Origin of the sequence: Membranihabitans maritimus (genome assembly GCF_021729145.1) — a bacterium.
GTDB classification, from domain to species: domain Bacteria; phylum Bacteroidota; class Bacteroidia; order Chitinophagales; family Saprospiraceae; genus Membranihabitans; species Membranihabitans maritimus.
In genome coordinates this window covers 115344-173014 of the sequence record NZ_JAJSLW010000008.1, presented here as the reverse complement: position 1 = coordinate 173014, position 57671 = coordinate 115344, and the positions used below count along the sequence as shown (strand labels likewise).

Below are 57671 nucleotides of genomic sequence, written 5' to 3'. Positions count from 1 at the left end.
CAGGATCGACCTTCACCTTTTTGCGATCGTATGTCATCAAGCCGTTGACTTCCCCTTCCACGTCAGTAGTCTGGGTGTATATAGCTCCGGAAAACCCTGATTTTACCAGATCAATTAATTCATTTCCAAATTTAATATATTCATCTGTTACCTCTTCTGATGACTTATATTGTACATATCCCCAATTTCTCTTTTCAGTATCCCAAAGATGTTCTTTCATCACCAGACCAATTCCTCCATACTCCCCAAGGACATTCGTACGCTGTGCATCGTACAAATACATTTCCGGATTAGGATAATGGTGCAAATCCATTATATCTCCTGTCATTAGAAAATGATTTCCTCCGCTTGCAGAATTGACTAAACGGGACGGATCGTAATTTTTTGTCCATTTTGTAATTTCTTTCGTCTTGAATTGTCCCCATCCTTCGTTAAAAGGGACCCACACAACAATGCTTGGATAATTATAAAAATCGTCCATAATCTCCTTCCATTCACTTCTGTAAATCTTCTCGGAATAAGTACTTCTTATTAATTCTTCACCATCAAAGAATTTCCGCATTTGCCAATTCGGGTATTCATCCCCATTGGGCATGTCCTGCCATACCAGCATTCCCAATTCATCACAATGCTTATACCATCTGGCAGGCTCTACTTTTACATGCTTCCGAATCATATTGAATCCCAATTCCTTGGTCTTTTCAATATCATATCTCAGTGCTTCATCACTAGGTGCCGTATATAGTCCATCGGGCCACCACCCCTGATCCAAGGTGCCAAACTGGAAGTAGTCTTGATTATTGAGTTGCATTCTTATAATTCCCTTTGCATCCCTTTCCATCGATATCTTTCTCATGGCAAAATAACTTTCGATGTAGTCGACTATTTCACCATTACGGAATAATTTTACTTCCGTTTTATATAAAAAAGGCATCTCAGGAGACCATAAACGTGCCTCTGGGACAGGGACATCCAGGAATTCTCCGACTTTTGCCTTTTGACGCGCTACAATAGTCCCTTCCTCATGTACTATAATCTCAAAATAGTCACCATCGTTACCATTCTCTGTAACCACACCATAGTGCAGGCTTCCTTTATCGATATCCGGCGTTTGACGGATATCAGTAATATACGTCGAATTAACTGGTTCCAGCCATACCGTTTGCCAAATTCCAGAAACCGGGGTATACCATATCCCATGCGGTTCATTCACCTGTTTACCACGTGGCTGTGGTCCTTCGTCCGTAGGATCCCATACCTTGACTGTTAACTTTTGACTGCCTGTCTTCAAGTATGGAGTAATAGTAAATGAAAAAGGATCGTACCCACCGCTATGCTCTCCAATCTTGATATCATTTATCCAGACTTCACACTTCCAATCTACTGCTCCGAAGTGTAAAAGGATCTTTTGTCCAGTCCATTCGTCAGGAATATTAAATTCCCTCTCATACCACAAAATCTTATCCTTACCGAGGGACTCCATCACTCCTGAAAGGCTTGATTCGACTGGAAAAGGAACTAATATATCTCCATCAAAATCATCGGGTTGGGGACTTCCTTGCGACTTGATAGCATACTCCCAGAGTCCATTCAGGTTCATCCATTCGGCCCTTGCCATTATCGGTCGAGGGTATTCCTGTAAAACATTATCAGGATCCAGATTTTCTCCCCATCTTGTTTTGATTTTATCGCCGGCAGCTTTCCAGTTTTGGCCTTTTGTCTCACCCAATAAAAATATCAGAATTAGAAAAATGAATAACTGTTGTATTTGCAAAAAACGCATTTATTCTTAATTGGTTTTAAAAAGGAATTTAGTTTTAGAATGATACTTTTCACCTGGGTTCAAAACTACAGATGGGAATTGGGGTTGATTGGGAGAATCAGGGAAATGTTGGGTTTCCAGACACAAACCTGACCTTTTGTTATAAATCATACCCATTTTCCCAGCCAAAGAACCATCCAAAAAATTACCTGAATAAAATTGCACTCCTGGCTCCGTAGTAAACACGCGCATAAGAATCCCGGAATCCGAATCTGACAATTCAGCAGCTAACTCCATCTCGCTCCTATCAGCATGAGCTAATACCCAACAATGATCATATCCGCCACCTAATTCCAATTGACGGTTGTTTTCTTCTATATCTTCACCTACTGCTTTCCAATTTCTAAAATCAAATGGAGTACCACCCACATCTCTCAATTCACCAGTAGGTATTAACGTACTATCCACGGGTAAAAATTCTCCTGCATGTATTTTTAATTTGTGATTGTTTATTGATGGTTCACCGGAAAGATTAAAATAGGTATGATTTGTTAAATTGACAATAGTGGCTTCATCAGTATTTGCCGAGTAATCAATGACCAGCGCATTGTCGTTAGTCAGAAAATAACGCACAGTCACATGAAGTGCACCTGGATAACCTTCCTCGCCTCCCCGACTTGTATAATTCATTTCAAGTCCGGCACTATCTTTCCTCTCAAGCTCAGTAATATCCCAATATACCTTGTCAAACCCTTTAATCCCCCCATGAAGGTGATTTCCCATATTGTTTTGGGCCAGAGTATACGTTTCACCATTCAAATCAAATTTTCCGTTTGCTATGCGATTTCCATATCTCCCAATCAAACAACCAAAATATGGATTATTATCTACATAAGACATTAAATCATCGAAACCCAGAACCACATCTTTCACCTTTCCATTTTTATCAGGAACCTTCAATGTTGTTATAATTCCACCATAATTTATTACATTAACTTCCATTCCATTTGCGTTCGTCAGTGTATATTTCATTACTTCTTTTCCACTCGGAAGCGATCCAAAACTTGATTTCTTTATTTCAACCTGCATACCGGAATTTTCTGAACACGAAATTGTAATTAATACAATAAAAACTTGGATGTATAATAAATGTGCTCTCATGCAATTTTTTAATTATTTTAATTAAATAAAATTGATTTAAAGATTCCGAATATAACATATATAGCAAAATTTGATCTTGTATTTTGGTGTCTAAATTTCAAAACTACCCTACTATTGAACACTTTTTAAAATTTTTCTTCTAAAATCAAGGAAAATCTTTCAACTTTAAAAATCTATTTAACCGCCGATAAATGCTGGAAATCAAATACTTACAACCAAAATCATAATAAACAATTGTTTTAAATGTTAAAAATACACATTATGAACTAATAATAATACGTATTATTGAGTAAATCATAAAAAATTATTTTACCCACTTAAAAAAAGAAAGAATTTTCCTTTCAACTTCTTTCTCCAGTATAGGTGTTTTGGCTATTGAATCAACTTCGACTTTTGGGATTTCGAATATCACCCATTATTTTGTGCTTCTTTTTGTAAAATTGGAATTTACTTTATGCCCCGAAAGAATATCAAAAAAGTCCTTCCCTCACTCTTTATCATAACAATTCTTCTTGTCACCGGTGGCATACTAGAATATCTCGAAAGGCCTGTCTACTGGCCCGGATTCCTGGCCATGATATTCTTTTACGGAGTCATATTTTTTATTGGAACCTATGCAGCGGGAATGAAAACTGAAGAAAGTGAAACCAGTGTCATGCTGGCGGGTAGGTCATTGCCCTTGTTTGTCGCAGTATTTACTATGAGTGCAACCTGGGTCGGCGGTGGTTATATCAACGGTGCTGCAGAATATACAAATTCTTCAGGACTAGTTTGGGTTCAGGCTCCCTGGGGATATGCCATGAGTTTAATCATTGGCGGACTATTTTTCGCCCGGAAAATGAGAAGAATGGGATTTCGGACCATGCTTGACCCCATCCAGCAAAGATATGGCAAGAAAGTTTCCGCACTGTTGACTTTACCCGCCATTTCAGGTGAATTATTTTGGACTTCTGCTATTCTTACAGCATTAGGTACAACTTTCGGTACCGTTCTGGGAATGGATTTCACACCTGCTATTATTATTTCTGCTTGTATTGCTATCGCATACACTGCCTTGGGTGGACTTTGGGCCGTAGCTTTTACCGATGTATTCCAAATGATTCTTCTATTAATTGGATTGGGTTTGGTTATTCCATTTGCACTGGAAAAAGTGGGTGGCTGGGACACAGCATGGAGTCAATTCAAACTCAATCACGGTGAAATGAGTAATTTATTTCCTCCCCTAGACGGTTGGAAAAAGGAAAAGTGGGGGCACACTTATTGGTATTGGTGGGACACGGCATTATTATTAATTTTCGGCGGTATACCTTGGCAAGTATATTTCCAGCGAGTACTCGCTTCAAAAAATGAAAAAGTAGCCATGCAGTTGTCTATAATAGCCGGATTTATTTGTCTTTTGGCGGCAATACCTGCTATGATGATAGGAGTCATCGGCAATGTAGTTACCTGGACAGATTTTGGAGTTAATCCCCCGGAGGAAGCAGCACTTACTCTCCCATATGTAGTTCGATATCTTACGAACCCTGTAGTAGCCACTATTGGTTTGGGAGCGATTGCTGCTGCTGTAATGTCATCTGTAGATTCCTCTATTCTATCAGCTTCATCACTCTTTTCATGGAATTTGTACAGACCATTGCTCAAACCGGATGTAAGCTCAAAAAATTTATCAAAAATCATCAAAAGAGTCATTTGGATCACAGGTATTTCAGCCACACTCATCGCTCTTCAGGTAAAAAGTGTCTACGCACTTTGGACTTTATGTAGCGATTTTGTTTACTCCATTTTATTTTCCCAACTGGTATGTGCTCTATTCGACAAAAAAGCTAATAGATATGGAGCAGTAGCAGGATTGCTAGTATCTGTTGTTCTTCGATTTGGTGGTGGAGATCCCACATTGGGTATTCCGGCCTTTCTCCCTTATCCGATGATGGAAGAGGGTATAAGCATGTTTCCGTTTCGTACCCTGGCGATGATATCCAGTTTGATAACGATAATGATAGTTTCAAGATTGACACAAAAAATATCCCCTCCATTAGCGTTGAAAAAGATGGATAATTAAAAGAAGCTACGAGCCACCAGTTTCGAGCAATGAGATTGAGTATAAAAAAAGGGACTACAAATTTGCTCGGGGCTCAATAGTTGCGAGCTGCATTCTTCATTCGATCAACATCTTCCAACTTCCGTCTTCTGACTTTCAACCTCACTACCCCTTTTCACTCAGAATAAAATCAGCACACCTTTCCCCTACCATCATGCAAGTAATACAAGGATTTACACTTGTAATAGCCGGAAAAACAGAAGCATCTGCAATTCGTAAATTTTTAAATCCATATACTCTCAACTGATCCGTAACCACAGCCCTTTCATCATCCTCAGGCCCCATTTTGCAAGTGCCCGCAGGATGATATACTGTATTATGGGTCTTATAAATATATTCCTTAATTTCTTCATCCGTCTGGACTTCTTTTCCAGGAGATATTTCTCTCTTCACCCAATCTTTAATAGGTGACTTACCGACAATTTCACGAGCTTTTTTTATTCCTTCTATCATCACTTTGATATCATATCCCCCTGGATCAGAAAAATATTTCGGATCAATCAAAGGAGCATCTTCCGGATTGGATGATCGCAGTCTTACTACACCTTCACTTTTTGCTCTCATAACGTTGGGTGTAAGCGAAAACGCATTTTCGGCAGAAGGATAACCAGCAGGGATTGTATGCATATCAAATGCTTCCGTTCCAAAGTGCAACATAATATCGGCGAAATTCAGGGATTCATGGGATCTGCAAAAAACACCAATTTCATACTTTTGGGCCGTCCTTTCAGGAATTTTTCTATTGGCTTCCCATATGACAACACCTTCCGGATGATCAACCAAATGACTTCCCACACCCGGTAAAGATTTAATGACCGGGACTCCAATATCACGTAAATGTTCTTCCGGTCCAATTCCCGATAACATTAGGAGTTGTGGTGTTTGGAAAGCGCCACCGGATAGAATCACTTCTTCATTAGCATAAAAATTTCCTTTACTGGTATTCACACCTTTTACGTGATCTTTACCTTCAATCAAAAGCTTATGGACAAAAGTTTCCGTGAGAACCGTCAGGGTATGCGGAGATTCATTATATGGATGCAAATATGCAACCGAACTGGAATGTCTGATTGATCCCTTTTTATTCAGCGAGAACCATCCCGCACCTTCATTGTACTTCCCCTGATCAAAATGAACGACTTCAATCCCTGATGCTTCGCAAGCTTTCAAAAGGGCCATTCCACATTCATTCCCGGAATCCGAAAGTTCAAGATTAACTTTTTCTAAGACGCGGTCATAATAAGGACGCACTTCACAGGGAGTCCAACCTTTTATACCAGACTGGCTCCAAAGTTCGAAATCATAGTCTGGTGCCTGGAATGCTATGGCTGAATTGTGAGAGCTGCACCCCCCCATAACTTTTGCACGACTATGGCGCATATTACTATTTCCCGTTTTTTGTTCCTCGATAGCAAAGTCATAATCAAGATCCCCTTCCAAAAGTGTAGACCACTGGGCTAACTCCAGAACATCCGTTCTTTTCTCATCCGTGATTCCCGCCTCTATTAAAAGTACTTCCTTATTTGTTTTTTCCGCCAGGCGATAGGCTGTTACTACACCCGATGTTCCCCCACCAACAACTATATAATCGTATGTCTCTTCCTTCATTTTTTTGCTTTTTATTCAAATGGATTTTGCATCTTCTCCATAGCCACATATACCGTTTTCCTCTGGGTATAATGGTCAATTGCAGCCCAGCCATTCTCTCTTCCCAATCCTGAGTTTTTATATCCCCCAAATGGAATTTCAACTGGTGTTATATTATACGTATTGATCCAACATATCCCTGCTTCTAATTTATTAGAAACACGATGCCCCCTCCTCAAATCTCTTGTAAATACGCCCGCCGAAAGTCCATAAGGTGTATTATTTGCCCGTTCAATTACCTCGTCTTCTTCTTCAAATTCCAAAATCGTCATCACCGGTCCGAATATTTCTTCTTTTACAATTTTCAAATCATCTGACTTTCCAACGAAAACCGTTGGCTCCACAAAATATCCATCTTTACAATCCGGGACATGGAATCGTTCGCCGCCTATAATTAATTCAACCTCATTTATTTTGGCCCAATCAATATACCCCATTACCTTTCGAAAATGATCTTCACTAATGAGCGCTCCCACCTGGGTTTTGGGGTCCAAAGGATTACCGATCTTCAGCTTCCGGGTTTCCTCCACCAATTTTTCAATAAATAATTTTTTGACAGACTTATGGACATATACACGGGTCCCATTACTGCAAATTTCTCCCTGGGTATAAAAATTACCCAACATTGCTCCATAAACCGCTTCCTCGATGTCCGCATCATCAAATACTACAATCGGAGATTTACCGCCTAGTTCAAGAGTAATATGCTTAAGAGTATGGGCAGCATTTTTCATTATTGCTTTACCTGTACCTACTTCCCCGGTTAGTGATATCTTGGCAATGTCAGGATGAGCTACCATCATTTTCCCTATTTCCGCATCACCATGGATTACATTGAATACTCCATCAGGCAACCCGGCTTCGCTATAAATTTCCGCCAATTTCACAGCAGATACCGGGGTCATTTCCGAAGGTTTGAATATCATGGAATTACCACATGCCAAGGCAGGAGCTGATTTCCAACACGCTATCTGTAAAGGATAATTCCAGGCACCTATACCTCCGCATACACCCAAAGGTTCCCTACGGATATAGGCAAAATCGCCTCCCAGATCCATATACTCTCCTTCAATACCCGCCGCTATTCCACCAAAATACTCCAGGCAATCTGCACCGGAAACAATATCTACCACCAGAGTTTCAGATATAGGTTTGCCGGTATCCCGCGCTTCCAATTCTGCTAATTCGTCATTATATAATCTCAATAAATCCGCTGTCTTTCTCAAAATTCTTCCGCGCTCCACCGGCATCATTTCCGCCCATTCCTTTTGCCCCTGTCGAGAAGACTCTAAAACTCTTTCAAAATCGGAAGGATCCGCTGTACTGACCGTATGAAATGGGTTCCCATTTGCGGGTTCAAAATTGGTGTACCCCCTTCCATGACCGGAATACAATTTCCCTCCGATATACATTTTTAATGCTTCCATACCGCAAGTATAAAAAAATATGAGGAGTCGTATAAACGTAAGGTGAGATTACTGTTTATTTCCAATTAGAAAAAGAAAGCCAAATAGTGACACAAAAAGGTTAAAAGTATTTGAAACTTAAAATGGTTACACATTAATCTTTGAGTTCAGGACTTGTGGACTGGGATAGTTGAAATGGCATTATTGTAGAGATCTTCTAGGGAAAAGCACAGTTCGTAATCATTCCAATCCAGATTACCATACTTTAATCGAAACTGAGAAAATATTTCCTCGTCAAAGTACTTTTTTATTTCAGGATGTGAAGCCTGCTCTAGAAAACCTTTAAAATCGACTAATGACTTATGTCCATCATTAAACAACAATCTCATGACAAAATCTCCAATATACTTTGCCTCAATGATATGATAACATTCTGAATGATTTTCGAAATTATATTGCTCTATAATCTCCATATTTAAACATTATATCTTCTTAGTAATTCTCTCAAATTCTATGCCCTTGTTATAAATAAAATAATCAACCCATTTGTTTACAATAGAATCCGAATAGTTCATTATAAAGATTTTTAAATTCTTAAGATCCTTTCCTTTTAAGGGCATACTTCCTTTAACATTTGTAATTATTACTTTATGAATTTCCCCATTTTCAATAAGAAATTCGACTTTACTTTCATACTCTCCTTTTCTAGCATGAACATGTATAGGTTCATGTTCTTTCGAATAGAAAAATAATATTATCCCTAAGTACTCATAAATCTTCGGCATAACAATTAGACCTTATACTATAACAATATAGATCGTTGCTTATCAATATGAATGGTTTTAAAAAAGAAATAATTCCCAATCCCACAAAATTCCTGTCAAATACTATTACTCATTTCAAAAACACCCCGAGCAGAGCCTGAAGGTAATTGAGATACCTGCACATTCAGTTCAGGCATTTTCAATCGCAACATTTCTACAAATACCTGATTGGAAATAAAGCCACCTTCTATAATTATTTTACCGGGCATGTTTGTCCCTGAAGCAAGTTTTATAGCTTCAATCTGCAAATCCGTTAACTGATTCATCATTTGGTAATACTCCAGTTCCCACGAATAGGTCTGATGCTCCAATCTATCTTTTACGTTATCAACAGTCGCCACTTCGGCAAGATAATTTAATTTAAACTTTACAGGTGACACAGAAGACATCACCCGAAAAAGTTTAATATCCCATTCCAGTTTCTGCACTTCTTTCCTGGATACTGAATATTTTTGACAAATTTTCTCTTCCAATTCCTCATATTCTTTCCCCAGGAACAAACGAGCTACCCGCACCTGTCCTCCATCAATACGCAATAGGTTCAAGCAATCCCTGGCAAGATCATTCTCAGATAATTGATCATTCGAATAGGGATTGAGACAAATGGACCATGTTCCAGTGGACAATAAAAGGAAAGGTTCACTTTCTGACTTTAAATACGGAATAAGTGAAGCTGATGAGTCATGTAAGCCTCTTCCTACTTTTACTTTATATCCACTGATATCTACCATTTCTTCAGTGTCTGAATGTACTATTGGCGGAAATAGTTCAACAAGTCCTTCCTTATAAACCCAAAGGTGATAATCACCTTTAGTAAAATCCCATAACCCGGTATGACAACCTATACTCGTATATTCTGAAATGGGTTTCCCCGAGAAAATGTAGCTTAAATATTGCGGAAAATGAAGTACATATCTCACCCTTTTAAAAATATCAGGCTTGGCATATTTTAACCAATACAGCTGAAGGCCAGAATTGAGCATTCCCAAATACGGGCTTGATGTTTCGGTACAGAACCTCTGTTGAGGACCATATTTTGAGAAAAACTGGTCTATTATATCGTCGGGATAGGGCTTTAAATAATTATAAAATACAGGAACTCTTTTCCCATCCCCGTCCAAATAAACCAAACTCGCTCCATATCCGGAGAAATTCATCTTTTTTACCCTGTATAAAGAATTACTCAATGCATCAAGAACTTCCTTTTTCACCCATTTCTCAATTCCTGACAAATCATCCGAAGGAAATCCATCATCGTCCTGAATTTCATCAAACCGCGTGGAAGATTTCTCTAAAACCTCGCCTGTAGTTTCATCAAACAAGTAAAATTTTTTATTGGTTTTACCAATATCAACGATCGCAATTACATCAACCTTTTCCATCCTATAAAATCTATTAAAGCCCCGTTGTCAAATTGTTCCTGCCCCGTTCATCAATCAATTGAGACCTGAGTTCATTCTTTTCAAAAAACCGCACCGCATCCAACGGTGCCCCATGCCGTCTTCTATACTCTCTAAGAATCGATCGTACATCGGTCTGAAAGGCGTCATTAATTATCTCGCTAGCCAAAACTGTATCTTCCTTCAGTTGTGCATCATTCAAGGATTTCGAATCAATTATCCTGGATTTGATATAGGAAAGTCCTATAGAATCCAATGATTGTATCAAATCTACAATCGGGTCTTTTATATTGTGACTGGCATCAATCATATAAGCGATTGGAGGATTCCCGCCAACATTGTCATTCATACCCTGAACAATTTCATTAAAAATAAGGAATAATTGATAAGGTTTGATGCTACCTACAGTCAAATCATCGTCTGCGAACTTGCTGTCGTTGAAGTGAAATCCACCCAGTTTACCCGCGGAAATCAGCGTGGAAACAATTTGTTCTATATTGGTATTTGGCAAATGGTGACCTAGATCAACAAGGGTAAAAGCCCTTTCCCCAAGAGAGGATGCTAAATGAAAAGATGTTCCCCAGTCAGGAATTACGGTAGAATAAAAATACGGTTCAAAAGGTTTGTATTCGATGTACAAACTCCAATCTTCGGGCATATGATTATAAATACTTTCAAGAGATTTAAATGTATTATTCAAAGCCCTTCTGAAGTTGGATTGCCCTGGGTGGTTACTGCCATCAGCCAACCAAACGGTCAAAGACTTCGAGCCCAACTCACATCCATAATCAATAACTTTTTTATTGTGATCTATTGCTTGTTGTCGCACGTTGGAATTAACATGGGACAATGATCCCAATTTATAAGATAATTTCTGGCCCTCCTGATCCTGGAAGGTATTGGAATTCATAGCGTCGAACTCCAGGGCGTTTTCCTTTGCCAAAGCAACAATTTCAGTAGGGTTTTCAGGTATATCCCAGGGAATATGTAAGGAAATTTTTCCCGCAGAATGTGTGAGGTGGTGAATCAACCCTACATCTTTTATTTTCTCCTGAAGATTCCCTGGGGTCCCCCCTTGCGCAAACCTCCCAAATCTTGTTCCCCCTGCCCCAAGTGCCCAACTGGGTATAGCTATCTGTAGTTCTTCCATATCCCTAATTATGGATTCGACATCTACACCCCGGGAATTCAATTTACTGGATAAAAATTCAAATTCCATTTGATGATTGGTAATAAGATCCCTGTTAAAATCATCAATTTGATTTTTCTTTACTTCCATTATTGTACCTGATTTTCTAATTCATTTACCCGAAATAGGGTATAAACATTTTACCTTACGAAAGCTTCATTCATTCCACCATCCACATTGATTATATTTCCGGTGCTTTTATCCAATATTGCTACCAGTGTGTAGACTCCATTAGCGATATCTTCAGGACGTATTACTTTATTTAGCAAATTCCTCTTGGCGTAATGTGCAGGTAATTCTTCAACTGAAATTCCATATGCTTTTGCTCTTCCTTCAGCCCATTTGCCTTCCCAGATCTTACTACCGATAATTACACCATCAGGGTTAACCGTATTTACCCGAATATCATCCGGGCCTAATTCTGCCGCTAGTAATCGACTCATATGAATTTGGGCCGCTTTGGCCGTACCGTATCCTACATTATTGGGTCCTGCAACCAACCCGTTTTTGGAAGCAATATTCACTATGTTTCCACCTAATCCTTGCTGCTTCATAATGGATGTTCCGTGTTTAACAAGTAAAAATTGACCTTCTACCATGACACTTTGAAGTAGATCCCAATCTGCTTTGGTGGTTTCAGCCAAAGGTTTGGAAATGGCCAGACCGGCACTGTGGACAACAATATCTACTCCACCAAATTCCAGACTTGCTTTTTTGAAAGCATCTACAATACTTTGTTGGTCAGTCACATCACATTTTGAATATGCCGATACATCCCTGTTATAGGTTTCATGTGTCTCCTGCGCCCGGCTTTCATCTACATCAGTGATAAAAACATTTGCTCCTTCCGCAGATAGCTTATCTGCTATTGCTTTACCAATTCCACCACCTGCACCCGTAATGAAGGCCACTTTGCGGGAAAGTGGTTTTTCAGGCGGCATTCTTTTTAACTTTGCTTCTTCCAATAACCAATATTCAATATCAAATGCTTCTTGTCTGGGCAATGCCGTATACTCTGATATAGCCTCCGACCCACGCATCACATTAATGGCATTGATATAGAATTCACAAGCTACGCGCGCTGTTTGTTTATTCTTTGCAAAAGTAAACATACCCACACCGGGATATAAAATAACTACCGGATTGGGATCCCGCATATCCGGACTATTAGAACGTTTATGATTTTCATAGTATTCAGCATATCCCTTTCTGTATTCTTCAAACTGGGCAGTGAGTTTTTCCTTTAGTTTTTCTTCATCGTCCAATGCATCAGTAGGATCCAATTCCAATACTAAAGGCTGAATTTTAGTCCTCAAAAAATGATCGGGGCAAGAAGTACCCATTGGGGCTAACGTATCCAGGTCATTACTGCCGATAAATTCCAGCACTTTTTCATCATCGGTAAAATGACCAATCATCGGTTTTTCATTGGAACAGAATCCCCTGAGTAATGGCATTAATTTAGCAGCCTTTTCATATCGGGAAGTCTCGTCAAGGGCCGAAATTTTTTCGCCTCCAAATACGACTCCACCGTTTTCTTTGATTTTATCTTCGATATATTCTGAAGCCTGCTCGATTACTTCAAGACTATTGATATAAGAATCATAAGAAGTATCCCCCCAGGTAAATAAACCATGACTTCCCAGCACTAGCCCTCTCAAATCCGGGTTCGCTTTCAAATATTCTTCCATTTTGACGCCGAGATCAAAACCGGGTCTTTGCCAGGGTAACCAGCCAATAGTTCCGCCCCAAATTTCTTTTGTAATTGCTTCCCCGTCTTTTGCCGCAGCTATAGCTATTAATGCGTCCGGGTGTAAATGATCAATATGTTTGAACGGGAGTAATCCGTGCAAGGGGGTATCTATAGAGGGAGCCCTGCTGTCCAAATCATATAAAGTATGGTAAAATAAACCAACCATTTCGTCCTCGAATTCCAGCCCTCGATACACATTTTTCAACTGGTGCAGCTTATTTACATATAGCCCCGCAATTCCGTTTCTTTTCAGTGTTCCAATATCCCCACCTGAACCTTTAATCCACATTACTTCAACGTCTTCTCCCGTCAACGGATCTTTCTCAATAGTTTTGCAACTGGTATTTCCACCGCCATAATTGGTAATCCTCAAGTCCGCACCCAAAATATTGGATCGGTATAAAAACAACTCTACTTCATTTCCTTCCAATGATTTCGCTTTTTGATCATCCCATAGATAATCAACATATTTAAAGGCAGTTTTTGTCTTCATTTTAATATTTTACATGTACAAAAATTCAGAAAATCAAAATAAATCTAACTCACAAATAAGTATTATCTTTCATAGGGTTTCATATCATGCGAATTATTATTTTTCAAAAATAATTAAACATTGACGGTGCAAAAAATATAATTACATGCTGTACTTAATAAAAATAGACAATTATTCTTCTACTCCAAAATATCAACAAATCTTCAATTGTATCACGAAAGGCATCCAGGACGGGAACATCGAATCCGGTGAAAAATTACCTTCTATTCCTGAAATTTGCAGCGCCAATGACATTGCTAAAAAAACCGTAGAAAAAGCCTACAATTTATTGAAGTCAAAAGATATTATTGAAGCTATACAGGGAAAAGGACATTATGTAAAAGCAACGGAACTCAAACAGAGAAAGCGAATATTCCTCCTGTTCAACAAACTAAGCCGACATAAAAAAATTATTTATGACAATTTTGTACAAACATTGGGTGAGGAAGCTGCCGTAGACTTTTATGTCTACCACAATGAATTCTCAATATTTAATGATTTAATAACCCAACCTCACCATAGCTCAGTCTATTCTCACTATGTAATAATTTCCCATTTCATGTCAAGCGCCCACAAAGCAAAAGATATCATAAATCAACTTCCTAAACAAAAACTTTTGATCCTGGACAAACTCGTTCCCGGGATTAGTGGAGACTATGCTGCCGTATACCAGGATTTTGAAAAGAATATTTTTGAATCGTTGAAATCATTACAAAACCGCATTAAAAAGTACAATAAGTTTAATTTGATTTTCCCTTACGACACCTACCAGCCGCGGGATATCATTTGGGGATTTCAAAAATTTTGCATTGAAGCAGACATATCATATCACGTCATAAATGATATTGCCGAAACCCCTATTAAAGAGGGTGAGGCCTATATAAGTCTCATGGAAGAAGACCTTGTAACCCTTATAAAAAAAATTAAGAAAAAAGATTTGGAGACCGGCAGAAATATTGGCGTTATATCATACAATGAAAATCCACTAAAGGAAATTTTACTTGATGGGATTACCGTTATTTCGACAGATTTTGAACAAATGGGAATATCTGCCGCCCAACAAATATTAAATGAAACTAGATTACATATTGAAAACCCATTCAAGGTAATTGTTAGGAATTCATTGTAAATAAGGTTTTTCGATTTATGTTTCACCCCAATAAGAACTGGTCGACAATTGGTATTGCCGATTGGGATCCTATAAAGACCTGGGAAATGTCACTAAAAAAAGGTACCTATTTACAGCAACCGTATAGAAACCATATTAATTAAAAGACTAAAAATGACAATATATATCAGAACATTAATCACTTCCTATTCCCCCAAATACCTTACCTCACCTCCACTTCACGAAAGGAATTGGCAGAGAGTGCAAAAATCCCATATCCATTTTCTACATTAGAATACACCTCTGAAGGTTCTGCAAAAGGATTACCTTCATTGCTTTGATATTGGTCAGAAGACTCATAAAATTTCACATAATTATCAGACAAATGGCTCAATCTGGCAATTATTCTGAATTCACCGTCAGGGTCCCGGCCATCATAACTTCCAAAATAAAACCGAAACCGATACTTCCCATTAGTAGTCAAATCTTCTTCTGAAAAATCAACGGTTGAATACTCGTCAAACAGCTCAAAATCCTCCTCACTATTATTTTCTTCATAAGCATGTAAATAACTAATCGTACCGTCTTCCCGTGTCACCTGACATACCACATCCAGATTATAAAAATCCAATTTCTCATTTACATCTTCCAATTTAATCTCTATGAATCCACCAAAGGATTTTCCACTTTCCGGGCGATCAATTCCGGCATCCACAACTTCAAAATCAGTAAGCAATGGCATTGTATCTCTAGCGACAACAGGTGGCCATTCGGGTGAAGGTCTTCCATCGGGATTATTGAGGAATTGAGCATGTATCGAATAAGCCATTCCCGGCTCCATCTCCCCCTCCACTTTATGAAAAAACTCATCTATGGAATGCCCCGTTCCAGGTTCATATTTGACAAATGGCGTAGGAAGTACTTCCCCTTCCTCTGTGGCTAGTTTCACAACACCTTCAATAAACAATCCTCCCCGATAGATAGGAGGAAAACTATATGACAGGTATATCCTGTTATTATTCCTTGACCTCCGGTTATTAAAATATCTGCGAATAAACAAGGTGTCACGATCATCCGAATTCGATAAAAAACTAAATAAAACCCCTTTGTATTCATGATCTGAAAAATCCAACTCAATCTCCCTGGTAAAAGACCCATCGCACGCTGTAAGAAACCAAATTAAATAAACTAAAGATAGTATTTTCTTCATACGGATAAATTTAAAATGTAAAACCCCAACTTACATATGGAATAACAGGTAAAATCGCCACCTCTTTCAATTTGCCGTCGTAGTCTTGCATTATGAAAAATGGATTTTTTCTAAAATACGTATTATATGCGCCAAAGGTCCAGGTTGATTCGATGCGTTTCTTTTGTTTTGTTTTCTTAAATGAAATGTCGAGCCTGTGATAATCTGACATCCGATAGTTATTTTTCTCACTATACACTGAATAATCATACGGTCCCGGATAAACATTTGCCGGAAAAGAAAAATTCGCATCCGGTATAGAGTATGCATTGCCCGTTCCATAAATCCACGCCCCGGAAAAAGACCATTTTTTGGAAAGCTCATGAGATATTACCAGGCTTAAATCATGCCTCCTATCGTATTTGAAAGGAAATATTTTTCCACGGTTGATCCCTTCAAACTGACGCTTGTTCCACGACAAAGTGTAGGCAACCCAACCGGTAGTTTTCCCAAATTTTTTCTGAAATAAAAACTCCAACCCATACGACCATCCATTGCCCTGCGTAATCTTGTCCTGCCAGTCCGTATCCGCTCCAAGAATAAAACTAACACCCGGTTTATAAGATAATACATTGTTCATTTTTTTGTAATACCCCTCCAGAGAAATTTCATAATCATCCCATAATGTTTTGGCAGTACCTGCGGCTACTTGCCAACTAGCCTGCGGACCTATCCGACCTGTTGCCGGCACCCACAAATCTGTCGGCAGACTCAGGGATTCATTAGTCAATAGATTGACATACTGTGCCATTCGAGCATAGGAACCTTTTAGTGCCCACCCACCTGAAATCAGATACCTCATACCCAAGCGGGGCTGAAGGGAATGATAGAATTCACCGTCAGTAAAGAACTGGGAATAATGGACACCGGCATTCATCTTGAAACGACCAAAGTCCATATCATCCTCTACATAAAAGGCACTTTCCAACGATTGGATCTTGTTCTGCAGATAGTCCCTTTTATCTACTTCATCCTCGAATTTGAGGTCGAAAGTGAGCGCGCCCGGGCTGTATGTATGTTGAGTCCATTGCGTACCAAATTTCAATGAATGGCCTCCTCCCGGCAGGTAGTCCACAGAATACTTCAGTCCCATATCTGTAATTCCCGAATAATACAAGGAGTTGAAATGTTCTTCAAAATCTTCTTCCTCATACGAGTGAAGGACATCATTATTGAGTCTATACCTGGAATACGTCAGCGTGGTGTTGGCAAACATTTTTGAACTCATTCTATGGTTCCAATTCAATGAACCTATATAGTTTCCCCATTTGACCCGGGCATCCGTTGCCTCATTGCTTCCGTCTTCATACCTTTCATTATATTTTACACCATAATGGTCTGCCCCGTAATACCCACTAAACACCAGCCTGTGCCTGTCGTTTAATTCATAATTGGCTTTGGCATTGAGGTCGTGAAAAAAGGCTGTAGGAAGCACTTTCCCCTGATTACCGGATTGTACTGCTTTGGCAATTGGCCTCCCAATGATATCAATATAAGACCTTCTCATTGACACCAGGAATGAGCTTTTCTCGGGTATTATCGGCCCTTCCAGAAGGAGTTTAGAAGAAATTAATCCAATCTGTCCGCTCCCGTGAAATTCATTGAGGTGGCCATCTTTCATATTTACCTCTACCACTGAGGATAAACGACCTCCATACCTGGCCGGGAAACCACCTTTTGTAATGCTCACATTCTTTATAGCATCAGAATTAAACGAACTGAATATTCCGAGGACATGCGTGGGATTATATATAGGAACGCCGTCTACCAGAATGAGATTTTGGTCAATACTGCCACCTCGGACAAAAATTCCGGAAGTCCCTTCCGCCCCACTTTGGACACCCGGCATAAGCTGAAGGGTCTTTAAAACGTCGGTCTCTCCCAGGAAGGCCGGAAGCTTCTTGATTTGTTCAACTGGGATTTCATTCCGGCTCATCTGGCTTTCTTCTTCAATTCGATTGGCTTTCTCTGCTTTGACGACTAGTTCATCCAGTAAAACAGCCCTTGACAAGCGAACATTTATTACCGTATCCGTGCTTGAATTAAATTGGATAGTATCACTTTGAAACCCGACATAACTCACGACAAGATTAATTTCACCAACGGGTAAAGAAATGCTATAAAATCCGTACTCATTTGTTGAACCTCCACTTAGAGAATTAACTTCCAGAATATTCGCACCAATAATTTTTTCTCCCGAACTTATTTCTTCAACATTTCCACTTATAGTAATGTCTTGTGAAAACAGAAAAGAAATATTTATAAAAAGCAAAGCAGTCGTTTCTAACAATCTCATCCAACACCGTCTTTTCGTCTAAAAACGTATGGAAAAACAAAATGTACTCTCAATTAATTATAAAAAACTAAAATTAACAATGGTTTAACATAAGATTATTTGACAAAAACAGATGCTTTTTGACATATATAGTGAATTATTCATTCAATTTTCTGGTCCCGGATCAAAGGGTAATTTCTTGAGGAATAAACGGCGAAGCATCTCCCTCTCCTTTGATAATCTCACGCACGATTGTAGAAGAGATATGAGAATATTGCGGGCGACTAATAAAAAATACGGTTTCCAGGTCATGTCCCACTATGTTATTTAATTGGGAAATGGTTTTTTCATAGTCAAAATCAGCCGCATTTCTCAGTCCTCGAATTAAATACCCTGCATTTATTCTATTGCAATAATGAGCGGTAAGTCCTTCAAAATGATCCACGGTTACTTTTTCCTCGCCTTCAAATACTTTCTTCAACCATTGAACACGTTGATCCAGGGTATACAAGTATTGTTTTTGATTGTTCACACCAATAGCAATGATAATTTTATCAAATAAAGGCAGAGCTCTGGTTACAATATCCTTGTGACCTTTGGTAATCGGATCAAAAGATCCAGGAAAAACAGCTATTTTCATTATTTGGAATTTTATCCTAACAATACTGGTAACATATTATCATAAAGATTTCAAAAATACGGAATTCGAACTCTTCAAATGAGTAAATCGCATATAAAATATGAAAAAACAATACAGATATATTCACATAAAACATTATACATACTTATAATTCCCCGGTACTCAGAATAGAACATATATGCATTTTATAGCACAGGAAATGTCAAAAAATTCTTCTCTTATTATCGGTATTGTGGCTCGATATTTGTTGATTTAGGATGGAAAGGCCAGTCAAACTTTAACCTTTTCATTATTACTTATATTACTCTGGAAAGTACTGACAACTAATTACTCTGTAATACAATGAAACACATATAATAAATTCAATATATATCTTAATGAGTCCCAGGAAAAAAATACATTATTCAACAAGTAAAATTTCTAAACACAACGGTAAAAGTATATATTTGCCTCGTTTTATTAAAAGTTCTTTACAAGGCTTTTGAGTAAAAAAAAGATATATAATTTAGCACTTGATTTTCAAAGGATAAAAGTGCAAATTATGTGTATTAGAATTTTTAGAAACAATTTTGAAGTACAACCACTTCGAACTGTTTCATCAAATTGAAAAAATTAAAAAGAATGAAGTACGATCTTATAGTTTTAGGTAGTGGCCCCGGAGGATATGTAGCAGCTATCAGGGCATCACAGTTGGGTATGAAAGTGGCAGTAGTAGAGCGTGAATCACTCGGTGGAATTTGTTTGAACTGGGGATGTATCCCTACAAAAGCACTATTGAAAAGTGCTCAGGTTTTTAATTATATACAACATGCCGAAGACTACGGAATCGAAATAGATAAAAGTAAGGCCAACTTTGAAAAGATTATAGGCAGAAGCAGAGATGTAGCCAACTCCATGAGTAAGGGTATCAATTTTCTTTTTCGCAAAAACAAAATTGATGTTATTGAAGGACAGGGTATGCTCAAATCAGGGAAAAAAATAGAGGTTGATAAAGACGGTAAAAAAACTGTATTCGAAGCAAAAAATATTATCGTAGCTACGGGTGGTAGAAGTAAGGAGCTTCCTAACCTGTCCATTGACAATAAAAATATAATCGGCTACAGAAAAGCAATGTCCCTTGAAAAATTACCCAAAAGAATGGTCGTCATAGGTGGTGGTGCCATCGGAGTTGAATTCGCCTATTTTTATAAGTCTATGGGAACCGACGTCACAATAGTGGAATTTCTTGAACAAGGCGCTTTACCACGGGAAGATGCGGATATATCTAAAGAGTTAAATAAAATATTCAAGAAATCAGGAATTACCGTTCGTTCCTCGACAAAAGTTAACAGTGTCGAAGAAAAAGGAAAATCCCTTTCTGTAGAAATAGAAGATGTAAAAAAAGGGAAAAAGGAAACTCTTGATTGTGATGTAGTATTGAGTGCAGCCGGAATTGCTCCTAATACAGAAAATATTGGGCTTGAAGAATTAGGGGTAAAAACAGAGAATTCAATGATTGTAGTTGATGATTTTTATCGTACCAATGTCGACGGAATTTTTGCTATTGGTGACGTGATACCCGGACCAGCACTAGCTCATGTAGCTAGCGCTGAAGGTATTATTTGTGTTGAAAAAATGGCAGGAGAATCGCCCAATCCACTTGATTACAACAACATACCGTCTTGTACTTATTGTACACCGGAAGTAGCTTCAGTAGGATATACCGAAACAGCAGCCAAAGAAAAAGGATATGAAATAAAAGTAGGAAAGTTCCCATTTAGTGCTTCCGGAAAAGCAAAAGCGGCCGGAACTCCAGAAGGCTTTGTCAAGGTTATTTTTGATGCAAAATATGGAGAATGGTTAGGTTGTCATATGATTGGGAATAATGTAACAGAAATCATAGCAGAAGCGGTCTCTGCAAGAAAATTAGAGACTACGGGCCATGAAATAATCAAAAGTGTTCACCCACACCCAACTATGAGTGAAGCAGTTATGGAAGCTACAGCTGCTGCATACGATGAAGTTATTCATTTGTAGTTAAAAGAGAAAGATGGGCTTGTAAATTGACCATTATTGATAAAATGTAAAATAATTTTTTTAATTTAGCAAGTGCAATAAGGCAAGAATAAAAGTTTTACCCGATGAATGTTCCAAAAACCTATGTATTATTCTTCTTTGCTTTATTTGTAATTAACACTGGATTTTCTCAAGACCTCAGATCGATTGATGGCTCGGGAAATAATATTCATAATCCGGAATACGGTGCTACGCATCAACCGGTTTTGATCCAGACGAGCCTTCAATATAGTGATGGCATTGATAGTCCGGCTGGTGTTAATAGAGCAAATGCGAGGACCATAAGTAATGAATTGTTTGCATCCGTGAATCCCAAATCCGATGTACACAACCTAAGTAATATGGTATGGGCATTTGGGAAATTTTTAGAGCATGAGATTTCTTACTTTGAAACCACATCAAATGATCCTCTGTATGTAAAAGTTCCCAGGTGCGACCAATTTTTTGACCGTAATTGTTCAGGCGACGGAAATTTGACTGTTCACAGAATTTCGGCTCTTCCGGGTACAGGAGTTGGTACTCAAGTTCCTCGAAATGTCGCTAATCAAAGTACCTCTTGGATTGATGGATCTTCTATTTATGGGACCACATCTGAGGATGCAGCATGGTTGCGAACAAATAACGAAGGAAAATTAAAAACATCTGATGGCAATTTTTTGCCTTTTAATACTTCCAACGGTAAATTGAATGGCATTACAGATTCCAATGCCCCAAAAATGGACCTAAAGGATCCCGCCCGATACAGATATTTTGTAACTGGTGATCCAAGAGCAAATCAAAACCTGGTGTTACTTTCAATTTACACCCTGTTCGTACGCGAGCACAACAGAACCTGTGATGAAATTCTCCTTGAGAATCCAGGTTTGACAGATGAACAAGTCTACCAAAGAGCCCGAAGGAAAGTAGCAGGTATTATCCAGAATATTACTTATAATCACTGGCTCCCTACAATAGGAGTTACACTTGAGCCATACCGTGGATATAATTCAAGTGTTAATCCTAATATTTCAAATGAATTTTGTGCCGCTGGATTTAAAATTTGGAATACGTTGCAGAATGATTATGTTTCACTCCTGGATGATCAATGCAAAAACAGCCGGTTCGGCAATTTGGATTTCAATGACTTGCATTACAATTCCATGTTAATGCTGCAAATTGATCTTGATCCCCTTTTGAAAGGTTTATCCAGTAAGCCACAAATGAACATGGATTATGAAGTAGTTGATGCCATTCGGAATTTTGAGTTTAATTCATCAAATATCAATATAAAAACCGATTGGATAGCCATGGATATTATGCGTGCAAGAGAGCGGGGTTTACCAGACTATAATTCCATGAGAAGTCAACTCGGACTTGCCCCGGTAGAAAGGTTTTCTGAAATCACCAGTAACGAGAGCGTACAACGAAAATTGATAAAATTATATAAAGATGTAAATAATATCGATCCATGGGTTGGACTGATTGCGGAAGATCATTTTCCAAAATCCATGATTGGTGAGACGTTAAACATTCTAATTAGAGACCAATTTAGCAGATTGAGAAATGGGGATCGTTTCTATTTTGAAAATGACCCCGCCTTATCAGAACAAGAAAAATCAGAGATTCGAAATACTACACTTGCGGACATTGTTACCCGGAATACGGATTTATCTTTTATTCAGGACAACATATTTAAAAGTGACCCCAAATGTCTAGAATTAGAAGTTGAAGAGAAACATTTATCCGGAATTGTTTTTCCCAATCCTGTAGTCAATGAAATGGATATTTCAGTATTTTCTCGAATCGAAGGTGCCGCAGAAATGAAAATCATGGACACTTACGGAAAAACGATAGAGACTCAACGGGTCGAATTGGCGCCGGGAAGAAATATCTTACACTGTCGAATCAACAAACAGTTAAGTGCTGGCATGTATTTTATCCGCATACAACAAAATAACAAAACAGGCCTCATTAAATTTATTAAATCGAGTTGATCCAACAAATTTGAAAATCTATAAAAATGACATACTTACCTTAGTGGGATTTATCCTTTTTATTTTAGGGATGATGTCAGTGTTTCTCTCATTGGTAGGTGTACATTTTTCATTTTTAAGATTCCTAGAAAACTGGAGCGGCCTGGCTTCATTTCTATTTAAATTAGGTATGGCTATATTGGGCCTAATTCTGGTATATATAGCTAAGACACGAAGTTTCTAATCTGATAGCAAACGTGACTTACCGAAATAAAATTATTAATTGACACAGTCGGTCTTTTTCACTACCAGGGCTTTTGGATAGCCAGTAAGAAATCAAGAATTATTTGATTTCAAATAACCCAAATTTGAATAATATTTTAAACTTTCAAATGATTTGACCAATTAGGATCCACTGCCGATAGGAATCCTCTGTATACCTGAAAATGGATTCGATTTGATGATCCCATAATTTCCGTGAACAATGGTTTTCCTTGATATTCATTCAGAATTAATGAGTTTAACCTCTCCTAAAATAATAAAATACGCTCCACGGAAGGCTGATTTACCCGATCATACTCACGACAAAAACTCGTCACCTCTTACCGGTCTAAGAATTTCTTATGGATCACTTCTTCAACGGACTTGTTTTTTATCTTACTTTCCAACCAGGAAATAATGTCTAAGTATAGAAAAAAGCGATTTTCTATCGGATCATTTTGTAATTCTTCCAAATCAGACTTCAATTGACGAAAATGATCTTTTACTTCCAACAATTTCATGGTAGGAAGTTTTCTCAAAAATGCAAAAATAAATTTGTGAACCTGCTGAAGCTCTTCCATTTTGCCCAGAAACCGGTAGACGGATTTAACCTGGTATTGAAGTAGTCTTTGATTACCCAATTCATAATGGGCAATTAAATTAAGAATACGGGCATAACTTTGAATATCTACTCTAATGTCAAAAGTCTTTTGATTAATCACTAAATTCAAAAAATCTATTGCCCGGCTAAAATTACCTCCTCCGAAATATAAACAAGCAATTTTGTAATAAAAAACCATCACTCTGTGAAGATCCCAGTTATAGGGATTCTTCTCTACAAGAAATATAAGGTCCGGAAGCCAGTCCCACGACTTTTGAAAGGTTCCTTCCAGTACATGAAGATCAATTTTATGCAAATAATAATACAAATAATACAGACCTTCAATGTTTGCTTTATCTGGCTTTACCTCTACTCGCAGTTCCTCAAGTTTTTGAAAATGATATTGATAACGATTATAGCTATTGAGAAAAAATAAAGCATTGCACAAATTGTGTATAGCCTTCATATAAATAGGCAATTTCACATTCTTCATCAAAGGATACATTTCAAAGGCATCCACAAATTTAAGGCAGTGGCGATAATAGTTTTGAAAATCCTGACTGATATAATAATACCACATGTGCGATTGGTGGTAATAAATTAATTCATAAAAACTGGCAGTAAAAAGATCAATATCAATATTTTCATTCTCGAAAAAAGCCTTTAATTCGTTCTTTTCCCTAACATTCTTGACATATCCATTTTTTAGATACCAATCATATAATTTCAGGGCTTTATTCGATAGAAAATTAATTTTTTCCATCTTTTTAAAATAAAAAACTGATTCTTCTGACAAATTATTTGCCCTTTCACCAACACTTCTTGTAATGTATTGACTTTCTATAAATTTTTCAAACTGCAAAATATCTGCAAGTAAAAAATACTCCTGCAGTTCAATTGCTTTAGCCTTTATTTTTTGCAGCTGATCAAGACTTTGGAAATACAACCCCTTATCATACAAAATTCTGGCAAAATCAAATCCCTCCAGTAAACTAAAATAATCCTTCTTTGAATAAAGATTTCTCAAACAACTCAAGATTTGCTTGTAAAGATTAGCTCTTATATTTGGCAACTGGCTTTTCTTTAACCCAGGTATTTGTTTAAGCATTATTTCATCATCAAACTTCTTGCGTTTGTTAATCTCCATAAATACATTGTAGTAATACGTATTATCTGAAGAAGTAGATCCCCGCTGCACATAAATGCTAAATGCTCTTTTTTCAGCTTTTGACATCGACATTATTAGCTGAAGCAATGCGTCTGATTTGCTACTGGGAGTTGTATTTTTAAATTTCATTAAGTTCTGTAAATCAAATTATTAAGACTCTTTTCTATAACTTATGACCTGTAAGACATTATTTGAATTAATATAAACAAATACAGGCTTATCTTTATTTTAGTAAAAGTAAATTATACAAAAGTAAGAGTTATATGACGAAAATACACATTTTCGATACAACATTACGGGACGGTGAACAAGTCCCAGGATGCAGATTAAACAAGGAACAAAAGCTAATTTTAGCTACCCAGTTAGAAAAGCTTGGAGTAGACGTAATTGAAGCCGGATTTCCTGTTTCATCACCAGGTGATTTTCAATCTGTACGTGAATTAGGGCAAAAAATAAAAAAAAGTACTGTTTGTGGACTTTCCAGAGCAGTTAAAAACGATATAAAAGTTGCTGCAGAAGCACTGGAAGGATGTGCGCGTCCCAGGATTCATACGGGGATAGGTACGTCTGAAAACCATATAAAATACAAATTTAAAAGTACAGAAGAGCAAATTCTTGAAAGGATTAAAGATGCTATATCCTATGCTAAATCATTTGTAGAAGATGTAGAATTTTATGCCGAAGATGCGGGTAGAACGCGAAATGAATTTTTGGCAAGAGCTTGCCAAACTGCGATTGACGCAGGTGCTACTGTCCTTAATATACCGGACACAACAGGGTATTGCCTTCCCTATGAATACGGTGAAAAAATCGCTTTTCTAGCTGCCAATCTAAAGGGTCTGCAAAACGTAATTATTTCTACCCATTGTCACAATGACCTGGGCTTGGCAACAGCCAATAGCATTTACGGAGTAATCAATGGTGCCCGACAAATTGAATGTACAATCAATGGAATTGGAGAAAGAGCCGGAAATACTTCTCTGGAAGAATGTGTAATGACGATTAAGCAACACGATGAATTGGGTTTCTACACAGACATAAATACACCATTATTGCAAGAAACAAGTAATATGGTCTCACGGGAGATGGGAATGATTGTACAGCCTAATAAAGCAATTGTTGGCTCAAATGCTTTTGCCCATTCTTCAGGTATTCACCAGGACGGTGTAATTAAAGAGCGGTCAACGTATGAAATTATTGACCCGGCTGAAGTAGGTGTTGATAAATCTTCAATCGTTTTAACCGCCCGAAGTGGTAGAGCTGCTCTAGCATTTAGATTAAAAGAGTTTGGTTGTGAAGTAACAAAATTAGAGCTGGATGCGCTCTATGAAAGATTTTTACAATTGGCTGATGAGAAAAAAGAAATTCGAGAAGAAGAATTGACTTTTCTTTCTGAAAATAAAGATTCCATTTACGCTGAATATTCAAAATAGTTATGGGAAAAACATTATTTGATAAAATTTGGGATGCACATGTTGTCCACCAGGTAAATGGCGCCCAGGATGTCCTTTATATTGACCGCCATTTTATCCACGAGGTTACAAGCCCTCAGGCATTTTCTGGTTTGAAAACCCGGGGTATTCCACTGTTTAGGAAGGACCAGACTGTAGCTACTGCAGACCATAATGTACCGACAATCAACCAACATTTACCAATTTCGGAACCATTAAGCCGGAAACAGGTAGAAACTTTGTCTGAAAACTGTGAAGATTTTGATGTCAGATTATACGGACTTGGACATCAAAATCAGGGAATAGTGCATGTCATTGGACCTGAGTTGGGTATTACCCAGCCCGGTATGACAATCGTTTGCGGTGATAGCCATACATCTACTCATGGTGCTTTTGGAACTATAGCTTTTGGTATAGGAACTAGCCAGGTTGAGCAAGTTTTTGCAACGCAGACCCTATTAGTAAGTAAACCAAAAAGGATGCGTATAACCGTAAATGGTCAATTACAAAATGGAGTGCTATCCAAGGACATTATTCTATACCTTTTATCCAAACTTTCTGCTGGTGGGGGAACGGGTTATTTTATTGAATACGCCGGAGAAGCCATTCGCAGTCTCAGTATGGAAGCAAGAATGACAATTTGCAATATGAGTATAGAAATGGGGGCACGAGGTGGTCTGATAGCTCCGGACCAGACGACCTTTGATTATATTAAAGGTCGAAAATTTGCGCCTGAAGGTGAAGATTGGAGTCGATCATTGGAATATTGGAAAACACTTAAGAGTGATGAAGATGCGAATTTTGATATCGAATACTCTTTTGAAGCTTCTGATATTGAACCTATGGTAACATATGGTACCAATCCTGGTATGGGGCTTAAAATTACAGAGATTATTCCAGAGAAAATAGATACGGCAAAACCCGAATCATTCGCAAAGTCTCTAAAATATATGGGTTTGAAGCCCGGACAACCGATGAAAGGAATTACTATCCAGAATGTATTCATTGGAAGTTGTACGAATTCAAGAATTGAAGACCTTCGTATTGTTGCCGAATATGTCAAAGGGAAGAAGGTAAATGAATCCGTTAGAGCCATGATTGTACCCGGATCGCAAAGGGTTAGTAAACAGGCAATCGAAGAAGGTTTAAATGTAATCCTTACAGAAGCGGGATTCGAATTCCGGGAGGCAGGATGTTCTGCTTGCCTGGGAATGAATGAGGATAAGATACCTGCAGGAGAATATTGTATTTCGACTTCTAACCGAAATTTTGAAGGACGCCAGGGCCCGGGAGCCAGGACTATTCTTGCAAGCCCGTTAACAGCGGCTGCAGCTGCGATTAGTGGAAAAATTGTTGATGCAAGAGAAAATTAAATTCTTACTATGGAAAAATTAGAAATTTTACAAGATACCGCGGTCCCTATGCCAATGGAAGACATTGATACGGATCAAATTATTCCTGCCCGTTTTTTGAAAGCCATAGACAAAGAAGGCTTTGGAGACAATTTGTTTTACGACTGGAGATATGATAAAGACGATAAACCCAACGCTGATTTTATTTTAAACAGTCCGATCTATTCAGGTTCTATTTTAGTAGCTGGCAAAAACTTTGGATGTGGTTCAAGTCGGGAACACGCTGCCTGGGCTTTATATGGTTATGGATTTCGCGTAGTAATATCAAGCTTTTTTGCCGATATTTTTAAAGGCAATGCTCTCAACAACGGAATCCTGCCCATACAGGTTAGTCCAGAATATCTTGACCAATTATTCAATGCTATAACGTCCGATCCGAATACTAAAATATCCGTCAATTTACCGGAACAATTTGTAAAGATATTACCGGACGGAAACACCCAGCCCTTCGAAATAGATGAATATAAAAAAATGTGCCTTCTCAATGGGTATGACGATATAGATTACCTACTTTCTTTGCAAGATAAGATTGTACAATTTGAGCAAGAAAGGGAATATATCCACAAGCCCCTCTCTTAGGCAAATCTTGTGTTGAAAAGTTAAATTAAAAAGTGTTCCGGACTACATTTCGCAAAACCTTTACTAAAAAAACTACCTCCCGGAATCTATAAATATATAATATGAATAAAAAAATAGCCGTTTTGGCCGGTGACGGAATTGGACCGGAAGTGACGAAAGAAGCACGAAAAGTACTCGATGCCATAGCAAAAAAATACAACCACACATTTGAATATCAGGAAGCGGATGCAGGAGCTATTGCCATTGACCGACACGGAGACCCACTGCCTTCCTCTACCTTAGAAATTTGTAAAAACACAGATGCTGTTCTTTTCGGAGCCATTGGTGACCCCAAATACGATAATGATCCAGAAGCAAAAGTGCGACCAGAACAAGGTTTGCTGAAATTGAGAAAAGAACTCCAACTCTTCGCAAATTTGAGACCGGTTATGGCATTCGATTCTATTCTCGATCTCTCTCCTTTACGAGAAAACAGAATAAAAGGATGTGACTTTATTATCTATCGCGAACTAACAGGAGGAATTTATTTCGGTGAAAAAAAGGAAGACGATGGATCCGGGAAAGCTTCTGATCTCATGTACTATGAGGAAGAAGAAATACAACGGATTGCAAAACTAGCTTTCGAAGCTGCACAAAACCGCAGAAAAAAAATAACTCTTGTAGATAAAGCTAACGTCCTGGCGTCATCCAGGCTATGGAGAAAAGTGGTTCAAAAATTGGCTTCTGATTATCCCGATGTCACATTGGACTTCCTTTTTGTGGACAATGCTGCCATGCAGGTCATTCTCAACCCATCCCAGTTTGATGTAATTCTTACTTCAAATATGTTTGGCGATATAATTTCGGACGAAGCATCTACGATTAGTGGTTCATTAGGGTTGTTACCGAGTGCTTCTATTGGGGTGTCAAGCAGTATGTTTGAACCTATACACGGTTCCTATCCGCAAGCAAAAGGACAAGATATAGCCAATCCTATGGCTGCAATCTTATCCGCGGCTATGATGTTAGAACACTGGAATTTATTTGATGAAGCAAATTCAATTAAAGAGGCAGTCAATACATGTTTGGAAAATAATTACGCAACTGTGGATATCAATCCGGGTTCTGCAAAAAAATGTTCTGAAGTTGGAGATTATATCGTCCATAATATTTTAAAAGATTAACATTTTATTTACTGAAAATACAATACCTTTACTATAAGATTGATAATTGTAGCGATAATGCCGAAATTTGTTTCTGACTTTGCTATATGTGTATCATTCGGTTTTTCGAGTAATTATTTTTTTATATAATATTTTAAAAATGAACATTTTTGTAGCAAAGCTTAATCCAAACACCTCAGATTACGAGTTGGAAGAAGCATTTAGTCAGTTCGGCGGGGTTAAATCCGCAAAAGTAATAATGGACCGTGAAACGGGTAATTCCAAGTGTTTTGGATTCGTCGAAATGTTTGACGATGAAGAAGCTAAAACAGCTATTGAGTCACTTGATGAAAGCGAATTAGATGGAAATACTATCGTGGTTAAAGAAGCTCGTCCAAAAGAAAACCGCGGTGGCGGAGGAAGAGGAGGATTTAACAAGAACCGTAGAGGCGGCGGAGGTCGCGGACAAGGATCAAGAAGATCATATTGATCGCATTGTTAAAGATTATTTTGTCATATAATTAATGATCCATTAAAATCGGGATCAGATATATTAGATGAAGAAAAGACTAAAGCCCTGTCAATTTTGATAGGGCTTTTTATATTTACCAGTATGTATAAACTCGAAAAAAAAACCATTATTCCCGTAAATATTAATGAAGCCTGGAGCTTTTTTTCAGACCCACTAAATCTGGATTTATTGACACCGGACGATATGGGATTTCAAATAATATCAACCGAATTATCCCCTATGTATCCCGGACAGATAATACAATACATTGTACGCCCGTTTTTGAATATTCCCATGAAGTGGACTACTGAAATCACCCAAATCCATGCCCCAGATTTCTTTATTGACAATCAAATCACCGGTCCGTATTCAATATGGCACCACCAACATTTTTTTAAACAAATTGATTCGAACCATACCGAAATTAAAGATTTATTACACTATAAATTACCCTTTGGAATCCTTGGTGAATGGGTTCATTATCTATTTGTAAAAAACCGGGTTCAAGAAATTTTTGAATATAGAGAAAAGAAATTACTGCATCTGTTTTCTTCCTAATGAATAGATTATGAAGATAAGCATTCAGAAAGCCTGCCTTAAAGATGTTTCTACCATTCAAAACATAGCCCTTAAAACGTGGCCCGATACATTTGAAAACATTCTCTCTCACAAGCAAATACAATACATGTTGGAGTGGATGTACAATCCCCCTTCTCTTTCAAAACAAATCGCAGATGAAAATTTTTATTTTTACCTGGCATTTATTGATAAGATTCCCTGTGGATTTATTAGTGCCGAAGTAAATTACAACCACTCTCAAACCACCAAGGTCCATAAATTATATATCTTACCAGCATACCAGGGACAGGGGGTCGGTAAAAAACTCGTCAACAAAATCCTGTCCATAGCTACACAAAATAATAATATTAAACTTACTCTCAACGTCAACAAAAATAATCCTGCTAAATACTTTTACGAAAAAATTGGTTTCATACTGGTTAAAGAAGAATTAATTGATATAGGGAATAATTTTTTTATGAATGATTTCGTGTTTGAAAAGTTGATCAATCGGCAATAACATAAAATATTGTACCCTTTGGAATTTTATTTAGTACGTTCCTGTTGTTTCAGCATCTATGGGGAGAATTGAAGAAATAATAGATAATTGTCAGAAAGAATTATGGTTCACTACTGCCAGATCCGGTGGTAGCGGAGGACAGCACGTCAACAAAGTGGAGACAAAAGTCATCTTACACTGGGATATTTTCCAGTCTAAATACTTAACCGAAAGGGATCGTCATCTTATATTGGAAAAACTTCAAAAATATATTGTCAAAGGAAGCATTATTCAATTACAAAGTCAAAATGAAAGATCTCAGGTCCTTAATAAAGAAATCGTAACAAAACGTTGGAAAAGATTAATTCGAAACACTTTTCAAAAGAAAAAAGTACGTAGAAAAACACACCCAACAAAAGCCAGTAAGAAGAAAAGGAAAAAGGATAAAAAACATCAATCCAAGTTAAAGCAATCACGAAAGAAGCCAGATCTTAATGAACCTTAGAAATTCTATTCGTAATATCCCGAATTCATTGAATACTTAGGATCGATACCACTTTATTATAGTAATCGTAAACCATATGGGGCTTATGCTGACAACGAATATAGCCCATTATTCAGAAATATAATCTCAGTTTTCATGGAGAAAGGAGATCCTAACTCGTAAACTTGATCAGGAACGTCTAATTTACTCCGGTTTCCCCTTTTCCTTTATTCTATATAACTACAGAATTATGGCGCCAAATAAAGATAAAGGTTTGCAACTTCCTTCCCCTTCTTATTCATCAAAAACTATAATTATTAGGGAATTCAGGCCATATCTATTCGATTGGATGAGAGTAAGTCTGTTTAATTCCAATTATCAATCTTAATATCCCAGGGAGATGGTTTTCCCGTTCCGGTTTCTACTAATTCCTTGAGACTAAGCAAGAAAACTGCCCACTTCATACTGCAATGTGCGGTAAACTCCACCGCCTTTTTCCAATTTTTATGTTCAAATAAAACAATAGTATAATCTCCTTCCTCATATAGATTGAATACTACCTCTGTATCAATCCACTCATCAGGTCCTGCTGTAAAGTACCAATGGATCTTTTTACCGGGTTCTAGTGCTTTGATAATCATTTCCATATTACCAACCTCATCTCCTTCTGGTGAATGGAATTGCACACCCATTATTGTACCCACTTCAGAGGTCCCTGAAGTATTTTGCGTCCACCATTTGCTAATACCTTCAGCTGACGACAACACCTTATAAACTTCTGACACAGGGGACATAATACCTATACGATGAATAATATTTACCATTTTTTTTTCTTTTATGCATTAAAAATCCATTTCTTATTTACGATCGTATTATCAATATTATTCAAATTTAATGTCTATAAAATATATTATTAAGGTGTAATATAGACTTTATTACAGGTCGATTTAGACATAAAAAGTTTTAACTTCACAAAAAAATCAGATGAAAAAATTATCGATACTGGTACCTGAAGGTCAGAATAACCTGAGTAGTATAGTTGGCCCATATAAAATATTCAATAAGGCCAATAGTTTCTGGATAGAAACGGGTAAAAAGCAAGTGTTTGATATAAATCTGGTTGGCACCTCCAGAGAAATAGATTTCTATGGTGGATTATTTTGCGCTAGACCCCAGACCGATATATCATCTATAAAAAAGACCGACCTGGTAATTATTCCTTCACTCAATCATAATTATGAAAGTGCAATTTGTTCGAATCAGGTACTTCTAGAATGGATTAAAAAACAATACAAAAACGGATCGGAAATAGCGAGTATCTGTACAGGAGCATTCCTGCTGGCTGCAGCAGGTCTATTGGATAACAGGACTTGCTCAACACATTGGGCCGCTTCAGAAAAATTTAAAAAGAAATTTCCCAAAGTCAACTTACAGACTGACAAACTAATTACCGATGAAAACGGAATCTATACCAATGGAGGCGCCTATTCTTTTCTAAACCTGATGTTGTACCTTGTGGAAAAATATTATGATAGACAAACGGCAGTTTATTGCTCAAAAGTCTTCCAGATAGAAATGGACCGCAATAGGCAGTCTTCCTTTATAATATTTAAAGGTCAAAAAATGCATAGTGATGAAATTGTAAAGGAAGCACAAATGTTAATAGAAAATGAATGCTATAAAAAAATCTCCATTGCCAAAATAGCTTCTAAATTTCCAGTTAGCAGAAGACAATTTGACCGACGGTTTATCAAAGCTACTGGGAATACCCCCCTTGAATACGCCCAACGGGTTAAAACTGAGGTGGTGAAAAAAGCACTTGAAACCACTCGTAAAACGATTAATGAGGTAATGTACGAAGTGGGTTACTCCGATGAAAAGGCTTTTAGACAAGTATTCCGAAAAGTAACCGGACTAAGTCCTATGGAATACAAAGAAAGATATAACAAGGATAAGGTAATCTAAAGCAACTTCTTTTTGCAAATCAATACAGTAAATAAAACTCAACTAAAAAGTTTTACCTTATTTATTGCAACAAACCTTACCATCAATTTCTCCCCAATAATACCTCCACCGCTTTTTTTAACTGGGGATCCTCTCCAGTAGCCTTCACCCCCGGAGGATTAATAATCGTGTAATCCGGAGTCGCCGGTGTTCCCTCCATATTTTCATCAGTAGCTTTGACATACCACGCCCGGAATGGTAAACGGATAAAAGACCCATCTAACAAGCTTTGTCCTCCCGTGGAAATTACTGCTCCAAAAGTCGGCTCACCTACCAACGGCCCTCGTCCAAGGGTTTTGAATGCATGAGAAAAAATTTCCGCATTAGAATATGAAGAATGGTTGCATATAGCCGCTGCCGGTAAGGTCCAGGCTGAAAGCGGAAGCCGTTCACCAAAAGGATAAAACTCCCTGTAGGCCCGATGATTTTTCAGACTGGGAGTAGCTCCCCTTGGGATGGTATAAGCATGTTGTTTTACAGACAGTACAGTCATCAACATATCCGTCGTCCACCCACCACCATTAAACCTAACATCTATTACCAAACCTTCCTTGCCATAGCCCGAAGCCGTAAGTTCTCGCTCAAAAGCTTCAAAACTCGGCCAATTCATCCCCTGTATATGAATATATCCCAGGCGGCCATCAGAATATTTTTCAGTAAGTCGTCTCCTTTCTTCTACCCATTCATTATATAAGTCGGAATTGATAGAAGAAGAAGGCCTTATATAAATATCTTTGACAGCTGATCCTCGCTGCACTTTCAACCAAACACGTTCTCCCGATTTTGCCATCAAATGCATCCAGAAATTATCCCCATTCGTCAATACATGACCATTGATTCCTAAAATTATATCTCCCTCCATTAATTTACTTTCTTGCCTGTCAGCGGAAGTACCCGGGACCACATGAACTACTTCAATACCACTATCTTTGGGCTTTACCTCTACTCCCAATCTTCCTGTGGTTATATCTTCCGTTTCTTCCGGATTGCCACCATACAATCCCATATGCGAGGCATTTAATTGTCCCAGCATTTCATTAACAATCGTTCGAAAATCTTGTTTGGTAGATGCTTTCATCACCCAGGGCCGATATTTATCTTTTAATTCCTCCCAATCCTGGCCGTGGAATTCCGGATCGTAAAACCGGTCTTTTAGTACTCGCCATAATTCTTCAAAGACCTGTCTCTTTTCCGCCTCCCGGTCAATACGGATTGAAGCTGAAAAAGGGATATTCTCTGACGTATTATTCTTAAGGTTAAGTTTCATCATTTTCCCCCGTGACAAGTAAAATATCCCCTGACCATCTTTGGACAGTTGTGTAGTGTGAATTGAAGAATTCAAAACAGTCTTGAGACCTGTACCATCCCATTTAATAGAATAAAACTTTGAACCCCCTGTTCCGGAACCATTGAAATAGATTTTCTCTCCTTCAGGACCAAATACGATATTGGATTCTGTCCCCGGCATAGAAGTTACCTGAACCAGTCGCCTGTAAATATTATCAAAATCTATCTCGATGGAATCTTTTGCCAGGTTGTCTTCCCCCTTTTCTTTCTCCTTATTCTTTTTATTCACAGGTGTAGGAGCATATTTTTGTTCATCCCAATCTTGCTTTGATTTCTCCCAATCTTCCTTTTTCAACCAGACAAACCAAATATCATCATCTCCGTTATTCCGATTAGAGCGAAAACCAAGTTTACTTCCATCCCTACTCCACACCGGGTCAGAATCCCCCCGGGGATGCATACTTACATTTACAGGTTCCATTTTACCTTCTGCATCTGAAATAAAAATATCTTCATTGAAATATAAATTATCCATTTCATATGCCAACCATCTACTATCAGGTGACCAACTTATCCCTCCCGGCGTAGCCCAACCACTCACTATCTCTCTTTCGTTTGTCCATGTACCGGTGGAATCAATGTCATACACCAATAGTGTATTGTTATTTTGTAGAATAGCAATTTTCGATAAATCAGGAGAAGGGAAAATACCCGTTTCCCGTTCTTCGGTATTGCTTACATTTTGCAAATCAAACCGGAAGGAATGATAAAGATCTGAATTACTATCCTCTGCTGATTTCAGGGCAAAAATTTCTTCAGACCCCGTTCGATCTGAAATAAAGATCAAAGATGAATCAGAAGTCCAGGTAGGGTATTCATCTTTCCAGCTATGGTTGGTAATTCTTTGGGCCCGGGGATTTTCTTTGTGATTCTTAATAACGAAAATCTCACTACGGGCAGCGATTGTAATATATTTCTCATCAGGAGATATAGAGTATTCGCTAATATCATTATTTAAAGTCTCGAATTCCTCAGGAAAGAAATGAAAATCAAAGGTAAGATTTAGTTTGATTTTTGAGGATCTACCCGAATGTATATTCACATTTTCAAGTCCATCCCTACGGCCAACAACTAACCTTTTCCCGTTACGAGAAATGCCAAATGACCTTATCCCGACATCCTTATACGTTGTCAACGCTACTGGCTCACCAAATGTCATATTTGATTTGACCTGAACTTTATAAACATTGTATTTACCACTTCGTGATGACATAAAGTACAATTCATTATTTTTTCCCCATTGCGGATGAACGTCTTGCCCTTCATCACTTGTCACCTGGAAATATTCATCCGTTTCAATATTATAAATCCAAATGTCCCTATTAGCCGGACCACGATATTGTTCCCTGGACACCCGGCAATTGCCTTTTACAAATGCTATCAAATTGTTATCAGAAGAAACTACAGGCTCAAATCCAAGTGAATTTAAATACCGGTACGGAGTTGCAAATTCCTTTTCTAAAACAAGGATTTCCGGCTCGCGTTCAAGCTGATTATAAGCCCGTTCACTGTTAAAATAAATATTCCCATCGGAATCAAAGGATGGATTTGCATCATTAGAAGAATGAAATGTTTTTTGCGCTATTTTTCCACTTGAAATTTCAATTTCAAAAATATCAGAATTGCCATATCTATTTGAAATAAACGCTAGTCTTTCACCATTTGAATCCCATACAGGATGAGCATCATAACTCTCGTTAACCGTAAGGCGAGTTACATTTTTTGTTTCATAATCATATACCCATATATCTCCCTGCCATGAAAAGGATAATTGAGTCCCGTCGGGGTTTAACGCCGGATGCATAGCCAACACGGATTCCTGGCTATATAATTGGTTAACAAAAAAGGTAAATGTTGTGAGTAATAGGAAATATAATTTCATGTAACCCGGTGTTTAATTAGTTATCATTTCTTAAAAGTCCACGTAATTTAAATCTCGATTAAATATAGCTACTATTCTATGCATCTCCAAGGCCGCTTGAAATGCCTAAATCACATACATTAAAATATTTTCCAATTCAGTAGGGGTAATACTAATCTGCTGTGTCACACCAGTGAAATATTCAAATAATAAAAAATATATGAAATGAAAAATTTACTAATTTTTATCACCCTTTTTTATCTGCAATCTACTTCACTTTTCTCCCAGAATACAGACACCCTATCGCACAAAAAGGCACAATTCACTTTTGCCTACCCTGTAGGAAGTAATGGGATAAATTCTACAAAATACTCAAACAATGTATCATTTAATGTTCTATACGGTCTCAATGGAGGATTCCAGGGTGTAGAAATGGCTTCTTTATTCAATTATAACCAAGGTAATGCTTCTGGAGTTCAATTGGGCGGAATATTGAATTTTAATACCGGGGTTTCTTCGGGGCTTTTTCTCTCGGGAATTACAAATTATTTGGGCTCAAATTCCAGGAGTTGGCAATTTGCAGGCATCTCAAACATTGGAAGAGGTTCGGCAAAAGGTGTTTCCGTATCCGGTACATTTAATTTCAATCTAGGTACATACGAAGGGGTTCAAATTAGTCCGATAAATATTGTGCAAGATACTGTAAAAGGCTTTCAACTAGGTGTCGTAAATATTGACAGAAAGCTGGAAGGCTTTGGTTTTGGAGTCATAAATATCCTTCAAAATGGAGAATCCGGCATTCCTTTTGGAGTTATAAACATTGTGAAAAAAGGTTATTATGCATTGGAAATTTCAACGGGAGAAGCGATCTATTCTAATCTAACTTTCAAAATGGGCGTTGAAAAACTTTATACAATATTCAAAGCGGGATATTCTCAATTCAACAGCGAGCCTATATATTCTACGGGCCTGGGTTTTGGAACGTTGATTTCTTTAGCTGACAAACACAAGGTATCAATTGATTTATCATCGAGCCATCTTATTTACGACAATAAATGGGAGTCGGACTTGAATTTACTCAATAAAGCAGACGTAAACTATCAATACTATATTAACGAAGCCTTATCCCTTTATATTGGACCATCAATAAATGCTTATATTACACAAATTGTAACGGAGGAAGGATTTGGTACCATTAATATCCCTTATTCTCTGTTTTCCAGGGAAAACGCAAGCCACAAATTTACAATGTGGGCAGGGCTCAATGCCGGGTTTTCATATAGGTTTTGAATATAAAAAGGAAGAAATTTCCCCAACTGGAAATAAAAAACAATGACCACATTTGACAATGAAAAGATCATTCGAATTCAAAGGGAGGATGAGTTCGAAAACCTGTTTAAAGAAAACTTCCAATCGTTACACTCCTATGCTTTTACTATAATCCAGGATCAATTTTCTGCAGAAGAGGTAGTACAAACAGTATTCTTGAAATTATGGGAAAAAAGGGAGAATATTAACTTTCATACTTCTATCAAAGCGTATTTATACAAATCGGTTTACAACTACTCTCTGAATTTTATTCGAGACCGAAAAACCAGGAAACAACATTCTATGGAAAGCATGAGAAATACACCATCTCATACTAAAGAAGACGAGAATCATGAGACCACTTCTGAGCTCATGCAAAAAATACAGGAGTCTTTGAAAGAGTTGCCTGAAAAATGTCGAACTGTATTTTATTTGAGTCGGTTTGAAAATTTAAAATACCGGGAGATTGCAGAAAAATTGGATATTTCAATTAAAACGGTCGAAGTACATATGGGAAAAGCATTAAAACACCTGCGGTTGAGTTTAGCCGAATACCTGCCGCTATTAATATTAATTTTATCAATTTTGAACAGCCATGAATGATGAAATACTTATCCGGCATCTTTTAGGAGAAACCAGCGAGAAAGAGAACAAATCTATTTCGGCCTGGATTAATGCTAACCCGGAACACAAAAAGCAATACAATCACATAAGGCATATCTGGGAAACCAGCAAGAGCCTGCCGTATAAATCAAACATTGATCCGGATTCGGCCTGGATACGGTTTCAAGAAAAACGTTCATATAATTCCGATACAAAAAACAATAAATACAAGTCTTTACGGACCATTTTATTCCCTTTGCAAAAAATGGCAGCCGGATTCCTTTTAATATCCCTCATTGCTTTTATAAGCTACTGGTTTTGGTTCCGGGACAGTGGGTATTTGTTTGTGGTGCATCTTCATTCAGAAAGTGTCGCCAAAACGGAAAGATTAGCAGACGGGTCCACAGTCACCCTCAATAAAAATACAGAAATTGAATTCTCCCGACCCATTTTTGAGAACTTGCGCAGTGTACAAATGCATTCCGGGGAAGCTTTTTTCAAAGTAGTCCACGATCCCACGAATCCATTTATAGTGAATACAAAGGAACTCACAATCACTGTATTGGGCACTTCCTTTAATGTCAGAAAAAATGATTCCATAACGGAGATTATTGTGGAGACAGGGATCGTCAGGGTGGATGCAGGGAGTGGACCTAATAGACTGGAGCGAGGGGAAAAGCTTACTTTGGATACGCGTTCGGAAGAATTGGAAATCGTCGAATCACAAGATCAGTTATACAACTATTATATTGACAATACTTTCGAGCTCAAGGATACGCCCTTATGGCGGGTTGCTGAGGTCCTTGAATCTGCATTTGGGAAAGAAATTGAGGTCCACCCGGAGATAAGTGATTTACCTTTGACCACTACGCTGAGAGCCGATGACCTGGATAATATATTAAGGGTAATTCAAACGACCTTCAAAATAAAGATCACAGAAAAAGACAATAAGATTGTCATGTATTAGGTAGTAATAATGTTGTAAATGAAACTAATTAGGCCTTTACCTTGCCAATGGGTATTAATATTTGTGACCTTGACTATGGGAATTGCTTCCTATGGCCAAAATTATCTTGCCCGTCATATATCCCTGGACCCGATACAGAAGACTTCTATAGGAAATATTCTTGAAAGACTACAGGAAGGGCAGGATTTTTACTTCTCCTTTAATAGTGATTTGATCCCTGAGGATAGCATTATTTCTGTAGATGGTTTTCGCGGGACTTTGCGAAATTACCTCCAAACCATATTTGATCAGGACTACGAACTGAAAACTACCCCGGGCTACATTATCATCCGTTTTGCCCCGCGCTCCATGGAATTAAACGTAAATATTGAGCAAACCGATCAAGCATTGGTTATAAGTGGAAAGATTTTAGATGAGATCAGCCAAACCCCCATTAACAATGTAAGCATATATGAAAGAAATGTTCCAGCATCGACATTGTCAGACAAAAACGGTTTATTTTCACTTTCATTAAAAAGGCCAGGTTCTTCAAATTGGATCACAATAAGCAGGGAAAATTACAAGGATACTACTTTACTTATTTTTTCACCTGTACAAATCCAATCCAGTACAAATGCAAGAAAATATGTTTACTTTCCTGAACAGAATAATAATGGCTCCAAACTTTTTGAATCTTTTTTTGGGAGACTATTTATTTCATCCCGGCAGCGAATCCAACAAATGAATATCGGTGGATTTTTCGCATTTAGTCCCTACCAAATTTCACTTGCACCTGGCTTTAGTACCCAGGGATTATTTACCAGTCAGATAGTTAACCAGGTTTCTATAAATCTGACCGGCGGCTACACAGCCGGTGTAAATGGAGTAGAAGTCGCCGGAGGATTTAATATAAACCACAAAGACGCAAGATATGCTCAGGTAGCAGGCTTATTTAACCTTGTAGGAGGACAGGCAAAAGGGGTTCAACTGGCAGGAGGTGCAAATATTATTATGGAAAAAGTAAAAGGCGTTCAGGTTTCAGGTATTTTAAATAGTACCGCAGCTTCCAATGGACTCCAAATCGCCGGTGCAATAAATCGTACAAGAGAAGCCAATGGCATCCAGATAGCAGGCATTTCCAACACGGCTTCCCTACAAATGGAAGGAGTTCAATTAACCGGTCTATACAATAGAGCTAGCAGTATAAATGGACTTCAGTTCTCCGGTCTAACAAACCACGCCAAAAAAATCTCAGGTGCGCAGATAGCCGGATGTATGAATATCGCAAAAAAGGTACAAGGGATCCAAATAGCTCCATTGATCAATATAGCCGACAGTAGCGATTATCCAATCGCCTTTTTAAATTTCATCAAAAATGGACAAAAAAGCATTAGTCTGGCAATTAATGAATCCGGAATACCCGGAGCAGCATTCAGGTCAGGAGGTAAAGTTTTATACGGATTTATAGGGGTGTCTTACCACTCATCTCCCCAAAATAATCCTTTGTATTCCCCGGAAGGGGGTATTGGTGCACGGCTATACAGGAGCTTAATTTTTAATTTGGATGTTGAAATTACTAACCGAACAAATACTGATTTCAAGAGCCAGTCCTATTCCCAGGTTTCCTTCAGGATTCTTCCGGGAATAAATATTGGGAACCATTTGAGATTTACCATTGGCCCTTCTGTAAATTTTACTTACGGGAATCAAATTACTACTGACCTGGTCAAGATCCCGGGATGGATCCTGCATAAAAGAATCGGAGAAGAAAATGTTCGTGCCCTGCATGCTGGCATCCGTGTTGAATTACAATATTTTTGGTAAAAATTATTTTACAACTTAAATCCTATATTATTTAGATCCTTGTGATCTGAAACTCTTGAATACAATAAAATCTGAATGATGGCCCAATATAAATCAGGACGTTTAAACAATTTCCGGTGCGGCGATAGATATTTACCAATGGAAAAACACTATTTAGAATATATTTGCCGAAGAAATGAATTCTTTTAATTATTCATTAAATCCAGTGACAAAATAAGGGTATCACAATCTTGCTGTGTCCTTTCATTGAAAATGTTTCCTTGCGACTGGGGTGTCCAAAAAATGAATTTAAATAAACATCAGAATATCCAAATAAAAATGATAGCTTGAGAACTGCTTTTCGGTCAAGAGAATTCCTGTATAACCTTCAAAATTTAAAATTATTAATTCCAAAAAACTCCTATTCCAGATAAAGTACTCCCTGGCCTTTAGCCTGATTTATACTATAAGCCTGTTTCCAGTATCTTTTATAAAAATGACCTTTGGCAAAACATTTTATTTCTTAACCTACCAAATTTTCAAGTATCGATATGGTGTCATCATTCAAAATCTATCCCGTGCCCTTCCCGATAAATCCTACGGTGAGATTAAAATAATTGCCCGCAATTACTACAAACACCTGTCTGATATCACAATTGAAATCCTAAAGCTCTGTTCAATCCGCCAAAATCAACTTGAGGATCGAATGAAAATACAAAATCCGGATTTGCTTCAAAGATATTGCAGTCGAAATGAAAACGTTATTATCCTATTAGGGCATTACGGAAATTGGGAATATCTGAATATAGTACCGGCCTTATTACCCGGCATCAAGATGAATGCGATTTACAAACCGCTATCCAGCCCAGTTATGGAAAAGATATTCTGTCGAGTTCGAAGCCGATTTGGGATGAACCTAATAACTGTAAAAGAAGCCCCCAGATATTTGATTCAACAAAAAAATTCTGCCCAACTAACTTTTTTCATTTCTGATCAATATCCGGGTAAAAATGCTAAACACGAATCTAACTTTATGCACCAATCCACACTGACCTTTACAGGTGCAGAAAAGCTGGCTAAATTTACCAATGCCGTTGTATTATATGCAGAAATCAGCAAAAGTGCTGAAAACAAGTGGGCCGTTATTTTTCACCCGATTACGGAACACGCAGCAGAAACCCGAATTCAGGAAATCACCAGTTCATTTAACAAAAAATTACAATCCACAATTGAGGAAGAACCGGCCTATTGGCTATGGTCTCATAAAAGATGGAAATAACGAATTATTTCCTGTCATTATAAAACCATACTTCCATTTTGGAAGGACCGTGGGCACCTCTTACCAATATTTGTGCAATATCTGCAGTGGCTGAAGGACCGGCAATATAAATTCCAAAACCAATTTGATTAAGATCAAGATGATCGTATGCTTCATGAAGGTGCTTGTAAATTTTGTCCTTTTGAACCAATACAATCAGGCGCTCTCCCAAAAATGGAACAAATCGTTCGGGCAAACGATCAACGTTTACAAAAACAGCTGCATTTTCTACTACTGCCAATTCGCCATTTATTACAGTTGTTTCAGGCTCCTCATCATTTAGGACCCTATCTTCAGAAACTAAATATTTAACTACATTTCCTTCCAGTTTATCAACTTTTTGAAGTGCTTCGGTATAGGATTCCACCAGTTGAACTTCCCCTCCAATCTGTGACAATTTAACCCCAAAACGATCAATGGGATCCTCCCCAGGCCATGAAAAGTCAGGGATTCCGGGATGTTCAATACTATCCGGTTTATTCTTCCTTATTTTTCCTAAAATAATTTCCCTACTTGTCATTTTTCTTTTTGTTTTTTATATACCAGCTTCTAAAGCTTTCTTTGGGCACTTCAGGAAGTTCTCTCCCCCGGGTCCAGTCTTTCACCATTGAAGAAACTAATCCCGGAAACTGTTTCATAACTTTTCTGGCTATACTGCCTGCAAAACGATACCACGAAGGCTTAGATAACACTTTGCTGCCCATTTTCATAGGAATGGATTTGGATTTATCAACTATCCCATGGTCTACTATCACTTCCCTCCACTTCAACAATTGACCATGTATATCAATTTTTACAGGACAAACATCACTACAGGAACCACAAAGAGAAGATGCAAATGGAAGATCATCATATTGATTGATATCTCGAGCAGGTGTGATTATACTTCCGATCGGTCCTGGAACCGTATAGCCATAACTATGGCCGCCACCAGAACGATATACCGGACAGGTATTCATACATGCACCACATCGAATACATTTAAGCGCTGTCCAGAAATCTTCCATTCCCAAATGTTTTGAACGTCCGTTGTCAACTAAGACAATATGCATTTCACCTCCTGGCTTCGGCCGTTGATAATGACTGGAATAAGTAGTTATTGATTGACCGGTAGCACTTCTTCCCAGTAATCGCAGAAACACGCTCAAATCCATTTGCCGGGGAACCATTTTTTCCAGCCCCATGCAATGGATTTGTACCGGTGCCTTATTTACGCCCAAGTCTGCATTACCTTCATTCGTAGCAATCGTCACCGTCCCCGTTTCTGCTACTCCAAAATTCACTCCGGTTAGCGCTGCACGGGCATTCATAAATTTTTCTCGAAGATCTTTTCGGGCGGCAAGTGTCAGATATTTGGCATCGAGATTCCCCTTCTCTGTTTTCATTGTATCGTGAAACAACTCCGAAATATCCTCCCGGGTCTTATGCATAGCAGGAACAACAATATGGCTGGGTGTTTCTTTGGATAATTGTACTATCCGTTCCCCTAAATCCGTGTCAAACACATCGATTCCCCTTTTCTCCAGGTAGTCATTAAGATGACATTCTTCCGTAAGCATTGATTTACTTTTCACCAAATAAGGAACCTGGTGTTGGTCGAGTATACCATAAACTATTTCATTCATTTCATTGCCATCCTGCGCCCAGTGTACTTTCACACCATTTTGAGTAGCCTTTCGCTCAAACTCTTCAAGATATTTATCGAGATTCGACAAAGTATGCATTTTAATTTGGGAAGCGGTTTCTCTCAAATGCTCCCAACCCGGTACATTTATCACTTCCCTGTCCCGTTTTTTACGCAAATGGCTGGCGGCATTATGTTGGGCCTTGGGATTCTTTGAATGGTGTATATAATTTGCGGCTGCTTTAGCGTGTTTAACTCGGGCCATCACATTACTTTTTCAATTAATTCTGCTAGGTGTAAAAATTTTATTCCATCTTTTTGTTTACGGGAAACGCCTTCGAGGTGCATAAGACAGGAACTATCCATAGATATTATATATTCAGCTCCGTGGCTCTGATGGTCTTCCAGTCGCCTTCGTCCCATATCCACTGATACATCACTTTCGAAAACGGAAAAAGTTCCTCCAAAACCGCAGCATTCATCTACATTTTCAAGCGGCACCCATTCAATATCAGGGATTGCATCGAGAAAGGGTTTCACTATGGAGTGAGGTTCTTCCACAAGTTCACTTGATGAACCCAAACGAAGTCCTCTGAGGGCGTGGCACGAAAAATGGAAACCTACCTTATGCGGAAAAGATTTTGTCATTACAGGTACATCCGAATGTTCGGACAAAAAAGTAAATAATTCAAAAACTTTTGGCTCCTCTTCATTTTCCCCTATTCCGGCATGATGAATCAAATGATGTACACAACTTCCCGAAGGTCCAACTACGTAATCAAAATCTTTAAAGACATTTTTAAAATGATTTGACACCTTTTCCCCCTCCTTTACAAAACCAGAATTTACCATAGGCTGTCCACAACAACTCTGATCCAAAGGAAATTCGACATCAAACCCCGATCGTTCTAATATTTTCAAACTTGCTTTGGCTACATTGGGATAAAACTGATCAATATAGCATGGGACAAACAATCCGACCTTCATATGTATTTCATATTTCGTTGACTAAGAGGTATTTTTTATTATAAATCATGCAACTGTAATGACAATTATAACCATACCGGGTTAAATTAGCTTTGTTGATATCATACCCCTCCTACAATTTAATTTTACAATGTAGGGAAGAAATCGAAATAAACTTTCATATAGTGTCATATATTCTTGGGTATAATGCAATATTTTTCAGATTTTGCTGTAACCAAATTCTCTCGAATTTGACTAAATAATGACAAGTTTGCCTATCGAATAAAACGATATATTAATCTATGAATTTGTACAGGCTCTCGATAAAACTAAAAGGAAAATTAAATTTTGAAACTTTTCACCCTATTTTCGTATTCATAATCTTGAAATATTTTAAACTAATTGCTATTGAAGTTCGAAGTCTACCGAAATAGAAATGTAAGGGAAACAGGGCAAAACTGTAAATTCACCCTTTATTCCCAACACTGTTTCGAATTTCGGATTTCTGAAATAAATTTAAACAAATGAAAAAATCGAATTGGATTCTTATTGGAATATTAGTAGTTCTAGGATTGATTATATATCAGACTTTTTCAGGAAGTTATAATAAAATGGTTACCATGAATGAAACCGTCGAATCGGCATGGTCTACCGTTGAGACACAATATCAAAGGAGAACTGACCTTTATAACAGCGTAGTAAGTACAATACAGGGATCCAAAGAATTTGAACAGGAAACCCTTACCCAAGTAATAGAAGCAAGGAGTAAAGCGACTGGTATCAACATAGATGCCAATAATCTGACGCCTGAAAAAGTTCAACAATTTCAGAATGCCCAGAACGAATTAAGTGGTGCATTCAGTCGGTTGATGGTATCAGTTGAAAGATACCCGGAACTACAAACTACACAAGCGTTCAGGGACTTTCAGACGCAAATCGAAGGAACAGAAAACAGAATTAACAAAGCTCGCAATGACTTCAATCAAGAAGTTCAGGCCTATAATACCTATATTAAAAGATTCCCATCCAACTTAATGGCAGGAATGTTTGGATTTGATGAAAAAGGATATTTCAAAGCGGATGCAGGATCTGAAAACGCACCCGAAATTAATTTTTAATGAAAAACCCTTTAATACGCGATTATTTCTCAAAAAGTGACAAAGAAAAAATAGTAAAAGCTATTCAGGAAGCGGAACTCAATACTTCCGGAGAGATCAGGGTATACTTTGAGAATTCTACAAAGAAAATGGACACTCTGGATAGAGCATACCAAGCTTTTAAAAAACTTGAGATGGATCAGACAGATCTTCAAAATGGTGTATTGATATATATTGCTTTTAAAGACCATAAATGTGCCATTATTGGGGACGCTGGAATCCATAAAAAAGTGGGGGATGCGTTTTGGAAGGAAGAACTTGAGATAATGAGATCCCATTTTCGAAATGGAAAGTATACGGAAGGTCTAACAAAAGTCATCAAATTAGCAGGTGAACGGTTATCCGAGTATTTCCCTTACCAAAGGGACGATAAAAATGAATTAAGTGATGATATATATTTTGATGAGGAAAACTAATCCTAACAATAAGAAAGTTCGCACCAAACCTTTTCTTGGAATTACAGTCTTCCTTATTTTCTCCTTTGCATTTTCAGTATCAGCACAAATACCACCCCCTCCTACCCCTCCCAAATTAGTAAATGATTTTGAAGATATCCTTACTGACGCGGAAGAAGCTAACCTGGAAAGAAAACTTGTATCTTACAATGATAGTACTTCTACTCAAATTGTCGTAGTTACTTCTTCCGATTTAGGAGGCTATGATATTTCTCAATTTGCAATAGAAATAGGTGATCAATGGGGCGTAGGGCAAGGAGGGAAGGACAACGGTCTGGTCATTGCCATATCAGACGCAAACCGGAAAACATTTATTGCTACCGGATGGGGATTAGAAGGAAGTATTACCGACGTAACAGCTAAAAGAATTATTGATCAATTTTTAATTCCTCACTTCCGGAATGGAGACTATTATTCCGGTATCAATGAAGGAATAAATGTAATCGTCCAAATTCTATCCGGTGAGTTTGACCAGGAAAAATTAAATCAAAGAAATGAAGGACTTCCCATTGGAACAATTATCTTTCTGATTATCCTTGTAGTCATTATTTTCAGTTCGTTCGGTGGCGGTAGCAATGGAGGACACCTCAATAGGCGAGGCTGGAGTGGACCTATCATCATCGGAGGTGGTGGAGGTGGGTTCGGAAGCAGTGGAGGTGGATTCGGAGGAGGCGGATTTGGTGGCTTTGGTGGCGGCGGATTCGGAGGAGGCGGTGCTGGAGGGGGCTGGTAACTAGAAGTATAATCCCGGTTAGGACACTACACTGTCTTTTTCTACACTCTCAGAATGCTTGATCGGAAAATCAATCCGGACGAGGGTACCCGAGGATTCATTTTTATTAAATTTATCGATAATCTCAATTGATATTTCGAATTCATTTAATCCTTCCAAAACTTCCAGTTTTTCCTCAATTATTTGCATGGCTCGGGATCGATGCTGAATGGGTTGATTATTTTTAATTTGACTCGCTTTCTTTCGGCCTATCCCATCATCTTCTACTTCGCATACAATTGAATGCTTATCTTTTTTTACAAATCGCAAATTTAGATTGCCTTTACCCATTTTGTGAAATAATCCATGATTTATAGCATTTTCAACAAATGGTTGAATCATCATTGTAGGTATAATGAGGTTTTTAGTATCTAATTCCGGATCCACAAAGAAATAAGCTTCCACTTTTCCTCCGAGTCCTACTATCTCCAAATCAATATACTTTGTAAGAAGATTTATCTCCTGATCAAGTATAATATAGCTGCTTTTTGATGAATCCAGATACATTCTCATAAGCTTGGTAAAAGACGTCAAATGTAGGTCAGCTTTCGCGATATCTTTTGATTGCAAGTAATATTGAATGGTGCCCACCGTATTAAAAATAAAATGGGGATTTAACTGGGCTTGTAGAATTTGAAGTTCAAGTTCTGACATTCTCTTCTGTAATTCAGCTGCCTTTCTTTTATTATTTTCAATCTGTTTAAGCCGAAAATAAATGCCCCCTGAAATAAAGAGAATAATAAAAAAAATAACTAAAAAACGAAACCAAAATGTATTGTAGAAATAGTCTTTCACACTGATTTTATATCGCTTGACCTCTTTCAATAAATGTCCAAAACGATCATACGCCGACAATCCGATTTCATATGTTCCCGAAGAAAGATCAGCTATTAAAAAACCCTTTTTAGCAGTGGAAATTACTGTGTCTCTCGTCGTAAAATTAATAAGTTTGAAATAGACATTATCAGTGGAAAAAGCAGCTCTCGTCTCTGGTAAAAGAGTAAAATAGGATGCATCCCGCGGTATTGTTATTTTCTTGTTATTGACTACATGTCCAACCTTCACTAGTTCATCCTTGTTATCAAAATAGGAGAATTCCGAAATTTTAAATTCTCCGAACACATCAGGCATAGAATCCGTTAAATCAAATTCCATCACACCATTTGTATATCCAAAACAAAATTGATTCCCATTTTTTAATGAGGAATTTAAATTAAATTCGTTATCAACAAGGCCATTCTTGGTCGTATAATTAATTAGCAAATGGTCCTTTAAGTTTAATTTTACAAGGCCGTTGAATGTGCTGATCCAATAATGATTTTTCTTTTCTCTCACAATACCCGCAATATTTCCGACAGGCAATCCCTCTTCTCTGCCTAAATGCTGAAAACTTGAGTTATGAAAATCATACATGTAAAGACCTGAATTGCTTGCTAAGAAAAGTTTGTTATCAAATTCTGAACTGCTGTATATTTTACTGGTACCTATTGCTTTCCCAGAGCCCTCTAAAAAGAAAATAGAAAATGTTTTTTTGTGTATTCCGAATATTCCATTGTCCGTGCTAAGCCACGCTGTATCACCTGATGAAAATCCTATATGATTCACCTGTCCTATTCTTGTTGATAGAGGTTCTTTATGAATGATACTATCCAAAAAGACATCATACACGCTTAAAGACCACTTCCCCTCTCCTATTTTATTCGAAAACCAAATATATTTATTTTCATCAATGGACATCGCCGTCAAAGTGTTTTCCATCTTAACATATCGCACTGAATCATTCAAATAATCATATGCAACCAGGAAGTTCTCTTCACCATCTATCCCATGGCAGGTAGAAAACCATACATTTCCAGCATGATCTTTTTCCAGGGTCCGTAAACAGTCAAACCTCAGTTTTTCATTAGTGACCGGATGGTAAAATTCAATTAATCGTTCTTCCCCGTTTTTCAAATTATGTACCAAAAGACCTTTATAACTTCCCAGTACAAAAAACATGGAATCTATCGTATTCATTCCCCTTGCAATAAAATTCCATTTTTGTCCGGGACTGCTCCGGTCAACCAAGTTGCGGACAAACTTCCGGGGAGTAAATCGTACTATTTTCAACGCATTTTTACATCCGATATAAATTTCACTATTAAAATCCCTGCCGGCAAATAAATGAATATCGTTGTTTGATCTCAAAAGATCTGACAAGTCAATCCAACGATTTTGGGTATGAGAATACATTATTGCCTGAGAGATATCTACCGGATATGCAAAGTCTGTAAAAATTAAATTCCCTATTTCATCTTCATAAACTTTTTCACAACTGTTGATGTCTAATTCCTTGTTTAAGGAAATGCCCGAATCAGCGTAATCAAGCCTATAAATAGCATTATCTTTTGAAACCCAAATTTGATCATTCACATCCGTATAAAAAAGATTGACAACACTGTCAAAGACATACCTTATTTCAGGGGTATCCCATTTTTTATTACTCCTGGAGAACCCGATCAGTTGACGGTTTTCCAACAGTAACCACACCATTCCATCTGAGGTCGCAAAATCACTTACGTTTTTTGTCAACCATGGGATATTCCAATTTCGGATAATTCCCTTTTCGGCATCAAGCTCCCTAACAAAATAGCCCCCAACATTGTATTTTCTTAGTTCATAAGCCATTCCATTCTTCTCCACATCGTAATGCTGAAGTAAACTGTCAGTTCGCTGAATAGAATCATTAGCCGTTAATTTAATGGTTGGAGAAAAAGATAATTTGTACGAAATATTCACCTCATTATTAGCACGGTCAATCAAGTAATGAGTGGAATCATTCCAAAAGATGCCCTCATGAATATGGCCTTTATATCCTTTGGTAAGCCCTGACAACTGTTCATAAGAATAGAATTGGGTTCCATTTGTCCTTTTGAATTCATGTAGAGTAGACATCCACAGATTACCAAATGGCCCGGAAAACATATAATCAATTAAATTAAAGGAATAAAACGCCTCTTCTGCCCTGTAATTGGTATAATCCGGTGTGAAAATCTCGTATTCAGGTAAGGGCGATAATTGACAATGAGCTATTTTGCCAAATACTAATAACCATATGATTATATAGATGCGATCCATATTCCTTTATTGGTGTAAGCCCATGTTCATAAGTATTCCCAATAACTTTGTTTATTAAGGCAAATTAAAAAAAGAGTATGACCTGATCAAAAGGAATAGTCTAAAATAGAAGAAATAATCACTTATCTATCTATGAACATGGTATCAATGCTAAATTAACATATTCTACTTCCAATGATAAGAAAAAACAACAAATGCTGCTAATTTTTATCTATTAATACCCATATGGATAGAGCAGAGATCAGTCTGTTTCATTATTGTATATTCATTACTAAGATCCAACTGATACCGAAAACAACAACAAAAAGAAGGGTCGAAAGAGACAATTGCTTCAACAGAGGATCCAGGTCTTTTCCGCCTTTTGGGGATACTTTTTTGAAATGAATAAAAAAAAGAGGAAGGGTAACTACAAACACAAACTGAAGAATATGTACATAGTGAAGAATGGAATATAATATGATACATATCCAGGCAGAGGCAATCAAACACAGGTGATAAGTTTTTGCAGCGGAAAGCCCAATTTTGACAGGAATCGTTTTTTTACCGTGTTCTTTATCAGCTTCCAGATCTCTCATATTATTCAGGTTCAAAACCCCAACTGCTAAGAGTCCACATGAGATGGCGGGTAACACATTCTCCCAGGTAAAAACACCTTGAATGATATAATTGGAACCAAGGACAGCTACAATTCCGAAGAAAATCAAAACCGATATATCTCCTAACCCTCTATATCCGTAGGGATTATTACCAATAGTATACGTTATCGCAGCCCAAATCGCTAATAAACCAATAATTAGCAGAATGATAAATGATACTGTGCCCAATGAGGAGATCAGCAATAAAACTATACCACTAATAAGAGATAAAATGGCTGTGATACTAATCGCCACTTTCATTTCACTTTTGGTTATAACTCCACTTTGTAAAGCTCTCTGAGGACCAATTCTGCCGGAAATGTCTACACCGGAAGCAAAATCCCCATAGTCATTGGCAAAATTAGAAAGTACCTGCAGGAGAATAGTCGTTAAGACACACATGGCAAAAACAAGGCCATCAAAAGCTTCATTTATTACCGCTAATATCCCGCCCATTGAAATGCATGCGAGTGACAGTGCCAGGGTCCTTGGCCGGGCAGCATTTATCCAGGAACTGATCTTCGACATCAGGGAAACTTGGGATATTGGTCGAAATCAGGATCGCGTTTTTCAATGAAAGCATTTCTTCCTTCCTGAGCCTCTTCCATTAAGTAATACATCAGAGTTGCATCACCTGCAAACTCCATGATTCCTCGCTGTCCGTCCAATTCCGCGTTAAGGCCCCGCTTTATCATCCTAAGGGCCATCGGACTCCTTTTCTTTATAGTTTCACACCAATCGACAACGGTATCTTCCAGATCGTGCAAAGGAACCACTTTATTTACCATGCCCATCGTTTCAGCTTCAGCAGCAGAATATTGCTCACATAAGAACCATATTTCACGCGCTTTCTTCTGCCCTACATGACGTGCCAAATAGGATGATCCAAACCCCGCATCAAAACTACCTACTTTGGGACCAGTCTGTCCAAAAATAGCATTATCTGATGCAATAGTCAGATCACAGACTACGTGTAGTACATGTCCTCCCCCAATTGCATATCCATTGACCATAGCAATTACAGGTTTGGGCAAGGCACGGATCTGCTTATGTACATCTAAAATATTTAATCTCGGAACCCCGTCTTTTCCTACATATCCACCCAGTCCTTTTACATTTTGATCACCTCCGGAGCAAAAAGCTTTATCACCGGTACCTGTAATCACGACTACTCTTAAATCAGTTCTTTCTCTGCAAATATCAAACGCCTTTATAATTTCGTTTACTGTGGTAGGGCGAAATGCATTGTATACTTCCGGACGATTTATAGTAATCTTTGCTATTTGATTATACTCCTCAAAAATAATATCTTCAAACTCGGCTATGGTTTTCCAATCTCTTTTTTCCATCATTTAAGATTTCGATAGATTATTAAAATAGTTCTTTAAAACTTTATCATTTTCCTTTCTAGGTGTCACAATTTCCAAAACTGCCAAACCTGAATGGGTTGCAAATTTAGAAAAAATACCTTGCAATGCCTCCAGGCTATTTGCCTGAAAACATTTGATCCCATAAGATTCAACTAAGGGTTGTATGCTCCTTGTATGTGTTGTTTCCAAAAACTCATCCAACACTTCCGTTTCCGACGGTCCTGCTATAAAACGAAATATTCCTCCTCCGGAATTATTAATTACAATGACCTTTAAATTCTCAGGTAGTTCAGATATCCAAAAAGCATTGCTATCATAAAGAAAAGAAATATCTCCGGAAATAAAATACACCTTCTCTTCCGGGGCTGCGATACTATATCCAACTGCTGTACTGGTACATCCATCGATTCCACTTACTCCTCGATTAGCAAAATACTTCTGGCCGCCTTTGCCATCAAACAAGAGGCTATACCTTATGGAAGCACTGTTTCCCAGGTGCACTGATATATCCGACGGTATATTCTGCATTAAAAACTCCCAGGCTTTTAAATCTGACCACTTGGTATTCTGCAAATATTTATCGTGATAATTCTTTACTTGAACATTCCGCTTCTGCCAGGTTTTTAAATAATCTTTACTTTTAGCCTTAAAGTTCAAAATTTTATCCAGCGTCTCTTTAGGTTCCGTATCGATAACCATCGTCAAACTACCAAATGTATCCCTCTGTTCATCTGTCTTTCCAATGTGCCAATGATTCTGAATTCGCTGACGAAGTAATACTTTCTTTATTTTTTTTGATACAATTTCTTTACCAAATGTGATTAACAGATCCGGATGAAATTCAACCCACTCCTCTTTGTCCAATGCAAAAATACATCTGTCAATTTGATGAATAAACAACGAAGGTTTATATAAATTGGAGGTATGTTCTGTAAGTACTGCAACGTTTTTTTGCTCAACTATTTTTGCTAACAATTTATTTAGATCCGGGTCAGGTGCTTTTTGTCCTACTAAAATCATCACTTTATTTGCCTGATCCCAGTTGTCTGCCAGTCTTTTAATTATATTTTCAGATAAAATTTTTTCCGAATGGAAATAGTCTATAATTCTTACATCATCCACTAATTCATATCTAAAGTCGTATAATGGTTCATCAAGGGGAAGGTTGATATGGACGGGCCCTTTGACATATCCATTCCCCATGTCTATTAATTGATTGACCTTAGCATCAATAAACCAACTATTCTCTTCCAAATACTCAGGTAAGTTAAGTGAACCCCGGATATAATTTTGATATACATTCTCTTGTCGCATTGATTGACCATGCCCCTGATCAATTAAATGAACTGGACGATCTGCCGAAAGAACAATCAGGGGAACATTTTGATAATAAGCTTCAACCAAAGCCGGGCCGTAATTCAATAAAGCTGAGCCCGAAGTACAGGTAAGAACAACTGCCTTTCCCGTTTTCATAGCCATTCCCAGAGCAATAAACCCTGCTGATCTTTCGTCGGATACTGAATACATCTTAAATCCACCATGCCCGAAGAAAGACTGTATTACAGGGGCATTCCTGGACCCCGGGCTGGCAATTACCGCGTGTATCCCTCTGGCATGAAAGATATGAACAATCCTGTGTATGATCTCCTTATCTGAATACATTACACTTCTTCTGCTTTGAGCATTTTGGATCGCAATGTACTGAATTTATATTGAAGCTCAGCCCATTCCTTTGCAGGATCAGAGTCTTCCGTTATTCCTCCACCAGCATACAAAACAGATTTGTTTTGGTATACTTCCATACACCTTAAGTTTATAAAAAACTGAAAGACGTTGCTACCATTTACAGGTCCGAGAAATCCAGAATAATACTTTCGCGGACGCCGTTCCATCTGCTTTATTAATTGAATTGATTCATTTACAGGATATCCACTTAGAGCTGGTCCGGGGTGGATGTCAAAAGGGGAACCATTAAACTGATCAATGGACCATCGGTAATGGGATGACAAATGATACACTGGACCGGCTTTGACCGGTAACGGTCCTTTTTTCACATAGATTCCCGGCGACAATTGCGTTTCAATAAAACGTTCCACAAACCTATGCTCTGCTATTTCTTTCGCTCCCCAGTTTTCCCATTTAGACGCATTTTTCAAGGTTCCCGCCAATGCGACTGTCTCCATTTTTTCACCATCGGAATGAAGTAACAATTCAGGACTTGCGCCAATCCACAACCCTGTCCATGAAGAATAGAAATAATACACAAAAGCATTGGGATAATGGAATCTCAATTTTTTAAGAAGCTCTTCAAAATCATCTAAAGAATGTGCCTCAACTTCAGAAATGGAAAAAACCAGTTTGTCTATATAACCTGTACGAATCTTTTTAACAACCTCCTTGATTGTTGTCACATAAGAATCATATTCAGTTTCTTCAGGAAAGTCTTTCAAAGTAAAAAGATCACTATTTGAAAGAAGATTCATTCCTTCTGTTACCACTTCAGCTTTCCCAAGAATTTTAATAATTGGTAAATCTTTATTATCGAATGGTGCAAAAATAAACCCCTCGGAATGATCTGCCTTATAATCGGAAACTTCTACTATATTACCACTAAGTTTATAAAAATTCTCTTCCCCGGGAAAAGAGTAAACAACTAATCCACTAGTATTTTTTTCCATACCCTCTTTCGTGATTCAAATACAAAAATTATGCAAAATAGTGATTTTTTAATAAGGTTTGAGACCTGTCAATCTTACCACTACTCGTATATTGTATTTCTCTAACAAAAAATACTTCTTTCGGTTTTTCATATTTTTCCAGTCGGGTATCCGCTATTTTCCAAATTTCATCTTCATCCTGAATTCCCCCTTCTTCAACAACTAATATAAGGCGCTGTCCCAGGGCTTTATCCGGTACTCCATAACTAAAAAAAACCTCTTCAATAAAACCAGATAACTTATTCTCAATTTTCTCTGGAAATAACTTTATCCCTCCACTGTTTACTACAAAATCCGCTCTACCCATCCATTTAAATTTTTGATCAGAAATTAATTCTACCATATCGTTAGTTTTCAAGTATTCTCTTCCTATGTGTGGTGCATGAATAATTAATTGACCGTCCTCCTGGTCAAAACGTACATTGGGAACAGCTTCAAAAAAACTTTTCTTTTCCGGATAAAGAGATTTTATAGCGATATGGCTATATGTTTCAGTCATACCAAAAGTCTCAAAAACCCGGCTTTTAATTCCAACTTCCTCCATTTTTTGTATCAAATCAGCAGAAACCGGAGCCCCTCCCAGTAAAATGAGTTCAATTTGGCCACCTTTGTTTTTTTCCGGTTCATTCAATAAATTACCAAATTGATGAGGAGTAAAAGCCGCCAAAGACAATAATGTCCCGGGAATGTCAGGTACAGAAGAAGGGGAAATCATTTTAAGGTTTAATTCTCCGGCAATAGCCCGAACTATCATCATCCTACCGGCGATAAATCTTGCAGGCATACTAAGTAGTGCATTGGTTTTGGGCTTTATCTTAAAATACGACAGTGTGGATAATGCACTGGCCCAGCAATATTCCTTTACCAAACGGATTAATTTAGGAGTGCCAGTGGACCCAGAAGTAAACCCTGGAAACTCAGCGGAATCATCAAACCAATTTTTTAGGAATAATATGACTTCCCGGTCAAAAAAATATGAAGGCAGTGAAGATATATCAGATGTCAAGATCTTATCTCGACTCCACCACTCGCCTTCAATCCAAATGCCCATTCCCGGATACTGCATAACATTTTCAATTTAGCGGTAATTTTCCCCATTTATTGGAGGGTATACAAAATACTTCTCCGCTTTTTTCGGTAAATGGCGATGATATATTATTTGTAAAAAGTTGTCCTGTCCCCAACCCTTGTGGCATACTTACATTCAAATAATCTGAAAATTGCCCTAGAATATTCAATCCCACATTGGATTCGAGCGCCGAAGTCATCCACCAACCAATTCCCCTATTGTCAGATAAAGAAATAAAATCTTCTGTCTCAGCAATTCCTCCGATCAGACTTGGTTTAAATATCAAATATTGCGGACGAATTACATCTATCAATCTTTTCTTCCATTCTTTTCCATGCAAACCGATCAATTCTTCGTCCAATGCAATGGGGACAATATTTTCCTCACAAAGCTTAGCCATTTCCTGCCATTTCCCAGTTTGTATCGGCTGTTCAATTGAATGAATTTGAAAATCGCTAAGAATTTTTAGACGTTCCTCTGCGTTCCGGGTTGAAAAAGAACCATTTGCATCAAGCCTTAATTCCAAGATATTGCCATCAAACTGGGAGCGTATATATTTTAACAATTCCACTTCATCATTAAAATTAATTCCTCCAATTTTCAGCTTTAAGCAGTGATATCCATCTTGCAACTTCTCATTGATTCTGGCAAACATTTCTGACTTAGACCCCATCCATATAAGCCCGTTAATGGGAATTTTGGTCCTTCCCGAAACAAAGTCCCCGGGGAACCATACCCTTTCCCCGTTATTCTGCAAATCCAAGTACGCTGCCTCCATCGCAAAGCGAGCTGATGGAAAAGAATTAATTCTATTAATTGTATCCGTCGTCAACGTTTGTTTTCCAAAATTATCCATAAATGATTTGAAACTACTCCCCCCAT

Annotated in this window: 46 protein-coding genes (2 of these 46 cut by a window edge); 21 read left to right on the top strand and 25 right to left on the bottom strand. The window is 37.8% G+C overall.

Annotation, left to right across the window (positions count from 1 at the left end; genetic code table 11):
* Both LVD47_RS11500 and LVD47_RS11495 read right to left on the bottom strand, forming a co-directional pair.
* A protein-coding gene (locus LVD47_RS11500) for a glycoside hydrolase family 2 protein (protein WP_236976056.1) crosses the window boundary here: on the bottom strand, positions 1–1783 show its 5' portion. Its footprint begins 47 nt before the window's first position; only the first 1783 of its 1830 coding nucleotides appear in the window; it begins with the start codon at positions 1781–1783; its stop codon lies beyond the left edge, outside the window.
* Positions 1784–1789: 6 nt separating this feature from the next.
* Entirely contained in the window at positions 1790–2851 is a 1062-nt protein-coding gene (locus LVD47_RS11495) for an aldose epimerase family protein (RefSeq protein WP_236976054.1), read from the bottom strand.
* Between the two features lie 526 nt (positions 2852–3377).
* On the opposite strand from LVD47_RS11495, the gene LVD47_RS11490 reads away from it, so the two are divergent.
* Positions 3378–4982: a high affinity choline transporter 1 gene (locus LVD47_RS11490; protein ID WP_236976051.1), complete on the top strand. Its 1605-nt coding sequence runs from the start codon at positions 3378–3380 to the stop codon at positions 4980–4982.
* A gap of 144 nt (positions 4983–5126) precedes the next feature.
* On the opposite strand, the gene LVD47_RS11485 is transcribed toward LVD47_RS11490, so the two are convergent.
* From LVD47_RS11485 to LVD47_RS11455, 7 genes are all read right to left on the bottom strand, one after another.
* Complete coding sequence (locus LVD47_RS11485) at positions 5127–6629, bottom strand: GMC family oxidoreductase (protein ID WP_236976050.1); 1503 nt, start codon at positions 6627–6629, stop codon at positions 5127–5129.
* Between the two features lie 11 nt (positions 6630–6640).
* Complete coding sequence (gene betB, locus LVD47_RS11480; RefSeq protein WP_236976048.1) at positions 6641–8095, bottom strand: betaine-aldehyde dehydrogenase; 1455 nt, start codon at positions 8093–8095, stop codon at positions 6641–6643.
* A gap of 146 nt (positions 8096–8241) precedes the next feature.
* Positions 8242–8547, bottom strand: a complete 306-nt coding sequence (locus LVD47_RS11475; protein ID WP_236976046.1) for a DUF2442 domain-containing protein — start codon at positions 8545–8547, stop codon at positions 8242–8244.
* Between the two features lie 9 nt (positions 8548–8556).
* On the bottom strand, positions 8557–8859 hold the full coding sequence (locus tag LVD47_RS11470) for a DUF4160 domain-containing protein (RefSeq protein WP_236976044.1): 303 nt from the start codon (positions 8857–8859) through the stop codon (positions 8557–8559).
* A 95-nt stretch (positions 8860–8954) separates the two neighbouring features.
* Positions 8955–10280, bottom strand: a complete 1326-nt coding sequence (locus LVD47_RS11465) for an FGGY-family carbohydrate kinase (protein WP_236976042.1) — start codon at positions 10278–10280, stop codon at positions 8955–8957.
* Positions 10281–10293: 13 nt separating this feature from the next.
* Positions 10294–11577, bottom strand: coding sequence for a sugar isomerase (locus tag LVD47_RS11460; RefSeq protein ID WP_236976041.1), 1284 nt, complete (start codon positions 11575–11577; stop codon positions 10294–10296).
* 50 nt (positions 11578–11627) lie between these two features.
* The gene (locus LVD47_RS11455; RefSeq protein ID WP_236976039.1) at positions 11628–13733 is read right to left on the bottom strand and encodes a bifunctional aldolase/short-chain dehydrogenase; all 2106 of its coding nucleotides are present in this window, start codon (positions 13731–13733) and stop codon (positions 11628–11630) included.
* Positions 13734–13878: 145 nt separating this feature from the next.
* Here LVD47_RS11455 and LVD47_RS11450 point away from each other — a divergent pair, with 145 nt between their 5' ends.
* Positions 13879–14901 (top strand): GntR family transcriptional regulator, encoded by a 1023-nt coding sequence (locus LVD47_RS11450; RefSeq protein WP_236976037.1) that lies wholly within the window; start codon positions 13879–13881, stop codon positions 14899–14901.
* Between the two features lie 202 nt (positions 14902–15103).
* Here LVD47_RS11450 and LVD47_RS11445 read toward each other — a convergent pair whose 3' ends face one another.
* The 3 genes from LVD47_RS11445 to coaD all read right to left on the bottom strand — a co-directional run bounded on the left by LVD47_RS11445 (position 15104) and on the right by coaD (position 19044).
* Complete coding sequence (locus LVD47_RS11445) at positions 15104–16090, bottom strand: DUF4249 family protein (protein ID WP_236976035.1); 987 nt, start codon at positions 16088–16090, stop codon at positions 15104–15106.
* A 10-nt stretch (positions 16091–16100) separates the two neighbouring features.
* Positions 16101–18425 (bottom strand): TonB-dependent receptor, encoded by a 2325-nt coding sequence (locus LVD47_RS11440; protein ID WP_236976033.1) that lies wholly within the window; start codon positions 18423–18425, stop codon positions 16101–16103.
* A 163-nt stretch (positions 18426–18588) separates the two neighbouring features.
* Positions 18589–19044, bottom strand: a complete 456-nt coding sequence (coaD, locus tag LVD47_RS11435) for a pantetheine-phosphate adenylyltransferase (protein WP_236976031.1) — start codon at positions 19042–19044, stop codon at positions 18589–18591.
* Positions 19045–19665: 621 nt separating this feature from the next.
* Here coaD and lpdA point away from each other — a divergent pair.
* Together lpdA and LVD47_RS11425 are read left to right on the top strand one after the other, a co-directional pair.
* Positions 19666–21060 (top strand): dihydrolipoyl dehydrogenase, encoded by a 1395-nt coding sequence (gene lpdA / locus LVD47_RS11430; protein ID WP_236976029.1) that lies wholly within the window; start codon positions 19666–19668, stop codon positions 21058–21060.
* Between the two features lie 104 nt (positions 21061–21164).
* Positions 21165–23072, top strand: coding sequence for a peroxidase family protein (locus tag LVD47_RS11425; protein WP_236976027.1), 1908 nt, complete (start codon positions 21165–21167; stop codon positions 23070–23072).
* A gap of 581 nt (positions 23073–23653) precedes the next feature.
* Here the strand turns inward: LVD47_RS11425 and LVD47_RS11420 are convergent.
* Positions 23654–25210 carry a hypothetical protein gene (locus tag LVD47_RS11420; protein ID WP_236976026.1) on the bottom strand — a complete coding sequence of 519 codons (1557 nt, stop codon included), beginning with the start codon at positions 25208–25210 and terminating at the stop codon, positions 23654–23656.
* A gap of 134 nt (positions 25211–25344) precedes the next feature.
* Here LVD47_RS11420 and LVD47_RS11415 point away from each other — a divergent pair, with 134 nt between their 5' ends.
* The 8 genes from LVD47_RS11415 (at position 25345) to arfB (ending at position 31738) form a co-directional block, all read left to right on the top strand.
* A complete protein-coding gene (locus LVD47_RS11415; RefSeq protein ID WP_236976025.1) occupies positions 25345–26514 on the top strand; it encodes a 2-isopropylmalate synthase in 1170 nt (389 codons plus the stop codon).
* Positions 26515–26516: 2 nt separating this feature from the next.
* Entirely contained in the window at positions 26517–27905 is a 1389-nt protein-coding gene (leuC, locus tag LVD47_RS11410) for a 3-isopropylmalate dehydratase large subunit (RefSeq protein ID WP_236976024.1), read from the top strand.
* Between the two features lie 9 nt (positions 27906–27914).
* Positions 27915–28523, top strand: coding sequence for a 3-isopropylmalate dehydratase small subunit (leuD, locus tag LVD47_RS11405; RefSeq protein WP_255785102.1), 609 nt, complete (start codon positions 27915–27917; stop codon positions 28521–28523).
* A 101-nt stretch (positions 28524–28624) separates the two neighbouring features.
* Positions 28625–29686, top strand: coding sequence for a 3-isopropylmalate dehydrogenase (gene leuB, locus LVD47_RS11400; protein ID WP_236976023.1), 1062 nt, complete (start codon positions 28625–28627; stop codon positions 29684–29686).
* A 139-nt stretch (positions 29687–29825) separates the two neighbouring features.
* Complete coding sequence (gene rbp, locus LVD47_RS11395; RefSeq protein ID WP_236976205.1) at positions 29826–30155, top strand: RNA-binding regulator; 330 nt, start codon at positions 29826–29828, stop codon at positions 30153–30155.
* Positions 30156–30278: 123 nt separating this feature from the next.
* Entirely contained in the window at positions 30279–30734 is a 456-nt protein-coding gene (locus LVD47_RS11390; protein WP_236976022.1) for an SRPBCC family protein, read from the top strand.
* Positions 30735–30744: 10 nt separating this feature from the next.
* The gene (locus LVD47_RS11385) at positions 30745–31254 is read left to right on the top strand and encodes a GNAT family N-acetyltransferase (RefSeq protein WP_236976021.1); all 510 of its coding nucleotides are present in this window, start codon (positions 30745–30747) and stop codon (positions 31252–31254) included.
* A gap of 58 nt (positions 31255–31312) precedes the next feature.
* Entirely contained in the window at positions 31313–31738 is a 426-nt protein-coding gene (gene arfB / locus LVD47_RS11380; protein WP_236976020.1) for an alternative ribosome rescue aminoacyl-tRNA hydrolase ArfB, read from the top strand.
* Between the two features lie 344 nt (positions 31739–32082).
* Here the strand turns inward: arfB and LVD47_RS11375 are convergent, their stop codons facing one another.
* Positions 32083–32541 carry an SRPBCC family protein gene (locus tag LVD47_RS11375; RefSeq protein WP_236976018.1) on the bottom strand — a complete coding sequence of 153 codons (459 nt, stop codon included), beginning with the start codon at positions 32539–32541 and terminating at the stop codon, positions 32083–32085.
* Positions 32542–32701: 160 nt separating this feature from the next.
* Between LVD47_RS11375 and LVD47_RS11370 the strand changes: the two genes are divergently transcribed.
* Complete coding sequence (locus tag LVD47_RS11370; protein WP_236976017.1) at positions 32702–33682, top strand: GlxA family transcriptional regulator; 981 nt, start codon at positions 32702–32704, stop codon at positions 33680–33682.
* Between the two features lie 82 nt (positions 33683–33764).
* Here the strand turns inward: LVD47_RS11370 and LVD47_RS11365 are convergent, their stop codons facing one another.
* Complete coding sequence (locus tag LVD47_RS11365) at positions 33765–36950, bottom strand: S41 family peptidase (protein WP_236976016.1); 3186 nt, start codon at positions 36948–36950, stop codon at positions 33765–33767.
* A 204-nt stretch (positions 36951–37154) separates the two neighbouring features.
* Between LVD47_RS11365 and LVD47_RS11360 the strand changes: the two genes are divergently transcribed.
* From LVD47_RS11360 to LVD47_RS11340, 5 genes are all read left to right on the top strand, one after another.
* Complete coding sequence (locus tag LVD47_RS11360; RefSeq protein WP_236976015.1) at positions 37155–38219, top strand: LA_2272 family surface repeat-containing protein; 1065 nt, start codon at positions 37155–37157, stop codon at positions 38217–38219.
* A 42-nt stretch (positions 38220–38261) separates the two neighbouring features.
* A complete protein-coding gene (locus LVD47_RS11355; protein ID WP_236976014.1) occupies positions 38262–38840 on the top strand; it encodes an RNA polymerase sigma-70 factor in 579 nt (192 codons plus the stop codon).
* Positions 38833–39807 (top strand): FecR family protein, encoded by a 975-nt coding sequence (locus tag LVD47_RS11350; protein ID WP_236976013.1) that lies wholly within the window; start codon positions 38833–38835, stop codon positions 39805–39807. Before LVD47_RS11355 ends, LVD47_RS11350 begins: the two co-directional genes overlap by 8 nt.
* Positions 39808–39825: 18 nt before the next feature.
* Positions 39826–41610 (top strand): peptidase associated/transthyretin-like domain-containing protein, encoded by a 1785-nt coding sequence (locus LVD47_RS11345; protein WP_236976012.1) that lies wholly within the window; start codon positions 39826–39828, stop codon positions 41608–41610.
* A 379-nt stretch (positions 41611–41989) separates the two neighbouring features.
* On the top strand, positions 41990–42868 hold the full coding sequence (locus tag LVD47_RS11340; protein ID WP_369427783.1) for a lysophospholipid acyltransferase family protein: 879 nt from the start codon (positions 41990–41992) through the stop codon (positions 42866–42868).
* A 4-nt stretch (positions 42869–42872) separates the two neighbouring features.
* Here the strand turns inward: LVD47_RS11340 and LVD47_RS11335 are convergent, their stop codons facing one another.
* Genes LVD47_RS11335 through LVD47_RS11325 form a run of 3 tightly spaced genes read right to left on the bottom strand, consistent with a single transcriptional unit; the run spans position 42873 to position 45518 of the window.
* Entirely contained in the window at positions 42873–43427 is a 555-nt protein-coding gene (locus tag LVD47_RS11335; RefSeq protein WP_236976009.1) for a LutC/YkgG family protein, read from the bottom strand.
* Positions 43417–44796 carry a lactate utilization protein B gene (locus tag LVD47_RS11330; protein ID WP_236976007.1) on the bottom strand — a complete coding sequence of 460 codons (1380 nt, stop codon included), beginning with the start codon at positions 44794–44796 and terminating at the stop codon, positions 43417–43419. Before LVD47_RS11330 ends, LVD47_RS11335 begins: the two co-directional genes overlap by 11 nt.
* The gene (locus LVD47_RS11325) at positions 44796–45518 is read right to left on the bottom strand and encodes a (Fe-S)-binding protein (RefSeq protein ID WP_236976005.1); all 723 of its coding nucleotides are present in this window, start codon (positions 45516–45518) and stop codon (positions 44796–44798) included. Before LVD47_RS11325 ends, LVD47_RS11330 begins: the two co-directional genes overlap by 1 nt.
* 503 nt (positions 45519–46021) lie before the next feature.
* Between LVD47_RS11325 and LVD47_RS11320 the strand changes: the two genes are divergently transcribed.
* From LVD47_RS11320 to LVD47_RS11310, 3 genes are read left to right on the top strand one after another with little or no spacing between them, the layout of a single operon-like run.
* Positions 46022–46615, top strand: coding sequence for a LemA family protein (locus LVD47_RS11320; protein WP_236976003.1), 594 nt, complete (start codon positions 46022–46024; stop codon positions 46613–46615).
* Entirely contained in the window at positions 46615–47070 is a 456-nt protein-coding gene (locus LVD47_RS11315; RefSeq protein WP_236976002.1) for a TPM domain-containing protein, read from the top strand. Before LVD47_RS11320 ends, LVD47_RS11315 begins: the two co-directional genes overlap by 1 nt.
* Entirely contained in the window at positions 47057–47842 is a 786-nt protein-coding gene (locus tag LVD47_RS11310) for a TPM domain-containing protein (RefSeq protein WP_236976000.1), read from the top strand. The genes LVD47_RS11315 and LVD47_RS11310 overlap by 14 nt, the downstream gene beginning before the upstream one ends.
* An 18-nt stretch (positions 47843–47860) precedes the next feature.
* Here the strand turns inward: LVD47_RS11310 and LVD47_RS11305 are convergent, their stop codons facing one another.
* The 7 genes from LVD47_RS11305 to LVD47_RS11275 all read right to left on the bottom strand — a co-directional run.
* Positions 47861–50998, bottom strand: coding sequence for a sensor histidine kinase (locus LVD47_RS11305; protein WP_236975999.1), 3138 nt, complete (start codon positions 50996–50998; stop codon positions 47861–47863).
* 254 nt (positions 50999–51252) lie between these two features.
* A complete protein-coding gene (locus tag LVD47_RS11300) occupies positions 51253–52161 on the bottom strand; it encodes a 1,4-dihydroxy-2-naphthoate polyprenyltransferase (RefSeq protein WP_236975998.1) in 909 nt (302 codons plus the stop codon).
* Complete coding sequence (gene menB / locus LVD47_RS11295; RefSeq protein ID WP_255785109.1) at positions 52161–52982, bottom strand: 1,4-dihydroxy-2-naphthoyl-CoA synthase; 822 nt, start codon at positions 52980–52982, stop codon at positions 52161–52163. The genes LVD47_RS11300 and menB overlap by 1 nt, the downstream gene beginning before the upstream one ends.
* Before the next feature lie 3 nt (positions 52983–52985).
* Positions 52986–54665: a 2-succinyl-5-enolpyruvyl-6-hydroxy-3-cyclohexene-1-carboxylic-acid synthase gene (gene menD, locus LVD47_RS11290; RefSeq protein ID WP_236975996.1), complete on the bottom strand. Its 1680-nt coding sequence runs from the start codon at positions 54663–54665 to the stop codon at positions 52986–52988.
* Positions 54665–55681, bottom strand: coding sequence for a chorismate-binding protein (locus tag LVD47_RS11285; protein ID WP_236975995.1), 1017 nt, complete (start codon positions 55679–55681; stop codon positions 54665–54667). Before LVD47_RS11285 ends, menD begins: the two co-directional genes overlap by 1 nt.
* A 28-nt stretch (positions 55682–55709) precedes the next feature.
* Complete coding sequence (locus tag LVD47_RS11280; RefSeq protein WP_236975994.1) at positions 55710–56786, bottom strand: AMP-binding protein; 1077 nt, start codon at positions 56784–56786, stop codon at positions 55710–55712.
* Positions 56787–56793: 7 nt separating this feature from the next.
* Positions 56794–57671, bottom strand: partial view of an o-succinylbenzoate synthase gene (locus LVD47_RS11275; protein WP_236975993.1) — the 3' portion only. Its footprint extends 169 nt past the window's final position; only the last 878 of its 1047 coding nucleotides appear in the window; its start codon lies off the right edge, out of view — the gene reads right to left on this strand; it ends in the stop codon at positions 56794–56796.

Bases quoted from the DNA above. Each gene is read 5' to 3' on its own strand.
- LVD47_RS11495 (WP_236976054.1), bottom strand. From the start codon at position 2,851: ATGCAGGTTGAAATAAAGAAATCAAGTTTTGGATCGCTTCCGAGTGGA.
- LVD47_RS11490 (WP_236976051.1), top strand. From the start codon at position 3,378: ATGCCCCGAAAGAATATCAAAAAAGTCCTTCCCTCACTCTTTATCATA.
- LVD47_RS11485 (WP_236976050.1), bottom strand. From the start codon at position 6,629: ATGAAGGAAGAGACATACGATTATATAGTTGTTGGTGGGGGAACATCG.
- betB (WP_236976048.1), bottom strand. From the start codon at position 8,095: ATGGAAGCATTAAAAATGTATATCGGAGGGAAATTGTATTCCGGTCAT.
- LVD47_RS11475 (WP_236976046.1), bottom strand. From the start codon at position 8,547: ATGGAGATTATAGAGCAATATAATTTCGAAAATCATTCAGAATGTTAT.
- LVD47_RS11470 (WP_236976044.1), bottom strand. From the start codon at position 8,859: ATGCCGAAGATTTATGAGTACTTAGGGATAATATTATTTTTCTATTCG.
- LVD47_RS11465 (WP_236976042.1), bottom strand. From the start codon at position 10,280: ATGGAAAAGGTTGATGTAATTGCGATCGTTGATATTGGTAAAACCAAT.
- LVD47_RS11460 (WP_236976041.1), bottom strand. From the start codon at position 11,577: ATGGAAGTAAAGAAAAATCAAATTGATGATTTTAACAGGGATCTTATT.
- LVD47_RS11455 (WP_236976039.1), bottom strand. From the start codon at position 13,733: ATGAAGACAAAAACTGCCTTTAAATATGTTGATTATCTATGGGATGAT.
- LVD47_RS11450 (WP_236976037.1), top strand. From the start codon at position 13,879: ATGCTGTACTTAATAAAAATAGACAATTATTCTTCTACTCCAAAATAT.
- LVD47_RS11445 (WP_236976035.1), bottom strand. From the start codon at position 16,090: ATGAAGAAAATACTATCTTTAGTTTATTTAATTTGGTTTCTTACAGCG.
- LVD47_RS11440 (WP_236976033.1), bottom strand. From the start codon at position 18,425: ATGAGATTGTTAGAAACGACTGCTTTGCTTTTTATAAATATTTCTTTT.
- coaD (WP_236976031.1), bottom strand. From the start codon at position 19,044: ATGAAAATAGCTGTTTTTCCTGGATCTTTTGATCCGATTACCAAAGGT.
- lpdA (WP_236976029.1), top strand. From the start codon at position 19,666: ATGAAGTACGATCTTATAGTTTTAGGTAGTGGCCCCGGAGGATATGTA.
- LVD47_RS11425 (WP_236976027.1), top strand. From the start codon at position 21,165: ATGAATGTTCCAAAAACCTATGTATTATTCTTCTTTGCTTTATTTGTA.
- LVD47_RS11420 (WP_236976026.1), bottom strand. From the start codon at position 25,210: ATGAAATTTAAAAATACAACTCCCAGTAGCAAATCAGACGCATTGCTT.
- LVD47_RS11415 (WP_236976025.1), top strand. From the start codon at position 25,345: ATGACGAAAATACACATTTTCGATACAACATTACGGGACGGTGAACAA.
- leuC (WP_236976024.1), top strand. From the start codon at position 26,517: ATGGGAAAAACATTATTTGATAAAATTTGGGATGCACATGTTGTCCAC.
- leuD (WP_255785102.1), top strand. From the start codon at position 27,915: ATGGAAAAATTAGAAATTTTACAAGATACCGCGGTCCCTATGCCAATG.
- leuB (WP_236976023.1), top strand. From the start codon at position 28,625: ATGAATAAAAAAATAGCCGTTTTGGCCGGTGACGGAATTGGACCGGAA.
- rbp (WP_236976205.1), top strand. From the start codon at position 29,826: ATGAACATTTTTGTAGCAAAGCTTAATCCAAACACCTCAGATTACGAG.
- LVD47_RS11390 (WP_236976022.1), top strand. From the start codon at position 30,279: ATGTATAAACTCGAAAAAAAAACCATTATTCCCGTAAATATTAATGAA.
- LVD47_RS11385 (WP_236976021.1), top strand. From the start codon at position 30,745: ATGAAGATAAGCATTCAGAAAGCCTGCCTTAAAGATGTTTCTACCATT.
- arfB (WP_236976020.1), top strand. From the start codon at position 31,313: ATGGGGAGAATTGAAGAAATAATAGATAATTGTCAGAAAGAATTATGG.
- LVD47_RS11375 (WP_236976018.1), bottom strand. From the start codon at position 32,541: ATGGTAAATATTATTCATCGTATAGGTATTATGTCCCCTGTGTCAGAA.
- LVD47_RS11370 (WP_236976017.1), top strand. From the start codon at position 32,702: ATGAAAAAATTATCGATACTGGTACCTGAAGGTCAGAATAACCTGAGT.
- LVD47_RS11365 (WP_236976016.1), bottom strand. From the start codon at position 36,950: ATGAAATTATATTTCCTATTACTCACAACATTTACCTTTTTTGTTAAC.
- LVD47_RS11360 (WP_236976015.1), top strand. From the start codon at position 37,155: ATGAAAAATTTACTAATTTTTATCACCCTTTTTTATCTGCAATCTACT.
- LVD47_RS11355 (WP_236976014.1), top strand. From the start codon at position 38,262: ATGACCACATTTGACAATGAAAAGATCATTCGAATTCAAAGGGAGGAT.
- LVD47_RS11350 (WP_236976013.1), top strand. From the start codon at position 38,833: ATGAATGATGAAATACTTATCCGGCATCTTTTAGGAGAAACCAGCGAG.
- LVD47_RS11345 (WP_236976012.1), top strand. From the start codon at position 39,826: ATGAAACTAATTAGGCCTTTACCTTGCCAATGGGTATTAATATTTGTG.
- LVD47_RS11335 (WP_236976009.1), bottom strand. From the start codon at position 43,427: ATGACAAGTAGGGAAATTATTTTAGGAAAAATAAGGAAGAATAAACCG.
- LVD47_RS11330 (WP_236976007.1), bottom strand. From the start codon at position 44,796: ATGGCCCGAGTTAAACACGCTAAAGCAGCCGCAAATTATATACACCAT.
- LVD47_RS11325 (WP_236976005.1), bottom strand. From the start codon at position 45,518: ATGAAGGTCGGATTGTTTGTCCCATGCTATATTGATCAGTTTTATCCC.
- LVD47_RS11320 (WP_236976003.1), top strand. From the start codon at position 46,022: ATGAAAAAATCGAATTGGATTCTTATTGGAATATTAGTAGTTCTAGGA.
- LVD47_RS11315 (WP_236976002.1), top strand. From the start codon at position 46,615: ATGAAAAACCCTTTAATACGCGATTATTTCTCAAAAAGTGACAAAGAA.
- LVD47_RS11310 (WP_236976000.1), top strand. From the start codon at position 47,057: ATGAGGAAAACTAATCCTAACAATAAGAAAGTTCGCACCAAACCTTTT.
- LVD47_RS11305 (WP_236975999.1), bottom strand. From the start codon at position 50,998: ATGGATCGCATCTATATAATCATATGGTTATTAGTATTTGGCAAAATA.
- LVD47_RS11300 (WP_236975998.1), bottom strand. From the start codon at position 52,161: ATGTCGAAGATCAGTTCCTGGATAAATGCTGCCCGGCCAAGGACCCTG.
- menB (WP_255785109.1), bottom strand. From the start codon at position 52,982: ATGGAAAAAAGAGATTGGAAAACCATAGCCGAGTTTGAAGATATTATT.
- menD (WP_236975996.1), bottom strand. From the start codon at position 54,665: ATGTATTCAGATAAGGAGATCATACACAGGATTGTTCATATCTTTCAT.
- LVD47_RS11285 (WP_236975995.1), bottom strand. From the start codon at position 55,681: ATGGAAAAAAATACTAGTGGATTAGTTGTTTACTCTTTTCCCGGGGAA.
- LVD47_RS11280 (WP_236975994.1), bottom strand. From the start codon at position 56,786: ATGCAGTATCCGGGAATGGGCATTTGGATTGAAGGCGAGTGGTGGAGT.